The organism is Actinomadura mexicana (genome assembly GCF_900188105.1).
Lineage (GTDB): Bacteria > Actinomycetota > Actinomycetes > Streptosporangiales > Streptosporangiaceae > Spirillospora > Spirillospora mexicana.
This window is the reverse complement of sequence record NZ_FZNP01000015.1, coordinates 1-57,135: the sequence shown is the minus strand read 5'-3', so window position 1 is coordinate 57,135 and position 57,135 is coordinate 1. Positions and strand designations below refer to the sequence as shown.

At 69.0% G+C, this 57,135-nt stretch carries 56 protein-coding genes, 3 tRNA genes and 1 pseudogene (1 of these 60 only partly in view); 40 read left to right on the top strand and 20 right to left on the bottom strand.

Annotated elements, in window-relative coordinates; all coding sequences use genetic code 11:
• The 13 genes from CHC11_RS31215 to CHC11_RS31160 all read right to left on the bottom strand — a co-directional run.
• Positions 1–934, bottom strand: partial view of an FtsK/SpoIIIE domain-containing protein gene (locus CHC11_RS31215; RefSeq protein WP_089315445.1) — the 5' portion only. 407 nt of this gene lie to the left of the window's left edge; the window shows 934 of its 1,341 coding nt (coding positions 1–934); the start codon lies at positions 932–934; the stop codon falls past the left edge of the window.
• 14 nt (positions 935–948) lie between these two features.
• Positions 949–1,311, bottom strand: coding sequence for an SCO3933 family regulatory protein (locus tag CHC11_RS31210; RefSeq protein WP_089315444.1), 363 nt, complete (start codon positions 1,309–1,311; stop codon positions 949–951).
• A gap of 137 nt (positions 1,312–1,448) precedes the next feature.
• A complete protein-coding gene (locus CHC11_RS31205; protein ID WP_089315443.1) occupies positions 1,449–2,273 on the bottom strand; it encodes a protein phosphatase 2C domain-containing protein in 825 nt (274 codons plus the stop codon).
• 10 nt (positions 2,274–2,283) lie between these two features.
• Entirely contained in the window at positions 2,284–3,129 is an 846-nt protein-coding gene (locus CHC11_RS31200; RefSeq protein ID WP_089315442.1) for a sigma-70 RNA polymerase sigma factor region 4 domain-containing protein, read from the bottom strand.
• Positions 3,130–3,251: 122 nt separating this feature from the next.
• Positions 3,252–3,662, bottom strand: coding sequence for an ATP-binding protein (locus tag CHC11_RS31195; RefSeq protein WP_089315565.1), 411 nt, complete (start codon positions 3,660–3,662; stop codon positions 3,252–3,254).
• A gap of 76 nt (positions 3,663–3,738) precedes the next feature.
• Positions 3,739–4,524, bottom strand: coding sequence for a Scr1 family TA system antitoxin-like transcriptional regulator (locus tag CHC11_RS31190; protein ID WP_089315441.1), 786 nt, complete (start codon positions 4,522–4,524; stop codon positions 3,739–3,741).
• Positions 4,525–4,779: 255 nt separating this feature from the next.
• On the bottom strand, positions 4,780–5,427 hold the full coding sequence (locus CHC11_RS40710) for a hypothetical protein (protein ID WP_143227395.1): 648 nt from the start codon (positions 5,425–5,427) through the stop codon (positions 4,780–4,782).
• Complete coding sequence (locus tag CHC11_RS31185) at positions 5,428–8,313, bottom strand: HsdM family class I SAM-dependent methyltransferase (RefSeq protein ID WP_089315440.1); 2,886 nt, start codon at positions 8,311–8,313, stop codon at positions 5,428–5,430. It abuts the gene before it with no gap.
• 692 nt (positions 8,314–9,005) lie between these two features.
• Positions 9,006–9,818, bottom strand: coding sequence for a transporter substrate-binding domain-containing protein (locus CHC11_RS31180; RefSeq protein ID WP_245919989.1), 813 nt, complete (start codon positions 9,816–9,818; stop codon positions 9,006–9,008).
• A gap of 145 nt (positions 9,819–9,963) precedes the next feature.
• Positions 9,964–10,170, bottom strand: a complete 207-nt coding sequence (locus CHC11_RS31175) for a site-specific integrase (protein ID WP_342750018.1) — start codon at positions 10,168–10,170, stop codon at positions 9,964–9,966.
• A 520-nt stretch (positions 10,171–10,690) separates the two neighbouring features.
• Positions 10,691–11,245, bottom strand: a complete 555-nt coding sequence (locus CHC11_RS31170; RefSeq protein WP_089315563.1) for a hypothetical protein — start codon at positions 11,243–11,245, stop codon at positions 10,691–10,693.
• A 382-nt stretch (positions 11,246–11,627) separates the two neighbouring features.
• On the bottom strand, positions 11,628–12,419 hold the full coding sequence (locus CHC11_RS31165) for a DUF1963 domain-containing protein (protein WP_089315439.1): 792 nt from the start codon (positions 12,417–12,419) through the stop codon (positions 11,628–11,630).
• Between the two features lie 590 nt (positions 12,420–13,009).
• Positions 13,010–13,564 carry a carboxymuconolactone decarboxylase family protein gene (locus CHC11_RS31160; protein WP_089315438.1) on the bottom strand — a complete coding sequence of 185 codons (555 nt, stop codon included), beginning with the start codon at positions 13,562–13,564 and terminating at the stop codon, positions 13,010–13,012.
• Between the two features lie 383 nt (positions 13,565–13,947).
• Between CHC11_RS31160 and CHC11_RS41705 the strand changes: the two genes are divergently transcribed.
• Positions 13,948–14,121 carry a hypothetical protein gene (locus tag CHC11_RS41705; protein ID WP_179279092.1) on the top strand — a complete coding sequence of 58 codons (174 nt, stop codon included), beginning with the start codon at positions 13,948–13,950 and terminating at the stop codon, positions 14,119–14,121.
• Here the strand turns inward: CHC11_RS41705 and CHC11_RS31155 are convergent.
• A pseudogene (locus tag CHC11_RS31155) lies at positions 14,101–14,286 on the bottom strand (IS5/IS1182 family transposase); the annotation flags it as partial. The gene CHC11_RS41705 and the pseudogene CHC11_RS31155 overlap by 21 nt on opposite strands.
• 140 nt (positions 14,287–14,426) lie before the next feature.
• Here CHC11_RS31155 and CHC11_RS31150 point away from each other — a divergent pair.
• Positions 14,427–15,038: a hypothetical protein gene (locus CHC11_RS31150; RefSeq protein WP_089315437.1), complete on the top strand. Its 612-nt coding sequence runs from the start codon at positions 14,427–14,429 to the stop codon at positions 15,036–15,038.
• Between the two features lie 104 nt (positions 15,039–15,142).
• Here CHC11_RS31150 and CHC11_RS31145 read toward each other — a convergent pair whose 3' ends face one another.
• Positions 15,143–15,538 carry a hypothetical protein gene (locus CHC11_RS31145; RefSeq protein WP_089315436.1) on the bottom strand — a complete coding sequence of 132 codons (396 nt, stop codon included), beginning with the start codon at positions 15,536–15,538 and terminating at the stop codon, positions 15,143–15,145.
• A 422-nt stretch (positions 15,539–15,960) separates the two neighbouring features.
• On the opposite strand from CHC11_RS31145, the gene CHC11_RS31140 reads away from it, so the two are divergent.
• On the top strand, positions 15,961–16,758 hold the full coding sequence (locus CHC11_RS31140) for a GNAT family N-acetyltransferase (RefSeq protein ID WP_089315435.1): 798 nt from the start codon (positions 15,961–15,963) through the stop codon (positions 16,756–16,758).
• Between the two features lie 1,975 nt (positions 16,759–18,733).
• Here CHC11_RS31140 and CHC11_RS31130 read toward each other — a convergent pair.
• Positions 18,734–19,342: a cadmium resistance transporter gene (locus CHC11_RS31130; RefSeq protein ID WP_245919987.1), complete on the bottom strand. Its 609-nt coding sequence runs from the start codon at positions 19,340–19,342 to the stop codon at positions 18,734–18,736.
• A 147-nt stretch (positions 19,343–19,489) separates the two neighbouring features.
• On the opposite strand from CHC11_RS31130, the gene CHC11_RS31125 reads away from it, so the two are divergent.
• Entirely contained in the window at positions 19,490–20,218 is a 729-nt protein-coding gene (locus CHC11_RS31125) for a PP2C family serine/threonine-protein phosphatase (RefSeq protein WP_245919985.1), read from the top strand.
• 100 nt (positions 20,219–20,318) lie between these two features.
• On the opposite strand, the gene CHC11_RS31120 is transcribed toward CHC11_RS31125, so the two are convergent.
• On the bottom strand, positions 20,319–21,350 hold the full coding sequence (locus CHC11_RS31120) for a hypothetical protein (RefSeq protein WP_089315432.1): 1,032 nt from the start codon (positions 21,348–21,350) through the stop codon (positions 20,319–20,321).
• A gap of 79 nt (positions 21,351–21,429) precedes the next feature.
• On the opposite strand from CHC11_RS31120, the gene CHC11_RS31115 reads away from it, so the two are divergent.
• From CHC11_RS31115 to rpmG, 4 genes are all read left to right on the top strand, one after another.
• The gene (locus tag CHC11_RS31115) at positions 21,430–22,557 is read left to right on the top strand and encodes an acyl-CoA dehydrogenase family protein (RefSeq protein ID WP_089315561.1); all 1,128 of its coding nucleotides are present in this window, start codon (positions 21,430–21,432) and stop codon (positions 22,555–22,557) included.
• 79 nt (positions 22,558–22,636) lie between these two features.
• Positions 22,637–22,709, top strand: a tRNA-Thr gene (locus tag CHC11_RS31110).
• 293 nt (positions 22,710–23,002) lie between these two features.
• A tRNA-Met gene (locus CHC11_RS31105) sits at positions 23,003–23,076 on the top strand.
• A gap of 118 nt (positions 23,077–23,194) precedes the next feature.
• On the top strand, positions 23,195–23,359 hold the full coding sequence (gene rpmG / locus CHC11_RS31100; protein WP_026404241.1) for a 50S ribosomal protein L33: 165 nt from the start codon (positions 23,195–23,197) through the stop codon (positions 23,357–23,359).
• 288 nt (positions 23,360–23,647) lie between these two features.
• Here rpmG and CHC11_RS31095 read toward each other — a convergent pair whose 3' ends face one another.
• Positions 23,648–24,226 carry an NUDIX hydrolase gene (locus CHC11_RS31095; RefSeq protein ID WP_089315431.1) on the bottom strand — a complete coding sequence of 193 codons (579 nt, stop codon included), beginning with the start codon at positions 24,224–24,226 and terminating at the stop codon, positions 23,648–23,650.
• A 300-nt stretch (positions 24,227–24,526) separates the two neighbouring features.
• Here CHC11_RS31095 and CHC11_RS31090 point away from each other — a divergent pair, with 300 nt between their 5' ends.
• The 6 genes from CHC11_RS31090 (at position 24,527) to CHC11_RS31065 (ending at position 29,183) form a co-directional block, all read left to right on the top strand.
• The gene (locus CHC11_RS31090; protein ID WP_089315430.1) at positions 24,527–25,231 is read left to right on the top strand and encodes an LOG family protein; all 705 of its coding nucleotides are present in this window, start codon (positions 24,527–24,529) and stop codon (positions 25,229–25,231) included.
• A 333-nt stretch (positions 25,232–25,564) separates the two neighbouring features.
• Positions 25,565–26,002, top strand: a complete 438-nt coding sequence (locus tag CHC11_RS31085; protein ID WP_089315429.1) for a MaoC family dehydratase N-terminal domain-containing protein — start codon at positions 25,565–25,567, stop codon at positions 26,000–26,002.
• Positions 26,002–26,427: a MaoC family dehydratase gene (locus tag CHC11_RS31080; RefSeq protein ID WP_089315428.1), complete on the top strand. Its 426-nt coding sequence runs from the start codon at positions 26,002–26,004 to the stop codon at positions 26,425–26,427. The genes CHC11_RS31085 and CHC11_RS31080 overlap by 1 nt, the downstream gene beginning before the upstream one ends.
• Positions 26,428–26,533: 106 nt before the next feature.
• Positions 26,534–27,601: a UDP-N-acetylmuramate dehydrogenase gene (locus CHC11_RS31075; protein WP_089315427.1), complete on the top strand. Its 1,068-nt coding sequence runs from the start codon at positions 26,534–26,536 to the stop codon at positions 27,599–27,601.
• 218 nt (positions 27,602–27,819) lie between these two features.
• Complete coding sequence (locus CHC11_RS31070) at positions 27,820–28,401, top strand: TMEM165/GDT1 family protein (RefSeq protein ID WP_089315426.1); 582 nt, start codon at positions 27,820–27,822, stop codon at positions 28,399–28,401.
• An 80-nt stretch (positions 28,402–28,481) separates the two neighbouring features.
• Complete coding sequence (locus CHC11_RS31065; protein WP_218826323.1) at positions 28,482–29,183, top strand: GntR family transcriptional regulator; 702 nt, start codon at positions 28,482–28,484, stop codon at positions 29,181–29,183.
• Between the two features lie 43 nt (positions 29,184–29,226).
• Here the strand turns inward: CHC11_RS31065 and CHC11_RS31060 are convergent, their stop codons facing one another.
• Positions 29,227–30,288: an adenosine deaminase gene (locus CHC11_RS31060; protein ID WP_089315425.1), complete on the bottom strand. Its 1,062-nt coding sequence runs from the start codon at positions 30,286–30,288 to the stop codon at positions 29,227–29,229.
• Positions 30,289–30,554: 266 nt separating this feature from the next.
• Between CHC11_RS31060 and CHC11_RS31055 the strand changes: the two genes are divergently transcribed.
• From CHC11_RS31055 to CHC11_RS31045, 3 genes are all read left to right on the top strand, one after another.
• Complete coding sequence (locus tag CHC11_RS31055; protein ID WP_089315424.1) at positions 30,555–31,529, top strand: hypothetical protein; 975 nt, start codon at positions 30,555–30,557, stop codon at positions 31,527–31,529.
• A gap of 126 nt (positions 31,530–31,655) precedes the next feature.
• The gene (locus tag CHC11_RS31050) at positions 31,656–32,165 is read left to right on the top strand and encodes a SigE family RNA polymerase sigma factor (RefSeq protein WP_089315423.1); all 510 of its coding nucleotides are present in this window, start codon (positions 31,656–31,658) and stop codon (positions 32,163–32,165) included.
• Between the two features lie 3 nt (positions 32,166–32,168).
• Positions 32,169–32,921 carry a hypothetical protein gene (locus CHC11_RS31045; RefSeq protein WP_089315422.1) on the top strand — a complete coding sequence of 251 codons (753 nt, stop codon included), beginning with the start codon at positions 32,169–32,171 and terminating at the stop codon, positions 32,919–32,921.
• Positions 32,922–33,095: 174 nt separating this feature from the next.
• Here the strand turns inward: CHC11_RS31045 and CHC11_RS31040 are convergent, their stop codons facing one another.
• Positions 33,096–34,307, bottom strand: coding sequence for a pyridoxal phosphate-dependent aminotransferase (locus tag CHC11_RS31040; protein ID WP_089315421.1), 1,212 nt, complete (start codon positions 34,305–34,307; stop codon positions 33,096–33,098).
• A 255-nt stretch (positions 34,308–34,562) separates the two neighbouring features.
• Here CHC11_RS31040 and CHC11_RS31035 point away from each other — a divergent pair.
• The 23 genes from CHC11_RS31035 to CHC11_RS30920 form a co-directional block, all read left to right on the top strand.
• Positions 34,563–34,635 (top strand) — tRNA-Trp (locus CHC11_RS31035).
• A 122-nt stretch (positions 34,636–34,757) separates the two neighbouring features.
• Positions 34,758–35,012, top strand: a complete 255-nt coding sequence (gene secE, locus CHC11_RS31030) for a preprotein translocase subunit SecE (RefSeq protein WP_089315420.1) — start codon at positions 34,758–34,760, stop codon at positions 35,010–35,012.
• 79 nt (positions 35,013–35,091) lie between these two features.
• Entirely contained in the window at positions 35,092–36,000 is a 909-nt protein-coding gene (nusG, locus tag CHC11_RS31025; protein ID WP_089315559.1) for a transcription termination/antitermination protein NusG, read from the top strand.
• Between the two features lie 323 nt (positions 36,001–36,323).
• Positions 36,324–36,755, top strand: coding sequence for a 50S ribosomal protein L11 (gene rplK / locus CHC11_RS31020; RefSeq protein ID WP_089315419.1), 432 nt, complete (start codon positions 36,324–36,326; stop codon positions 36,753–36,755).
• A 60-nt stretch (positions 36,756–36,815) separates the two neighbouring features.
• Positions 36,816–37,532: a 50S ribosomal protein L1 gene (gene rplA / locus CHC11_RS31015; protein WP_089315418.1), complete on the top strand. Its 717-nt coding sequence runs from the start codon at positions 36,816–36,818 to the stop codon at positions 37,530–37,532.
• A gap of 229 nt (positions 37,533–37,761) precedes the next feature.
• The gene (locus CHC11_RS31010) at positions 37,762–39,327 is read left to right on the top strand and encodes a class I adenylate-forming enzyme family protein (RefSeq protein WP_089315417.1); all 1,566 of its coding nucleotides are present in this window, start codon (positions 37,762–37,764) and stop codon (positions 39,325–39,327) included.
• Positions 39,328–39,418: 91 nt separating this feature from the next.
• Entirely contained in the window at positions 39,419–40,291 is an 873-nt protein-coding gene (locus tag CHC11_RS31005) for a hypothetical protein (RefSeq protein ID WP_089315416.1), read from the top strand.
• Between the two features lie 163 nt (positions 40,292–40,454).
• Entirely contained in the window at positions 40,455–41,306 is an 852-nt protein-coding gene (locus CHC11_RS31000) for an SCO4651 family lipoprotein (RefSeq protein ID WP_245919983.1), read from the top strand.
• Positions 41,307–41,394: 88 nt separating this feature from the next.
• Positions 41,395–42,267, top strand: a complete 873-nt coding sequence (locus CHC11_RS30995; RefSeq protein ID WP_179279096.1) for an SCO4651 family lipoprotein — start codon at positions 41,395–41,397, stop codon at positions 42,265–42,267.
• 323 nt (positions 42,268–42,590) lie between these two features.
• Positions 42,591–43,157 (top strand): 50S ribosomal protein L10, encoded by a 567-nt coding sequence (gene rplJ / locus CHC11_RS30990; protein WP_089315413.1) that lies wholly within the window; start codon positions 42,591–42,593, stop codon positions 43,155–43,157.
• A gap of 54 nt (positions 43,158–43,211) precedes the next feature.
• The gene (gene rplL, locus CHC11_RS30985; protein ID WP_089315412.1) at positions 43,212–43,601 is read left to right on the top strand and encodes a 50S ribosomal protein L7/L12; all 390 of its coding nucleotides are present in this window, start codon (positions 43,212–43,214) and stop codon (positions 43,599–43,601) included.
• Between the two features lie 641 nt (positions 43,602–44,242).
• Positions 44,243–45,367, top strand: coding sequence for an ABC transporter ATP-binding protein (locus tag CHC11_RS30980; protein WP_089315411.1), 1,125 nt, complete (start codon positions 44,243–44,245; stop codon positions 45,365–45,367).
• Positions 45,367–46,218, top strand: a complete 852-nt coding sequence (locus tag CHC11_RS30975) for an MlaE family ABC transporter permease (protein ID WP_089315410.1) — start codon at positions 45,367–45,369, stop codon at positions 46,216–46,218. The genes CHC11_RS30980 and CHC11_RS30975 overlap by 1 nt, the downstream gene beginning before the upstream one ends.
• Complete coding sequence (locus CHC11_RS30970; protein WP_089315409.1) at positions 46,219–47,067, top strand: MlaE family ABC transporter permease; 849 nt, start codon at positions 46,219–46,221, stop codon at positions 47,065–47,067.
• A gap of 59 nt (positions 47,068–47,126) precedes the next feature.
• On the top strand, positions 47,127–48,434 hold the full coding sequence (locus tag CHC11_RS30965) for an MCE family protein (protein WP_089315408.1): 1,308 nt from the start codon (positions 47,127–47,129) through the stop codon (positions 48,432–48,434).
• Complete coding sequence (locus CHC11_RS30960) at positions 48,431–49,462, top strand: MCE family protein (protein WP_089315407.1); 1,032 nt, start codon at positions 48,431–48,433, stop codon at positions 49,460–49,462. The genes CHC11_RS30965 and CHC11_RS30960 overlap by 4 nt, the downstream gene beginning before the upstream one ends.
• Positions 49,463–50,539 carry an MCE family protein gene (locus CHC11_RS30955; RefSeq protein ID WP_089315406.1) on the top strand — a complete coding sequence of 359 codons (1,077 nt, stop codon included), beginning with the start codon at positions 49,463–49,465 and terminating at the stop codon, positions 50,537–50,539. It begins immediately after the preceding gene.
• A 15-nt stretch (positions 50,540–50,554) separates the two neighbouring features.
• Complete coding sequence (locus CHC11_RS30950) at positions 50,555–51,832, top strand: MCE family protein (protein WP_179279095.1); 1,278 nt, start codon at positions 50,555–50,557, stop codon at positions 51,830–51,832.
• Positions 51,829–53,187, top strand: coding sequence for an MCE family protein (locus tag CHC11_RS30945; protein WP_245919980.1), 1,359 nt, complete (start codon positions 51,829–51,831; stop codon positions 53,185–53,187). Before CHC11_RS30950 ends, CHC11_RS30945 begins: the two co-directional genes overlap by 4 nt.
• Positions 53,184–54,671 carry an MCE family protein gene (locus CHC11_RS30940; RefSeq protein WP_089315405.1) on the top strand — a complete coding sequence of 496 codons (1,488 nt, stop codon included), beginning with the start codon at positions 53,184–53,186 and terminating at the stop codon, positions 54,669–54,671. The genes CHC11_RS30945 and CHC11_RS30940 overlap by 4 nt, the downstream gene beginning before the upstream one ends.
• A 10-nt stretch (positions 54,672–54,681) precedes the next feature.
• Entirely contained in the window at positions 54,682–55,170 is a 489-nt protein-coding gene (locus CHC11_RS30935) for a nuclear transport factor 2 family protein (RefSeq protein WP_089315404.1), read from the top strand.
• Positions 55,167–56,345, top strand: coding sequence for a hypothetical protein (locus CHC11_RS41700; protein ID WP_179279094.1), 1,179 nt, complete (start codon positions 55,167–55,169; stop codon positions 56,343–56,345). Before CHC11_RS30935 ends, CHC11_RS41700 begins: the two co-directional genes overlap by 4 nt.
• A gap of 510 nt (positions 56,346–56,855) precedes the next feature.
• A partial coding sequence (locus CHC11_RS30920; protein ID WP_143227393.1) for a hypothetical protein occupies positions 56,856–57,135 on the top strand: 280 nt, incomplete at its 3' end.

Genomic DNA, 57,135 nt, shown 5'->3' with positions numbered 1-57,135 from the left:
CGTCCTTCTCAGACTTGTCGGCCATGAGGAACAGTTCGGCGACCTCGTCGACCAGGACCACGACGGGCACCGGCCGCAGATCCTCCGGCAGCGTCCACACGTTCCGCGCACCATGCGCCCGGCAGAGCGCCATGCGGTTCTCGACTTCGCCCACCAGGTCGACGAGCAGATCGACCGACTCTTTGCGGGTGGTCGCCAAGGCCGAAAGTCGAGGCGCGTACGGGGTGAACTCGACACCGCCTTTGAGGTCGAAGCCGACCAGGGCGACCGGTTGCGGCGCCAAGCCCTTGAGCAGGGCGTTGGCCAGGTTCGACTTACCGGACTGGGTCGCGCCGACGTTCAGCCAGTGCGGCACGGCGCGGAAGTCGATCACCCAGTCACGGCCGTTCTCCAGCTTCCCCGGCCGCACGGTCAGCAGCTCACCGGTCTCCGGAGTGGTGACCACCTCGACCAGCGGATCACGCATTGTCGCCCACAGCGTCACTGAGCCCGGCCGCACATCGACCACCCGGACCGAATGGACGCGCCAGGCGTGCGCGATGCCCTCCGCGGCTTTCTCGTAGTCGGCGGGGACTTGCCCGTCGTGCAGGCGCAGCCGCATCCGCCACCCCAGCCGAGTCGGCCGCAGGATGCCCAGCCGGGGCGAGCGCTCGACGTCGACCCGCCGCACCCGCCGCTTGTGCTCGACCACCGTCGCCGCCGAACGCGAGGCGGGCCCGACCACGGGGAGAGCGTCCAGGGTGAGGCGGAACCGGCGCCGGTTGCGGGTCAGCTTGCAGCCCGAGGCGACGTGATGCCACGTCAGGTACACCAGCACCGCCCGGAGCGGGAAGCCGATGCCGTACCAGAACGACACCGGGTGGAACCGGCGCCAGGCCCAGAGCCCGGCCGCCGCAGCGGCCAGGACCCCGAGCACCAGAAGCGAGTCGTTCACGACCGGGCCGCCGTTCAGGCCACGCCCGCCGGAGCGGACGAGTCCGAGGCCGGAACGGCCGACAGGGGGGCGATCCGCTCAGCCCGGTAGGCAACTCCCCACCGCTTCTCACCGCCGAGAACCGCCTCCCAGGGGAAGGCGACCAGCCCGACCGGTGTAACGACCTCCCCGAGCGTGATCGACTGGTCCCCGGTCACCGCGACGTTGAGCAGGTCAACCCGCCCCATCGGGTCAGCGGCCGACAGACCGACCGTGAACACCGTCTGCCCGTTGCGGTCCGTCTTCACCTCCCCCGTGTCCTGGTTGACCAGCTTGGGACGAGGCGGCGAGACGCAGACGAACGTCAGCGCCGACACGTCCACCGGAATGTTCCGCAAGAGCTTCTCCTATCGTCCACCCCCCTAGACACTTCAATCCGACCCGATCCGCGAGCGGACTGTCTAGGGGGGTACGCGTAGAACATAGGCGAGGAAGTGACGACTGTCTAGGGGGGGTCTACAAGCTCGTTCGAAGTTCAGTCTTGGACGGTCCAGTAGACGGCGCTGGCATCGTCAGATGCCTTGCCGCGGGGCCACCGGGTCCCGTCCGGGTCGGTCGACTCGACCTCGCGTGTTCGTGCGATCAGTCCTCGCGGCCCGTCTTTGCTGAGGATGCCGAGCAAGTCCGCCCAGCCCATCAGTTGGAAGTGGTCGACCAGCCGGCTAGCGCCGTCACTCAGTAGCGCGACCGCCGCCAGCTCGGCGAGCGGTGTCGACCCGGTCAGCGCCTCGTATGCCGCCTCCGGCTTGGTGCTCGCCACCCAGAAACCGCCCGGCTGATTACGATACGAGGCAAGCCGTTCGACCCGCGTCCGCAGGCGTCTCGCGTGCTCGTCACTGCCGACACCGCAGGGCCCGCCCGGTTCGTCCAACCGTGCGATCACGTCGGCGAGCCGATCATCGCTGACGGCGGTCGGCGCCTGGTCGAGGCGGTCAAGGACGAGAACGGAGTCCGAGAGCACCAGGTGTTCAAGGTGCCCGTCATGGACCCTTGCGAGCGCCACGGTCGCCGAGGGCGATCCAGGGTGGCCGAGATCGCACGACGTGGCATGCAACGCGTTCACGCGGTCGATGCTCGTCGCGAGCGCCTCGTCCAGGCCCACGGCGACGTCACCAGCCGCAGCCAGCAGCAGCCCGCCGATGTTGCGCGCGTACCAAGCGACCGAATGCGAACACCCCGACTCGACACCCGCCGGAGTGCCGGCACCGTCCACCACGAGCAGCAAACCAGGCGCCGCCGCCGCGAAGTCCTCGTTGTCCCGCTCAGGACGTCCCGGTTCGCTGGCGATCAGCACGCGCATACGTTCCTCGTCAGGTCGGCGCCTCGTCGTGCCGGTAGATCGGGGTCAGCAACTCCGTCCGCACCGGCTCATGGGTGTCCGCCGTGTACTCGGTGCCGACCACGACCGAGAACCGCTCGTTGCCGACCTGCCCCCACAGGCTCCCGATATCCGTGGTCAGCAGGTGGACAACACCGAGCGACCCCTCAGGGTGGATACCGGCGATGGCCAGGAAGCTCCCCTTGCCGTCCGGCCGAGGCAGCCGCCCCAGATAGCCCACGTCATAGTTCCGCGCCGGACGGTCTTCCTGTCCGGACCGGTGCCCCTCGCCGGTCCGAGTGTCGCGAAGCAGCCACCCGACCTCATCCCGCTCCCACTCAAGAACGGGATCCTTGCCGTACGCCTCGTGCATCGCGGGGGACATCCGGGGCCCGCAGATCACCAGCATCCCGGAGCGGTTGAGGTCGATCCCGCCATCGAGCCCGACATGATCGGATTTCACAGTCAGATCGAACGTCCGCGCCAGGTCTTCCAGCCGCTGCCCGGTCTTCAGGTCGTCCAGCGCGACATACGTCCGATCGCTCGCAGGGTCAGGACGCAGGGGAGTAACGACGGTGACCTCACCCGCCCCCAGGAACGCGCCCTCAGGTGCCGGCCCCGTGTGCCGGATCTGATGGATACGCCCGCGGCTCAGCCCCGCCGCCTGGGCGATCTGCGCGTACGACATCCCTTGCGCGTGCAGGTCCTGAATCAGCCGCCGCCGCAGCCGCGCCAGTTCGGTGACCTCCTGTTGAGCCTCCGCCAAGCGCTCAGTAGCAGCCCGAAGCAGTTCGTATGGGTCATCGATCTGCGCGATGCGCTCCAACTCGCCTGGCATGACACCCCCTCCAGCATCCACCAGGGAGTCTAGGACTCTAGACACTGCGCCGGAAAGTTCACGCCCCGTTGAGGAGCTGACAACGCGCAGCCGCCGCCGACGACGCGGTATCGGCGGACCGCTCACACCGCCGCGCCGACGACGTCCGCCCAGACCCGCCGCCCGACCCGAACATGTTCGCTGCCCCATGCTTTGGAGACCGCGTCGACGAGGAACAGCCCACGCCCGGATACGGCATCCGGGCCGCTCGGTTCATCGTTCACCGTCGGTTGCGTCGGGGCTCCCATGTCGACCACGGCCACCCGGACATGCCCGTCCTGCAACCCCAGTTCGAGGACGAAGTTCCCGTCGTCCTCCCCGCTGGCCGTGTGCTCCACGGCGTTCGTGCACAGCTCACTCACGACCAGTTCGACCAGCCCGGCAACCTCGTCCGGGACACGGCCGGCGATGAATGCCCGCCCGAAGGCTCTCGCCTCACTGATCGATTCGGGTCGGCCCGCGAACAGCCGGGACAAGCGCGTCACGTCGATCACCACCCGCGCGTCTAGGGGGCTGAACACCCCGGGGGACACGCAGCGTATGACAGGTCTAGGGGGCTATTCAATACGCTCAGTGAATAGAGCGCAGAACTTTCCGCAGATCACCGGCCGCCCGCTCCACCAACGCCCGAGCCTCGTCCCCGAACACGGCCACCCGCTCGAACCCCTCGAAGATCTCCACGTACGCCCGCACCTCGTCCTCGTCGGTCAAGGTCAACTCACGCGTGAACGTCTCCACCGACACCGCCGCATCGTCGTACACCGAGAACCCATGCAGCGGCACACGCGACACCGCCGCCCCAGGCACGATCCCGAGCCGCACGTTCGCCCGCCCCGACACCTCCGCCAGGTGGGCGAGCTGCCCCGCCATGCACTCACCCGACCCCGGCCACGTCCGCAAGACGGCCTCCGCCACCAGGACCACGAACCGGCCGCCCTCGTCCTCCAGAACCGAGACGCCGGCGACAGCCGCCCCGATCGCAGCCGCATACTCCGCCGTCCACAACAGCCGAGGCATCACCACAGGCTCAAACGCCCGGACAACCCGAGCCCCCGCAAGCAGCTCCACACCGGCCCCGCTCCGGAACGAAACCCCCGCATCCACCCGACGGGACGTCTCCGCATAAGCCTCACGAACCAGACCCAGCAGCCGCTCGGCCTCAGCCGGCCCAACCTCCAGAGCCCCGACCAACCGGGCAAGCACCTCAGGATCAGACACCCGCCGCCCGGTCTCCACCCGAGACACCGTCGGCTGAGGAACCCCAGCCCGAGCCGCCAGGCCGACCCCCGACAACCCCGCCGAGGTCCGAAGCCGCCGCAACTCCCGCCCGATCTCCTCCAGCCGCTCAGCACCCATAACCGAGCGTTCTACCACCCACGAGCCCCAACCAAGGCCCTCACGACGAGACGAGCAACACCACCAACCAAACCCGCAGGTCAGCAGCCATCACACCCTGCCGGATGAGGACTTTCAATACGTCTTCAAGGGCGCCCGCTACGCGGTCGCCGGCGGCCGCCCGCCCCGGCGCGCCGGGCATGCGGCCTGTCCCGTCCGGTCCCGCCGCGCCGGATCGCCCGACCGCCTCTGGCCGTATGCGATCTAAGCGGCGGTTCAGCGCAGGTCAATCCACTTGTGGATTAGTCGACTATCCGGCGCGTGTTGACTGTGATGGACGAAGACTCGTGGGTGAGTGCTCGCCTGCGAAGTCAGCGACTCCTGTGGATTGCGTGCGAGCGAGACGAGGGCCGAGTTAATCCAGTCGACAAGAACTGGAACATCTCCGCTCTGGAGATAACCCACCATGAGACCAGGCACGCCCGGCTGTCCATAACGTCCATCAAGGAAACGTGCCATTCCTTGGGTGACATAGAGACGGGCAAAAGAGCGATCACCCCGCAGCACTTTCGCTTCCAGTCGTATCTCAACGCCCCCTACTTCAAGGGTCAAATCCGGAATAGGCGCCGCGAGAGGATCCGCTAGGCCATCTAACATCTCTTGAGAGGGCTGAGCCGCCTCATAATAAAGCTTGACTTGGGCGTACTTGTATCTTTCCGCCAAAATTACTTGACGGCAGAATGCGTAAAGTCTGACCGTACAAGAGCGTTCATGATGATTGTAGCTACTGAACGACTCTTTCTGCCAAAGAGTAGCTGCACCAGAAAATAGGTCGTATAGGAGAGAATCGGCGTCCGCTGCCGCCTTGCGGGCAAGCCAAACAGACGCGCGTCCCTGAATGTTCGGCAGAATCTCGCCAAGCATCTACGCCTCAAAAGCTAGGGCCGAGAAGATGCGATCGGCGTCGTCAAGTGCGGCGTTATAAGACCAGCGATCCCGGTCGAGAGTCTTGACGATATAAACCGAGTCGCCATCGATAAAGAAGCCTGCAGGTTGCGCGATAACAGCGGTCGTCCGTGCATTTGAGGCAAGGGAGTCAGTAAAACGACCCAAATCGATACTTGAGGGTTGTTCGGTGAGACCTGCTTGTCTTGATTCTGGCGAAAAATGTACTGACACCATCGAGTACCCTGTCTCGAAATAGTGACTGGTGTTGATGACAAGGTCCGGAAGACTGGCTGATAGACGTGAGGCAAGAACCGAACGATAGTTACCGATTGTAGCGTCATCAACTGTCGGAACGGCCCGAGCATTTGCCTGGAAGCGTCGGACTCCCTGAACGACCCCTTGTAGCACCCGCTCTCTATCCATATCGTCGAGCTTGTACATGTCGAAGACGACGTTATCGATGTCCTCTGCCAGGTCCTCGAAGGGCGCGGGCGTACTGAATATTTCTTCGAGAACTCGCATCTGATGCTCATCTGGCTTGGCGATTGGCATCGTTCGCAACTCGTTGGGGTCTACGGAATCGCGTTCTACGCCCCAGGAGGCGGCGGTGAGAAAGTGCCAATACTGGGCAAGCGATGATACGAGGACTGCTGTTATTGCCTTCAGGAAGTAGCTATCTTCCGTTGCTCCAGCGATACCGGTCGCGTCACTCGAATAGACGACATCATTCTCATAGAAGGCGGCCGTAAGGCGGCCCCTCGGCATCGTTCGGCGGATGAGAACCATAGGTCCTCTGTATAGTGCTGGCGAATGCCGGTGAAGAGTCGGGCGATCAAATACTTTGGTTGGCAAGGAAGAAACGTGCAGCGGATCGATCAAACTGGAGTCGAGTTCAGGGAGGCCTCGGAGTTCGCTGGCATCCTTCTGGCGAGACCTGGGCGCATCCTTGAAGCCTTGTCCCATAGCCCAGTTATTCTCCGCGACTACGCTTTCTAGCGTGGGATGCTCAAGGCGCAACTTGTCGATCAGTTCTAGATCCCGAACGGAACCCCATAGCAGAACTTTCCAGATATCGGGGCGATGGATAGCAGCCAGACTACTCACTGCCCGAATCTCTTCTGGTGCAATGACGAGCCCATCTATGGCTACATTAAGCGTGCGGTTATGAGGGGCTACATGGAGGATGGACCGATCGGCTCTCCTCGAATTATCTTCCTTTCTTGAATCGGGCCGACGCGCAACTACAACTGCGGTCGGTGCAATCGCGTGCGCAAAGATGTTCTTCCTCAGAGCTGACAAGTCCACGACTGTCCTGAACTCTAGCTCTTTGAAGGCGGCAGCCCGAAAAGCAAGATTCGGCTTGCTGCGATTGTGAAGCATCGCCTTCGCTGGCATGACAAGGCCGAGGGAGCCCCCTGGCTTCAGCATCTCCGTGGCCAGCCACACGAAGGCTTGGGCTAGCTGCTTATCGCCGATATGACGATCTTTTTCTTTGAGGAAACGTTGTGCCGGGCCGGTAATCTTACTCACCCAGGGTGGATTGCTTACGACAATGTCGAAAGTCTCTCCCGACAGGGCATGATCATCAAATGCGTCAGCAACGACGACGTTCTTCCCGATAAGCTGGGGCAGGACGACACTGTCCCAAATCGTCGGTGGATCGACCTGCTCCAGTAGGCTGAGATAGAGACCAAATACTGTAGCCCGAGCCGCTGGTTTGTTGATATCAATGCCGAATATGTGCTTTTGAAGTACTTCGGTGAGTTGGTTGTAGCCGAGGGTGGAACTAACTCTGCTCTGTCGGTAAACGAGTCGTCTAAAAGCTTCGGTGATGAAGGCTCCACTTCCGCAGGCGAGATCCACTATTCGTGGCATATCGTCCGAATCGAGTGGTAGCAGTTCATCCAAGACGAGGTTAACGAGGAACTTGGGGGTATAGTGCGTAGCCTCTGACGCTCGCTTGTCTTCCAGTAGTTGCTCGTAGACGCTGCTCACTAGGTCGGGTGGAACGATCGAGAAATCGTATGGCCATAGAGATGTTTGGCCCGTTGCGAGGTCGTCACCACGCAACAAGGCAGCTGCTGCCTGGAGATCCTCGTCATCAAGCGCCATGATGGCGTCGGGCATTGCTCCAAAAACGTCGCCATTGAATTTTTGCGCTAGGCCTTCAAAAAGTCGCAGAGTCGAGGACACTCCACCCATCAACAAGGAGTTGAAGTCTTGCGTCCCAGTTAGTTCATACAGGTGTCTAGCATCTAGGACCTGCCGGTCAACTAGGTAACTGACAATCAGAGTCCCGCCGACCAGGTCATCAATGGCCGAAGCACGCCTAAGCGACTCTCTCCCATGGCGCTGACGAAAGTATCGAAGATTTTTAAGCAGGCTTCGGTCGACGCGACGGCTATCGCGGTAGGAAGCAAGATGGTCACGTGCGAACACGCCCGCCTCGACTTGCTTTCGTGCAAATGCTTTGAGTACTTCTTCTGCTCGCTCCGAATGCGAAGCAGTCGAGAGTGGTCTCGCATGCGGGTTTGAGTCGTCTCTGGGGTTAGAGAGAGCATTAAAAACAGTAGTTGAGCTGTCAGAATCGGAAACGATCAATAGTGGAACCCGACCATAGTTCCACAAGCGCTTCCGTAGACCGGAGAGGCCATCGACCTGCGAGTCCATGGCAGCGAATCCGACGAGCGGGACTCCGTCATAGAAAAAGGCAGCGTCTAGCCCTACCTTGTGCTCCAAGTCATGCCAGATGTACCCCCGACCATCCGACGGAGCATCACCCACGGTCACCAAGCCATCGGAGCCCACGTAGTCGAGACCATCCAGTACGTGGGCGAGGCTCTGGGGCAGAGTAACGCTCATACGTGAAGGCTAGTGGTTTTATCCCGAGAGATCACGTATAGAACCCAGCCCGTTGCCTTGCCCACAGGGCAGTCCCGCATGGCTGTCGTCAACGGGCAGCCCGGCAGTCCCAGGCACGGTTGAGGGTGGGGGACACTGAACGATCGCTGTCGCCCTGCTGCCAGAGCTCACCTTGGCCGGCTTCGGCCTATGGTTCCGAGCCGCTCGGCTTGGGTGCTGACGCAGCGCATGGAGGACCGCCGTACAGCATGGGTACAGCAGCGGTCTGTACGACTGCTTGGACTTTGACGGCTCAGCGAGCGTGAAGCGGGGGCCTCGCGGCCCCCAGCCCCCCGCGGGCCGGAGGGCACACCCGCGCGAAGCTGTCTGTCACACCTTGGGCGCCGTTCGCGCGGGTGAGCCCTCCGGAGCGGTGTGTGAGGCTCCGGCGATTGTGCCTAATGCGGGCCGAAGTTCGACGGGCGGGCGGCGTTAGTGCAGATCAGGGGAGTCCCGCGGTGGGACTGTAAATCCGTCGGCTTAGTTTAAGCAGGTTCGAACCCTGCACCCGCCACCGTCATGTAGAACGGCCCCTGACCAGCTAAAACGCGGTCAGGGGCCGTTCTCGTTGTTACCCGGTAGATCCTCACTCCTACCGGCCATTGCCGGGTGTTCACGGAACAGTCACGGAACACGGCAGGGCGTGCAGTCTTCTAGGCGCACCCCTCGAACTGCGGCACCTCGATGATCGACAGGTCCAGCCCGGTGCCGCCGAACCACCGGTGCGTCAACCTCGCCGCCGTCCCGTCCTGGTACATGCGGGTGATCGCCCGGTTCAGCGCCTCGCACCCCTCGACGTCGCCGCGGCGGAGCCCGATGCCGGTGTTCTGCTCGCTGATCCGCGCGTTGACAAGCCGATACCCGCGGCCCTCCCGCCGGACGAGGCCGGCCAGGATGACGTCGTTCGTCGTGATCGCGTCCACCGTCCGACCCTTGATCATGCTCATGCACTGGTCATAGCTCTTGGCGGGGACGGTCCTGGCGGTCATGCCGTGCACCGCCAGCAGCCGCTGGATGGGGTCGGCCCCCTCGACGGCGCAGAACCGGCGCCCGGTCAGGTCCCGGACGCCCTTGACGCCGCGCTCGTCGGCCCGGACCAGCACGTCCTGGTAGGACATGTAGTACGGCCCGGCGAACGCGATCTGCGTCTTGCGTTCGGGCGTGACCGACAGGGTCGCGAGGACGAGGTCGGCGCGCCCCGACGTCAGCGCCGTGATCCGCTCGGACGCCAGCACCTGGACGAACCGCACCTTCTTCCCGAGCCGGTCCGCCACGTACCGCGCGACATCGATGTCGAACCCCTCGAACCGGCCGTCCGGTCGCCGCAGCCCCAGCCCCGGCAGGTCCGGCCGCACCCCTACCACCAGGGTCGGCTCGTCCAGCAACGACTCGGAGCCGCTCTGCCCGCACGCTGTCAGCATTCCACCCGCCAGCACGACCGCCGCCAGAACCCGCCCTACCGCCACCCGGACCTCCCGCACGTTTCCGACGAAATGACCATAGACCGGCTGAAGACGCTGGAGGCGGACGCCGGACTCATTCGCCGCGCGGGCCGAACTCCACGCAGCAGTGACCGGTGTGGGGGGAGCGTGGTCTCGATGCTGGACGCGCCTAGTCGTCGTCCTTGAGCGCGTCCTCGATACGGCCGTTCCTCATGTGATCATGGCCGTCGATGCACCCGGCGTAGACCCGTAGCAGCACGTCGACGCCGTGCCCGGCGCGGCGGGCGACCTCGGGCGCCGGAACGCCGGCGTTGAGGCCGAGCGTGACGCCGCTGTGGCTGAGGTCGTAGGGCCGTCCGGCCAGGGGAGAGGCCACCTGTGCGGGTGTGAGCGCCGTGTGGCGGGCGAGCTGTTTCCACGGCCAGGGCCCACCGGGACGCCCGCCGGAAGTTGCCCCGCCGCAGTACTCCGCCGTTCGGGCCCGCGAAGACGAGATGCGACGCATCCTCGGCGACGGGTGGCCGCAGGTGTTCCCGGATCAACGGGACGAGGCCCGCTGGGAAACTCACGGTGCGCTTGCTCGTCCGAGACTCGGGAGCCCCGATCACCAGGTCACTGGTGTCAAGGGGCCGCGGCGCTCAGGCCGCTGCGCGGTACCGCGCCAGGTCGGCCGGAGCGTGCGGCGTGGACGCCGGTCACCGGACGGCCGCGCAGGGCCGCGCGCCGTGCCACGCCCGCCGGCCCCGCCCGGACCGCTCCCCGCAGGGGCGCGCCGCCGCCCTGACGAGTCGACGCCGGAGCTTCCAAGGCTGTTTGGTGATGAGCACCAGGGCGTGACTGTGATCGAACGCCGTTTGGATTCGCCCGCGTGTAGCGACCACGTTCGTTGATGATTTTCACCGACACCCGGTGGGGGCGGGCTGGCGGCGGCGCAGGTGGTAGGCGGCGGTCAGGGCGAGCAAGATCGGTCCCCACGCAGCGATCGGGGTGATGGCGGTCTCGGCCAACGCCTCCCACCAGATGTTCTCGTACGGGGTCCCGTCGATGACTCCAAACCGGGTGAGTCCCATCATTACCGTCACGACCGTCATGACCAGTCCGCCGAGCGCGGCGGGGATGACCACCAGCATCGGCGGGACGCGCCTGCCGCCGACGATCGGGACCCAGGCTGGGAGCACTTCACCCCACCGACTGACCAGGCCGATCGCCGCCAGCGCTGAGGCCTCGGTCAGGATGCTGAGCCCGAACACGTACGGGATGGAGATCGCCAGACGGGGCAGGCTGGTGTCCTGGACCTGTCCCATCGGGAAGTGGAACGCGAACGGCAGCCGCCACAGGCACGAGGGCAGCAACAGCAGCGGCAGCGCGTAGGCCAGCCGCAGAGCCCAGCGGGGAGCCGGCCGTTCGGTGTCGCTGGTGGCCGGGACCTTGTGAATCAGCTTGATCGCCATATGCATAGATTGCCTGGCCTGCGAATACCGCAGATCGCCCACGAGGGGTTAAGTGGTTCCCCCGGACGGGTGAATCAGCGTCCCGCTCTCAACGATCGACGGCAGCGGCACAATCTATGGTGGACGACTGACCGGCGCGACCACACCGCGACGCTCTCACCAGGGCGTAACCTGGCCTTCGGCCGGCCATGCCAGCGCACAGGGAAGTCGCGGCCCTCACGTCTGTCGACGACGCGTGGATTCGCCCGACGTTGACAACGTGCGGCTGGTCCTACGGATGTGTCGTGGCCCAGCTTCCATTGAGGAGTGGCTCCACCGTGGTGAGGCGGATTATGTTCTTGTGAGATTTGGCCCATCCCTCGCCCCACCGAACGGGTTTCCTCTAACCAGCGTCCAACGCGACGAATGTCTGTGAGTAGTCGCCGTCGCGAAGCGCCTGCCTCGGGATGAGGAAGTTCAGCGAACCTCCCTTAGGGAATTCCCACTCGCCGAGGTTGCTGGAGAGGTGGAGAAGGTGGGTGTACTCCCCCCGCAGATCCGGGAGCGGGTCGCCCGGCGCTGTCCACAGCGGCCAGCCGAAGGCTTGGTCGACATCGATCGCCCCCGGGTAATACCCGCCCGGGGAGTCATCTCCGGCGAACAGGCTGGTCACCGACTCCGCTGGGTCACAGATGCTTGTGAGGTCGGGGCCCGGGTCGAGCCCGAAGCCCTCGATGAGATCGTCCAACGTTCCGCCCCACCACATGTCGGGGAGCGACAGGCCAGGTTTGGCGTGCAGCGGGACGGCTGCGAAGACGTGATCGTCGGGCGACCTGAGCTCAACGGCACTAGCCGGGTCCGCAGGGATGACCCGACAGTCTTCGAAATCATCGAGGAAGAAGTTGAGCAGTCCAGGCCGAACGGGCAGCTCGTCCCCGAGCCACGGGGCGAGTTCGTCGGTGTCGAGCACGGCGTACAGGCTGAGTGGCAGTTCATCGGCGTATGGCCACGGCGTTTCCGGGTCCATGAGGGCCGCGCCGCCTAGGCGGCTGCGTCCCGCCGCCGGACGGGATTCGCCGGCCGGGCTGAGACCGAATCCCGGTCTGGCCAGCGCGGCCAACTGAGGTCCCAAGTGCTCCCCGAGGAACTCGACGCAGACCGAACGAATGTGGGCGGCTTCCGACTGGTGATCCATTCGCCCGATCCCATCACACGCCCCCGGCAGACCCGGCCACGGCGCCCGCAGCCTCGTCTCATCCATCCCTTGAGGGCGAGGAACATGATCGAGCGGTTAGCATCCGCCCCTTACGCGGGCCAGCACTTGCTGCCTGTCCAGGTCGTGCCAAACCAGCGCGGCAAGAGGCGACCGCAGGAGGTAGCAACAGAGAGGTGGAGCTTTCCCCGGTTCCACGGACACCTTGATCTTCCCCCGGTTCGGCGGCCTCGGTGGCTGGAACACCTGAGTTGAGCCAGTGCGATGCCCCACCGCGTGCCGCAGGTCGTACGGCCGCCGCGCCAGGGGAGGGGGCGGCCTGTTCAGGGGTCAGGGCCAGAGCCCGAGCCACCGCCCGGACATCGCCGTAGGCGGTGGAGCCGACGTTGCCGCCTCGCTCTGTTTGGAGGATCCGCCCATCGTCAGCAGTCCTGAACTCGGCGACGTGCTCCCGGAAAAGCCTCCCCGACCTAGCCGAGTTACGCCGTTGAATCCGGCAGTCTCGTGTAAATCGAAGCGAGTGGACGGCGCGGGCGGCTACTCCCGGAGTGCTCACCGGCGCACTTGCCGACTTACGCCTCCGGGTGGCCGAGTATGGCCAGGTATCCGCCGCTGACGATCGCGTCGGCGGACGCCGCGTATTCCGCGGTGTCATCGGGCAGGGTCGTGCCGAGGCCGTCCACGTACCGGTTGAACATGCAGAATGCGGCGGCGATCAGCACCGTGTCGTGCACCTCGACGTCGGTCGCGCCCTCGGCGCGGGCGGCGGCCACGTCCTCGGGCCGCACGTCGCGCCCGCTCCGCTGGACGGCGCCGGCCACCCGCAGCAGGGCCTTCAGTTTCGCCGGGATGGGCGCGCTCTCTAGGTCGGCCCGTACCTGGTCGACCAGCGCGATGCCCTCGGGGAGCTGGGCTGCGGCGAACGCCGCGTGCGAGGTGGTGCAGAACTCGCAGTCGTTGAGGGCCGAGACGTAGGAGGCGATCAGTTCCCGTTCTCCGCGGCCCAGCGTGCTCGGGCCGCGCAGCAGCACCTCGGCCAGCTCGCTCAACGGGCGGGCGGTCTCGGGCCGGTAGGCGAACAGCGAGATGATTCCGGACGCGTCGTTCCCCAAGGCGATATGCGGCATCGGTTCTCCAATCGTCCTCCCCACGTCGGGGGATTCGCTTTCCGTGCACAAGGAAGTGTCTCCCATCGGGCGCGCTCAGGGCAGGGGTAGGAAGGTGTCAACTCTGGCCATGCTGACATTCGTCTTCGCGGGGCCAAATACACTGGTGGGCTGTTAGCGGGACGGGGGACCGCCAAGCGTGCCTCCCGGAAGTCACTGATCACAGTGATCCGGACGTACGGTGTTGACTAACAGAAAGACAACCAGCCATCACCTTCCGCGAGGACCGTTAATCCGACCCCAATAGGTCCCTTTTCCCGACGAGGCAAGGTTGAATGTCCGACTCCATCCCCAACGTGCAGCTCAGCGCATGGCGCGAGGCGGACCACCCCCCGCGGAGGGATATGGCTGACGTGCTTTGCCGGACTTCCACGGCACGTGAGAAGGCACTGATCGGCGACGAGGAGCGGATCCGACGTTGGGAGCGCGGAGAGGTCCTATGGCCGTACCCGCCCTACCGCGGAGCACTGGAGGAGCTGACCGGGCGCACCGCCGATGCGTTCGTAGTAGCGGTGTAGTCGGCGGCAGCCGCTCGGCCAGGACCCCGTTCGTTCCACCACCCAGCGGTGCCGACCGAGCCGGTCGGAGGACTCGATGCCGCGTCGGGCGATGCGCGGGGTGGTGCCGCGATCGCGTAGCCAGAACCGCAGGTCGGTGTAGCCGTAGCCTTTGTCGCCATGCAAGTGGCGGGACGACGCCCGACGGACCGAACACCGGCGGCGGTCGTCACGGATCCCGCTTGTAACCAACTTTATGGCACCGGGAAAAACAGGCGCCCCGATTGGGATCGCCCTGTCAGACTGACGCCGTGTCTGGTCCTGAGATGAGCGAAATTGAGTACCTGCGAGAGGTCGAAGCTCGTAGTCGCGCCGTGGTCGACGAGGCTGCCGGCGAAGGATGGCTTGCCTATTATGAGGAAGTCGAGGAGACGAACCCACTGCGCAGGGCCTTGAACGAGTTGGCCAAGACGCTCCGGCACTACCACTACCAAGGTGACGGATGCCTGGATGAGGAGGACGACCGGCCGCGGATGCGCTTGGCCGGAGTCGTCCTGGTGAGGCCGGCGGCCATGCCGTTTGGAATGGACGACGACTACGAGACGGCATGTCAGCGACTCCACGTGGACCCGCGCCCCGAGGGGTGGGCGGTCTGGAACACCTGGAGCGAGCAGGGGCTGTCGGTGTCGCTCGTCATGACCGACATCGACGGGACGGAAGGGCTGCTCATCAACTGGGCGCGGGGAATCCCTACCTATCCGGTCACCCCTGTTTCGAGTCAGATTGCTCAAGTACATCAAGGCTGGGCGGCACCGATGACGGTCTCGCCCAGAGTGCGAAGGCATCTGGGCGTGGATGGTCTGCCCCTGGGGGCCGAGTCGACGCGAGACCTTCAGGCGCTGGCCGGTGACAGCCAAGGCGTGTCGGATGACTCATGAGAGCTGTACAGCAGCGGAGTACCGCAGCAGAGGCCTGCGTGGTGAGGGGCCCGGCGCGCCGGGCCCCCCAAGTGGTGCCCGGCTTGCCGGGCTCTCTCAAGTAGTCACCGCCGCCTTGCAGTGGCGATGATGCTGGCGATCCAAGCGTTGATGCCGATGCTGAACAGGACAACGCCGAGATCGACGAGGTAGAAGTGGAGAACACCGTCGCCGACGGTCTCCATGTAGGCGATCAGCAGACCGTAGCCCCCGAACAGGCCCAGGACAAGGGCCGCGTTACCAGGCCCCATGCGGCTTCCGACCAGGCCCCCGATGAACCCGCCGACGAAACCGAAGATGGCGCCGGTGATGACGACCCACCCCGTGCCGGGGACGGTGACCACGGCGCGCGGGTCGCCGGCCCAGACACCGAGGGCAACGATGAGGGCGAGGGCTCCGGAAAGAGCCCCGGCGGCACCGGAGGCAGCTCCGGTGAGTGCCGTGCGAGCACAGTTGTGCATGGCTTCTCCTTTGGTGACTTCCCCGTCGCGTCGACGGGGGAACACGAAAGACCGTCCCCTGCTGGGGCGCAGCGGCATGTTGATGGCGAGCCTGGATGGCGACGGCAGCCGGTCGACGTGGGCAGAGGTCAGAGCGGTGCACCCGCCACACCGGTGGAAACAGCCCCTGGCCAGGCGCAACTTGGTCGGGGGACCGGTTCTTGTCGTGTCCGGTTGTTGCTGATCTTCAAAGGGCTTCTACGGGAGTCTGACGGCGTGCCCCATTCCGCGCGAGATCATGAGCAGATGACGGACTATCCGACGGGACCGGTGCTGCCGCTGTGGTCGTCGACTGGCCCCAATCCAAGCGACCTTCTGAACATGCGAAGTCGGCGGCTGGACTCGATGGTCGTCCCTTCCCCCGTGTCCTGCAGGGGGCGACGGTGACGCTGACCTTTGGCTGGTCTCTGACGGATGACCCGGCCGAGTTCGTCGTGGGCGAGAAATTCCTGCTCGCGCGGGCGGCGACCAACCTCCCCCTGCTGATCGCGCTGGCCGCCGTCCGGCGCTCGGGCAGTGGGCGGACACCGCCGTCGTTCGGCTGGTGGACGGGCTGTGAGGGAGCAGTCGGCGGCGCGTTCGTCCGCCCGCTTTTCGGTCCGCTGCTCCTTGGTGACATGCCGGTGGAGGCTGCTGCTGCGTTGCCCGGGCAGTTGGACGGCGAGCCTCATGCGTGGGAAGGGCGCAGTGACCTGGTCGAGGCGTTCGCGTCGGCATGTCCCGGGCATCCGGTCGGTCCTCGATTGCGGCTGCATCGGTTGGAGACACTCAGGCCGTTTCCGACGCCGGAGGGATTCGCGCGGCCTGCGGCGCCGACCGACCATGACCTACTGGACCGCTGGTACGAGGCCGTCACCCGGGGCCACGGCACGCTCGGCGCCGTGGCCGGCCGAATCGCCTCCGGCGACCTGAACGTCTGGGAGACCGGTGGCCGCGTGGTGGCGGTGGCCGGTCACGGGCCCCGGTTCGGCTCGGCGGTGCGCATCGACCCGATCTACACCGCGAGCGAGTACCGGGGACACGGCTACGCGACCGCGGTGGTGGCCGCCGTCACCCGCTCACTGCTGGCCGCCGGTGTGACCGAGGTCGTGCATGTCACGACCCCGGCGAACCCCGCCGGTTACCGACGTCTCGGCTTCCAGCCCGTCGCTGACTATGTGACGTTCTCCCGCGTCGCCTGAGCCCAGGCCCTGAACGGGGGCGGCGATCGCCTCCAGCAGTCAGGCCCGCGGCCGGCTTCGGCGGCTGGTATCGCGGGGACATGATGCTGACGTTCATGGCCGCAGAGGCCCTCTCTTGAGGCCGTGGCGTCCACGGCCGCGTCGATCTGGAAGATCCGCGGTGTGGGCACCGGTCACCGCGCGGCGCGCCCAGTTGATCGCCCACCCCAGAGTCGCGCGGCGGCCGCGGCGAATCGATGCCGGCGCGTCAAACTCGTTCGGCGACGGGCGTCAGGGGCATGAAGAAGACGGCGGGGAGGATGAACCTGCCCGCCGTCGGTTGGGAAGCGATGGGGAGGGACCCCCCAACGCCCGCAATAGCGGCAGAGAGGAGCACCTCTCTCCGCAGGTAAGTTCAGCAGTCTGGCCGCTGAACTCATCGAGGGGATGCCACTCCCATCGTTGTGCATGGGGTTTCAGGTCGGGCGGACCTTCGACCTCACGATGGGGTGTCTTGCCCGAGACACCGATTCTCTTGGATGTATAACGAGAGTTGCCGGCCCTCGTTCACACCCGCATACACCCACGTCTTCTCACGTGCGATTCCTTGGGTGCGAAGCAAGAGTTAGCCCGGCTCTCGCACCGGCAGCGTACCGCATGCCTCGCCGGACATGGCGGTGGCCCTTCTCGCTGTAGCCCTCATATGGTTCGGCCAGTGGCCGTCACGGTCACGCTTGTCTAAGGGTTTTCGTCCACTAGAGCCCTTTCGGGCACCGATCAATAAGCAACGGTGCTCGCACGGGCCCTGCGGCGTGGGCGTGGGTCGCCGGCTGCCGATCCGACGGGTGCCCTGCTTCACAGGCGAGAAGTGGGAGCGCGATGAACCTGGATGGTGCTGAGGCGAGGCCGTCCGGGGTGTTGAGTGAGGCTCCGGTTCGGGCGCATGAGCGGTCGGGGGCTACCGCGCACTTGCTACCGGGCATCGCCCACGGACGGTCCCATCTGCGGGCCTCAGTCCCGTAGCGAATGAAAAAACCAGAGGAACGGAGCAGAGCAATGGGCCAAGACAACAAGCTCACCCGGCGCCAGTTGGCGGCGGCTGCGATCACGGGGGTCGTCCTGGCGGCGACCTCGAAGTGCGAGGAACGTCGGGGTTCCACCTCCCCGGAGGAGACCCCTGATTCCGGCCAGACCACCCAAGAGCGACCGAGCAACTGATCGCGTCGCGCCGGCCGGGCCCTCTCTCGACGAGAGAGGGCCCGGCCCCCTTCATTTTCAGGGTCCTGCTGGGATCACACGCCTGTCATCTCCGATCGGCTCTACTCGGGTTTCCGGACGACTACGAAGCCCGCCGGTGCGGAAAGCCCAAGGATGAAGGCTCCAGGCAGAAGCGTCGGTGCGCCGCGCGCAGCGGTGATCTTGCACCGAAGACTCAGATGGTCGAGGACTCGCCGTGTGAGCACGGCCGCGCAAAGCTGGATCTCGGTTAGGCACCGCGCGAAGATTTCCCACCGGAAAATGCGCGCGATAGTGAAGGCAGGCCCCACCGGAGAACCGGGAAAGGCATGTCCGGCAGCCGTGCCTGCGGCTCAGCGGAGAGACGGGGCCGGCCGATGCTCCGCCAGAACTGCGAATCGAGGCTCTTGTTCCGCGCCATTCGAGCGGGCCCTGCGACCTGCTCAGGAACCTTCAAGCCGAGCCCGGCCTTGTTCCCGCGGACGGGGCGCAGACCGCCTCTTCCGCCTCGCCCTGTCGACCGGCATGGGCACCAGGCGGGGCACCGAGCAAGCCGGCTTCGTCCGCATCGTCGATACGGCCATGGAGCGCTTCCACCAGCAGGTTCTGCAAGTACTCAAGCCCGATGTCGTGTCGCCCGCGGAGGCAAGGGGTTAGCTGCGGGAGCTCGCCCATCATGAGGCCGACTGTGTAGCCGAAGGAGCCCACCACCAGAGACATGCGCGTCTGTAGAGCGGTGCGCGATCGTAGCGGGACCGGGTTACAGGGCGAGGGCGTGGCGGAGGTCGTTGGCCGACTCCAGGACGATCAGCGTCCCGATGGTGATGAAGGCGATCGGGACGAGCCACCGGCCGTGCTGGTCCAGAAGGTCGATGACCTTCTTGTGCGAGCCCAGCCCGGACGCGGCCAGGCACCACAGCGCCACGCCGGCGGCGAAGACCGCGACGGTGACGAGGGTGGGTCCCGGGCCGATGGTGCGGAAGACCGGGGTGTAGGCCGAGATGTTGTCGGCGCCGTTGGCGATCGTCACGCCGGCGATAGGGAGCAGGCCCGAGGCCACCGCGGGAGGGCCGTCGTGGTCACGGGACCGGACGGCTGCGACGAGGCCGCGGACCCCCAGGCCCAGCGGGACGAGGCCGAGCAGGCCGATCCATCCGTCCGGGACGACCGTCAGGCCCAGCGCGGCGACCACCGAGACGAGGACCAGGGCGGTGATGCCCGCGTACTGGCCCGCCCAGATCTGCCAGGGCCTCGGGGATCCGGTCGCCCTTCCGGACAGGAAGAGGACGGTCAGGACGATGAGGTCGTCGACGTTCGTCGCCGCGAACATGCCGCACGCCGTCGCGACCGTGCCTGCGATACCGCCCACCCGACGGAACCTACAGGAGCGCCTCGGCTCGTCGTTCCGGTGCGAACAGGCCGGGCGACCACATCGGGACGCGGGGTGAGGGAATTGGTCTAGCGGCCCGAAACGGGCGGGCCAGCGGGTAGACCTGCACCTGTGCAGGTGAGTTATGTGAGCGTGGCGACGCCGGGACGGGAGAACGAGGACTTCGTGGCGGCCGGGCCCGGGTGGGTGGTGCTGCTGGACGGCGCGACGGCGCCGCAGGGGGTGGACAGCGGGTGCCGGCACGACCCGGCGTGGCTGGTGCGCAGGCTCGGCGGGCGGATCGCGGCGCTGCTGGCGCTGGAGGACGGCAAGCCGCTGCCCGACCTGGTCGCCGAGGCGATCAAGGTGACCGGGGAGGCGCACACCGAGACGTGCGACCTGGACAATCCGGACAGCCCGTCCGCGACCGTGTCGCTGCTGCGCCGCCGCGGCGGGGCCGTGGAGTGGTACGTCCTCGCCGACTCGCCCATCGTGGTGGACGTCGGCGAGATCAGGGTCTTCCGGGACGACCGGGTCGACCATCTGCCGAACTACACCCTGGAGGGCGTGCGGCGGTCGCGCAACAGCCCCGGCGGGTTCTGGGTGGCGAGCACCAGGCCGGAGGCCGCGTACGAGGGACTGACCGGTGAGGTGCCGGTCGAGGGGCTGCGGCGGGCGGCGGTGCTGAGCGACGGCGCGTCCAGGCTCGTGGAGAGGTTCGGCCGGATGGAGTGGGGTGAGCTGCTGCGCCTCCTGGACGAGGAGGGGCCGCGGGAACTGGTCAGGCGGACCAGGGTCGCGGAGGCGGCGGCGCCCGCGGCCCGCGGGAAGCGGTACGACGACGCCACCGCCGTCTTCGTGCGCTTCGACACCTGACCGCAACCGCGCCGCCGCCGTGTCGTCAGCGCGTCGGTGCCGCCGTGTCGTCAGCGTGTCGGTGCCGCGATGTCGTCAGCGCGTCGGTGCCGCCGTGCCGTCAGCGCGTCGGTGCCGCGATGTGCGGCCACCAGGCGCCCAGGTCCTCCGGCAGGTGCATGCCGTCCACGCGGAGGGTGGCGGGCATGAGGGGGAAGCGCCGTCCGGCGGGGAAGGTGCGCTCGTAGGACGGCGGGTCGACCACGACCACGCGGGTGCCGTTCACGACCGGGATGTCGGCCGGGACGCCCTCGTTCCAGATCCACTCGCCGTGCGCGTCGACGAGGTTCCACGGGCTGGAGACGACCGGCGGCCCGGGCGGGGCGTCGGCGTTCAGGAAGCAGGCGATGATCTCGGGGGCGGGACGGTCGCCGGTCAGCCCGCCGGGACGTCCGATGAGCGCGCCCCCGAGCAGGACGTGCAGCTGGAAGTTGTCGCCGATCCCGCCGACGGTGACCGTCCAGCCCCTGCGGCTCGCGCGGTCGAGGACGAGGAGGCGCTCGCCGTCCAGGACGCGCAGCAGCGCCTGGTAGTGCTCCATCTGCCCGAGGTACCGGGCGGCCTGCCCGGCGGCGAAGGCGAGGAAGTCGCGGTCGGCGAGGCCCGCCCGCACCGAGGGCCCCATCTGCAGGAGGGTGCAGCCCGCCATCGTGAACTGCGGCAGCGCGAACCACGACATCATCGCGGTCACGGCCCCGTCCCCGAGGTGCGGCGCGACGGTGTCGAAGACCTGCTGGGACGGCTGCTCCTCCTGCATGTCCGGCGGCGGCTTGCCGCCGGCGGCCTGGTCCCACGCGTTCGCGAACGCCAGCGCCGCGGCGGTGACCTCGGAGATGCGGTGGACGAGGGGCTCGCCGACGGCGGAGGGGTCGGCGCCGTTCTCGATCCAGGCGCCGGAGACGATGGCGAGCCAGCCGCCGAGGTTCGGGGGCGCCTCGGCGAGGCCCTCGGCCAGGCGGGGCAGCGCGGCGGTCATCTCGGCGGGGGAGGCCGTCTGGGACGCCTGCATGAGCTGCGGGAGGAGGTCGCCGAAAGTGCGGTCCTCGACCACCGCGGCCCGGACGATCTGATCGACGAGATGCTGGAACGACATAAATGATCACCCTGGCACATCGGGCGCGCCGGGCCGGAACCCGCCCACCATCCTGGAATCTGATTCTAGAATGGCGTCCATGGAGCCACAGGATTTCGCCGACGTGCTCAGGGCCGTCCGCAGCTTCGTCCGTGACCAGGTCGTCCCGCGCGAGGAGGAGATCGAGGAGACCGACGCGATCCCGGAGCAGCTGCGGCGGACGTCCCGCGACATGGGCCTGTTCGGGTACGCGCTGCCCGAGGAGTACGGCGGGCTCGGCCTCTCGCTGAGCGAGGAGGTGCGGCTCGTCTTCGAGCTCGGCTACGCCAGCCCCGCGTTCCGCTCCATGTTCGGCACCAGCAACGGCATCGCCGGGCAGGTCCTGGTGAACTCCGGGACGGCGGCGCAGAAGGACGCCTGGCTGCCGAGGCTCGCGTCCGGCGAGGTCGTCGGGGCGTTCGCGCTGACCGAGTCCGAGGCGGGATCCGACCCGAGCGCGCTGACCACGACCGCGGCCCGCGACGGCGACGACTACGTCATCGACGGCGCCAAGCGGTTCATCACCAACGCGCCCGAGGCCGACGTCTTCATGGTCTTCGCCAGGACGGGCGGCCCCGGCTCCCGCGGCATCTCCACCTTCCTCGTCGAGAAGGGCGCGGGCGGCCTGCGGGTCGGCCCGTCCGACGAGAAGATGGGCCAGCGCGGCGCCCACACGGCCGAGGTCTTCCTCGACGGCGTGCGGGTCCCCGCCGACGCCATGGTCGGGACGGAGGGGACGGGTTTCCGCACCGCGATGGCGTCACTCGCCCATGGACGGGTCAGCATCGCCGCCGTCTGCGTGGGTCTCGCCCAAAGGATCCTGGACGAGACCGTCGCGTACGCGAAGGAACGCAGCCAGAGCGGCAAGACGATCGGCGAGTACCAGCTCGTCCAAGGGCTCATCGCCGACTCCCAGACCGAGCTGTACGCCGGACGCTCGATGGTCGTGGAGGCGGCCCGCGCCTACGACGCCGGCGAGGACACCAAACTCGGCCCGTCCTGTGCCAAGTACTACTGCTCGGAGATGGTCGGACGGGTCGCCGACCGCGCCGTCCAGGTCTACGGGGGCATGGGCTACATGCGCGGCGTCGCCGTCGAGCGCTTCTACCGAGACGTCCGGCTCTTCCGCATCTACGAGGGGACGAGCCAGATCCAGCAGCTCGTCATCGCCCGCAACCTGCTGCGCTGACCAGCGCGGACAGCGGCGCGGGAATCCGGTTCGCACCGCGCGCCCGGGCCGTGTATGGTTTCACTGCGCGAACGACCAGGCCCCTTTAGCTCAGTCGGCAGAGCGTCTCCATGGTAAGGAGAAGGTCTACGGTTCGATTCCGTAAAGGGGCTCACGGCACACCGGCCGCCATCCGCACTCCGGACGGCGGCCTTCGTCGTACCGGGACACGGCCGCCGCCGTCCCGGCGGCGGCGAGCGCCCTGATTCGCTCCATACCTGGGCCTGTGGTACCGTCCCACCGGTTCCAGCAGGACGTTTCGCAGCTCATCGGCGCACCCGGTAACCTGTGAGACGGTCCCGCGGAGCCCGCGGAACCGGTTCCCCGATCCTCATCCGGGTTCTCGTGTTCTCAGGGCTCGGTGAGCATCCGGTATCCTGGCAATCCGGTCCACACCGACCATCGCGGCGGGGTAGCTCAGTCAGGCAGAGCAAGCGGCTCATAATCGCTGTGTCGCCGGTTCAAGTCCGGCCCTCGCTACTACCCAGGTCTCTCACTCCTCGACGGGGGTGAGCAGGCTGGGTCGAATCGCCGGCCGTCCCCCGGGGACGGCCGAGGTCCGAAAGTCCATGTCCCTAGCTCAGAAAGGCACTCCATCGTGGCTGCCACCGACGTTCGGCCGAAGATCACGCTGGCCTGCCAGGAGTGCAAGCACCGCAACTACATCACGCGGAAGAACCGGCGCAACGACCCGGACCGCCTGGAGATCAAGAAGTACTGCCCGAACTGCCGGACGCACCGTCCGCACCGGGAGACCCGCTAACCGAGGTCCGGACGGAGAAGTGCTGCTCTGACAGCAGGGCAAGGACCCACCGTCCGCATCGGGACGACCCGCTGGCCGCGGACGCATCGTCCGCACCGGGAAACCCGTCCACGGCGCGAGTCCGCCCCGCAGGCTTCTTCGCACGCTTGCCCCTGACACGCACATCAGCCCGTTCTCGCAGTAAGACCCGCGAGGACGGGCTGAACGTCGTTCTGGTGCCGTCCGTCTGAAGCGAAGGTCCCGGAGACCGGTCGGCAGCTCGGCTGCCGACCGGTCCCCGGGCGGGTGTCACGGACGGTTGCTCTTGTCCTTGAGCATCGCGTCCTCGATCTCCTGCAGTTCCGACTCGGCCATCTCGATCATGCCGGCCAGGACGAACCACAGGACCCACGACAGCGTGAGGCCGGGGTACTCCTCCCACTCCTCGCGGGTGATCTCGCCCCTGACGTAGCACAGGGTGCGCTCAGCCAGTTCCTGCAACTGTGCCTCGGAGACCCATCGCAGGTTGCGGAACGACTTCGCGTCGCAGTGGAGTTCCTCCACGTCGGCCACGGTGGCGCGGTACAGCTGCCACTTGTGGCCGAGTCCGAACGGGCCGTCCCCCCGCTTGCAGGGGTTGGTACGCCACTTCGGCTCCGGGAACAGCGGGTCCAGCGACGTGACGGTCAGACCCGTCTCTTCCCAGACCTCACCGTAGGCCGCTTCGGGGAAGTCCTTGAAGTGGTCCTTGACGTGTCCGCCAACGCCGGACGCGCCCCGGCCGTCGGAGATGTCGCCGATCAGGACGCCCAGCTCCGGATCGATGATGATGACGCCGACGGAATGACCGTCGCACCCTTCAGGGTGCTTATTTTGGGCAGCGTTCATCGCTGCTTCACTCCTTTTTCTTCTTGTTTGTCGGATCTCTCGCGGCCTTTTGCCGCAGTGGGGACAGTCCAGAACCGGCGGCCTTCGGCAATGGCCGAAGACGCCTCGACGGGCGACGGTTTCAGGGCGGTGCGCCCACTGGTCACCGCGGTGCGCACACGGGCCATCACCAGCGGGGAACTCGTCCGTCTCGGACGGTTGCGGTCGGCCCGGACCATCGGACGATCAAGACCGTGCCCGAGATCCGGGTGCCCTTACGACGTCTCGGACGGCGTAAGGAGCTTCAACGGAGAACACGAAATGACAGAACCGATTTTTCACTCCAGGTCGGCTGAGGGGCGCGTCGCTCAGGCGACCGTGGCCGCCGCGACCGAGCCGGCGGTGGTCGAGTCCAGCTCGTCCCTGGGCCTGCGGTCGCAGGCCGAGTTCGAGACGGGCTTCCGGGCCCTCGACGGCATCGGCAAGGCGGTCGCGGTGATGGGCAGTGCCCGCACCGCACCCGGCACGGAGGAGTACGAGCTGGGCGTCAGCGTCGGCGCCGCGCTGGCCGCGGAGGGTTTCGCGGTGATCACGGGTGGCGGTCCCGGTGCGATGGAGGCCGCCAACAAGGGGGCGTACGGCAACGGCGGGCTGTCGATCGGGGTGGGCATCGAGCTCCCCCGCGAGCAGCGGCTCAACCCGTACCTCCACATCGGGATCGAGTGCCGGTACTTCTTCACCCGCAAGGTGATGTTCGTGAAGTACTCGGACGCGACCGTGGTGCTGCCGGGCGGTAACGGCAGCCTCGACGAGCTGTTCGAGGTGCTGGTCCTCGTCCAGACCAAGAAGATCGCCCCGAGGCCGATCGTGCTGGTCGGCACGGAGTTCTGGGGGCCGATGGTCTCCTGGATCCAGCGGACGATGCTCGGCACCGGCAAGATCTCCCCGGAGGACCTCGACCTGTTCCACGTCGTCGACACGGCGGAGGAGGTCGTGGAGCTCATGCCCAAGCGCGCCGTCTCCTAGGGGCGGCGTGAAGTGGGGATCCGGCCCTTTGGGGCCGGATTCCTGAACGTCAAGAGCTCCCGGCCGGACAGCGGTTCGCTGTCCGGCCGGGAGTCTCGCTTTTGGGTACGGCCCTTCTGCTGCCGACCCGCTCACTCCGCAGGCCGCTCACATCTGCGCGACCGTCCCGTTCTGGCAGTGAGACCCGCGCGGACGGGGTGAATGTCGTTCTGTTACCGTCCGTCCGAAGAGACGGAACCAGCGCGCTCAGAGGGCGCCCGGGCCCCCCGGCCGGCGTAGCGGTGCGGCCGGCGAGTCCGCGGGGCCCCGGTCCATCTGGAGGGAACGGACTGCATGGCACTCAACCGTGATTTCATCGGGCGGAGCTTCCCGCCCAGCGAGCCCTACGAGGTCAGCCGGGTGAAGATCCGCGAGTTCGCGGACGCGATCGGCGACCGCAACCCCGTCTACCGCGACCGCGAGGCGGCCAAGGCGGCCGGATACCCCGACGTCATCGCGCCCCCCACCTTCCCGATCGTGGTCTCCCTCGGCAACCCCGGACTCGCCGACCCCGACCTCGGCCTCAACTACGCGATGGTCGTGCACGGCGAGCAGCGCTTCGAGTACACCCGCCCCCTGCGCGCCGGGGACGTCATCACCTGCACTTCGACGATCACCGAGATCAGGTCGATCGGCAACAACGAGAAGATGGTCGTGGAGACCGAGATCGCGACCGTCGAGGGCGAGCCGGTCTGCAAGTCCTACAACACGATCGTGGAGCGGGGTGCCTGATGACCGCCAAGGTGAACTACGCCGACGTCGAGGTCGGCACCGAGATCCCCGCGCAGACCTACGCCGTCGATCGCGCCGACCTCGTCATGTACGCGGGTGCGTCCGGCGACTTCAACCCGATCCACTGGCGTGAGGGCGTCGCCAAGGCCGTCGGCCTCCCGGACGTGATCGCGCACGGCATGTACACGATGGCGCAGGGCGGCCGGTTCGTCACCGACTGGGCGGGCGACCCGGGCGCCGTCGTGGACTACGGGGTACGGTTCTCCTCTCCGGTCGTGGTCCCGGACGAGGGCGGCGCGACGCTGGAGATCAGCGGCAAGGTGGAGAAGAAGCTCGACGACAACAAGGTCGTCGTGGCGCTCACCGCCAGGTCCAACGACCAGAAGGTCCTCACGCGCGCCAAGGCGGTCGTCAGGCTCGCCTGAGCACGGCGGCACACCGGCCGGGGCCGCCCCGGCCGGTGCGCACGTCAAGGGGACGAGGGCGGGCCGGCCCGGCGGCGCGGGGCACGGCACGGGAGGGGGAGACGACGTGGCGGTGTTCGCCGAAGACGTGAACCTGGCCGGATACACCACGCTGCGGCTGGGCGGTCCCGCGCGGCGCTTCGTCGAGGCGACGACCGAGGCGGAGCTGGTCGCCGCCGTCCGCAAGGCCGACGACGAGGGCGAACCGGTCCTCGTGCTCGGCGGCGGCAGCAACCTCGTGGTGTCCGACGACGGGTTCCCCGGCACCGTCGTGCACGTCGGGACCCGCGGCACCGAACGCGTCGCCGCCGAGGGCGGCAGGGTGCTCCTGCGCGTCCAGGCCGGCGAGGACTGGGACCCGTTCGTCGCCCGCTGCGTCGCCGACGGGCTCGCCGGCGTCGAGTGCCTGTCCGGCATCCCCGGCCGCGTCGGCGCCACGCCGATCCAGAACGTCGGCGCCTACGGGCAGGACGTCAGCGAGACGATCGTGGAGGTCCGCGCCTACGACCGGGAGGCCCGCGCCTGCGTCACCCTCGACCGCGACGCCTGCCGGTTCACCTACCGGCACAGTGCCTTCAAGGGCGACGACCGGTATGTCGTCCTGGACGTGACCTATGCCCTGGACGAGGCCGAGGAGTCGCAGCCCGTCGCCTACGCCGAGCTCGCCCGGAGGCTGGGCGTCAGGCCGGGGGACCGGGTCACGCTGAAGGAGGCCCGCGACGCCGTCCTCGAACTGCGGCGCGGCAAGGGCATGGTCCTGGACGCGGCCGACCCCGACACCCGCAGTGCCGGATCCTTCTTCACCAACCCGATCCTCGCCCCGGACGGGCTCGCCGAGCTCGAACGCCGCGTCGCCGAGCGCCTCGGCCCGGACGCGACGTTCCCGCGCTATCCGGAGGCCGGTGACCGGGTGAAGACGTCCGCCGCCTGGCTCATCGACCGCGCCGGGTTCGCCAAGGGCCACGCGCGCGGACCGGCCCGCATCTCGACCAAGCACACCCTCGCCCTCACCAACCCGGGCGGCGCCACCACCGCCGACCTGCTCGCGCTGGCCCGCGAGGTCCGCGGCGGCGTCCGGGACGCGTTCGGCGTAGAGCTGGTCAACGAGCCCGTCATGGTCGGCGTGACCCTCTGACCACGGGCCCGCCCGAGCCGCCTTGGTAGGGTGGGCGGCGTCGAGGGGGAGTAGTCCCAATCGCGTGGTCGACATGCTGGCGCCGCCGACGGCGCCCGGTCGCGCGGGCCCGATTCGCATCGCGGCGGACGAGACCTTCGGCCTGGCAGTCATGCCGGGCCGAGGTCGCGCGCGCGAGCCCCCGCCCTTCGCCCGGCAGCACGAGCGAAAGGGATCGGGTGACCGCCTTCCTCATCAGCCTGGCCGTGATCTTCGTGGCCGAGCTGGGCGACAAGAGCCAGCTCATGGCCATGACGTTCGCCACCCGCTTCCGGGCGCTCCCGGTGCTGATCGGCATCACGGCCGCGACCGCGATCGTCCACCTGGCCAGTGTCGCCCTCGGCGCGGCCCTCGGCGCCGCCCTCCCCACCGGCCCGATCTCGGTCATCGCCGGGATCGCGTTCCTCGGCTTCGCGCTGTGGACGCTGCGCGGCGACGAGCTGGACGACGACGAGCGCGACAAGGCGCGGCGCGCCACCGGATCGGCGATCCTCGCCGTCGGCGGGGCGTTCTTCCTCGCCGAGCTCGGCGACAAGACGATGCTCGCCACCGTCACCCTCGCCGCCGACCACGGCGGCCTCGCCGGGCTGACCGGCGTGTGGCTCGGCTCGACGGTCGGGATGGTCGCCGCCGACGCGCTCGCCATCGTCGCCGGGCAGATGCTCGGCCGCAGGCTGCCCGAGCGGGTCGTCAGGTACGGCGCCGCCGCCGGGTTCGCCATATTCGGCGTCCTGCTGCTGATCGAGGGCATCACCGCGTGACCCGGCGGGAACACTCCCTCCAGGGCCCTTGAGCAACCGCGAGGCTCCACCGCGGCAGGGGCCGGACGGGAGTTACCACCGTGGCCCTACCCGCCTCCCTTCCCCCGCCGCGGCAGGCGCTCGGCGCCCGGCTCCAGCTGAGCGACGAGGCCGCCGCCCGCATCCGCGAACTGATCATGGACGGGCGCATCCGGCCCGGCGCCCACCTGCGGCTGGAACGGCTGGCCCTGGAGTTCGGCATCAGCGTCACGCCCGTCAGGGAGGCGCTGAAGTCGCTGCGCAGCGAGGGCTTCGTCGTCCTGGAGCCGCGGCGCGGGTTCGTCGTCGCGCCGCTGTCGGAGCGGGACGTCCAGGACCTGTTCTGGGTGCAGGCGGGCATCGCCGCCGAGCTGACCGTGCGCGCCGCGCCCCGGATCGGCCCCGCGGCCCTCGGGCGGCTGGACGGCCTCCAGCACGCCCTGGCACGCGACAAGGCGGCGCACCGCCCCGACCTCATGGAGGAGCGCAACCACCTCTTCCACCGCGAGATCAACCTGGCCGCCGACTCGCCGAAGCTGGCCTGGTCGCTCGGCACGGCCGCCCGGTACGTGCCGCGCGGCCTGTACGGGCGGCTCGCCGACTGGCCGGACGTCGCCGTCCGCGACCACGGGCGGATCCTGGCGGCGCTCCGGGACGGGGACGCCCGCGCGGCCGGCGAGGAGATGCGCGCCCACATCGTCCGGGCCGGGGAGTTGCTGGTGTCCCACCTCCAACGCCGGGGCCTGTGGCGCCCGGCCACGTGACCGCTGCCGCAGCACGACCGCTACCGCGCCGACCGCACGACCGCTACCGCGGCTGGTCGCCGAGCCAGGCGTCGACACCCGCCAGCAGTCGGCGCCGCACGTCCTCCGGGGCCGCCGAGGCCCGGATCGACTGCCGGGCCAGCTCCGCCAGCTCGGCGTCGGTGAACGCGTGGTCGGTGCGGGCCAGCTCGTACTGGCGCGCCAGCCGCGAGCCGAACAGCAGCGGGTCGTCGGCCCCGAGCGCGATCGACGCGCCCGCCTCGAACAGCCGCCGCAGCGGGACGTCCGACGCCGTCGCGGCCACGCCGAGACCCACGTTCGACGCCGGGCAGACCTCCAGCGTCACCCCGCGGTCCACGATCCGCTCCAGCAGCCGCGGGTCCTCGACGGCACGGACACCGTGCCCGATCCGGTCGGCCTCCAGCGTCTCCAGGCACTCGCGGACGCTCGCCGGGCCGAGCAGCTCGCCGCCGTGCGGGTTCGACAGCAGCCCGCCGCGCTTGGCGATCCGGAACGCGCCCTCGAAGTCGTAGGCGCGGCCCCGCCGCTCGTCGTTGGACAGGCCGAACCCGACGACGCCCTCGCCGGTGTAGCGCACGGCGAGGCGCGCGAGGGTCTTGGCGTCCAGCGGGTGCCGGGTCCGGTTCGCCGCGATCACCACGCCGACGCCGACGCCGGCCGCCTCCGACGCGTCGCGCGCGGCGTCCAGCACCAGCTCCACGGTCGGGGTCAGCCCGCCGAAGCGCGCCGCGTAGCCGCTCGGGTCGACCTGGATCTCCAGCCAGCCCGATCCCTCCGCGGCCTCGTCCTCGGCCGTCTCGCGCAGCAGCCGGCGCAGGTCGTCCGGCGTCTGCAGGACCGAGCGGGCGATGTCGTACAGGCGCTGGAACCGGAACCAGCCGCGCTCGTCGGTCGCGCGCAGCCGGGGCGGCCAGTCCTCGACGAGGGCGTCCGGCAGGTGGACGCCGTGCAGGCCGGCGAGCTCCACGAGGGTGGAATGCCGCATCGACCCGGTGAAGTGAAGGTGCAGGTGCGCCTTGGGCAGCAGGGCCACGTCCGGACGGGCGGGGCCGCGCGCGGGCGCGGGCTCCCGGGGGTCCGGCATGGGACGGTGCTCGGCCGGACGGGCTGAAACGGTACGGGCCTCCATGAGCCAATGTTGCCGGATCCTCGTTCTCCTCGAACGTCCGCCCCCGCAGGATCCTCACACCGGACTACCTCGCATGACACGCGGCGGCCATCACGCCCATGGGCATCCCTGAAAAAACTTTGGAATCCCGTGCAACCCCGCACCGGCACCGTGCGTATACGAGGGGCGCCAGAGAGAGACAGGCACCCCCGAGCAGCACCCCGCGTCAGAAGGGAATCACGATGATCACACTGAAGGCCGCCTTGATCGCAGCGTCCGCCGTCGGGACCGTGGCGGTGGGCGGTGGCGCGACGTGGGCCATGACCGGCTCCCACCACGAGGCCGGCCTCCAGTCGAACGGCGCCAAGGCCCCCGCCGTGGAGCGCAAGGTGCAGGACGCCGCGCCCAAGAGCGCCCCGACGTGCCTCCCGGCCGACCTCCCGGCCAAGCCCGGACTGCCCAAGGTCCCTGCCGACGGGGTGAAGAAGCAGGTCGAGCAGCACCTCGAGCAGAACCCGGCCACCAAGAACCTCCCGGGCAAGGACCTTCCGGAGGTCGGCATCCCGAACACCGAGCTCCCCGGCGTGAAGGCCCCGGACGGCAAGACCCTCCCCGCGAAGCCCGGTGTCCCCGCGAAGCCCGGCGTGCCCGCCAAGCCCGGCGTGCCCGCCAAGCCCGGCGTCCCGGCGAACCTGCCCACCTGCGTGCCGTCCACCGGCGACCTGCCCGGCGGCGCCCCGGCGGCCAAGCCGGACGCGCGCGTGCCCGGCGCGCCCGCCAAGCCCGCCCTGCCCGCGCTGCCCAAGCTCGACTGCAGCACGCTGAAGCCCGCCGTGAAGGTCGGCGGCACCGTCGAGAAGACCGTCATGACCGCCAAGGGCCTGCGCTACGTGTCGGCCGTCCCCGGCTCCGCCGACCTGCGCAAGGCGCAGATCTGCGCCGTCACGCAGAAGTGGACCGGCAAGGCCGGCCAGTGGCTCACCGTCGAGACCCTGAAGACGCGCGCCGGCATGACGCAGGAGCAGCTGCGCCAGGCGCTCGGCCTGCCCCGGGGCGGTACCCCGCTGACCGTCGCCGGCCTGGCCGCGTGGCAGAGCCCGAACGGCGGCGGCGTGCTGCTGTTCGACCCGAACGGCTACTCGCTCTTCGTCAACGGCAGCCCCGTCCTGGCCGGTGGGACGAAGGACATGGCCGCCGCCCTGCGCCAGGCGGGCTGACACCCCGTAACGGACCAGGGCTACATCAGTAACACAACACAGACGTGGGCGGGCGGCCTCTGGCGCGGAGGCCGCCCGCCCCCGACAGGACAAACTGCCGGAACGCTCTAGCCGGGACGGAGCACTGTGGGGCGTCGAGACGACGAGTCGTTCGTGGAGTTCGTGGCGGCACGCGGCGATGCCCTGCTGCGCACCGCCGCACTGATGTGCGGGGCCCGGCAGGACGCCGAGGACATCCTGCAGACCGCGCTTGAGAAGGCCTACCGCCACTGGGGGCGGCTGGAGACGGACAGCGATCCCGAGCCGTACGTCCGCCGGATCCTGGTCAACCTGGTGATCAGCCGGTCCCGGCGGTGGAAGGTGCTCCGGGAGATCCACATGGCGAGGCTCCCGGAGACGCCGGCCGACTCACCGAACCATTCCGTCGAGCTGAGAGGGACCCTCATGGACGAGTTGCGCAAGCTCGGCCCGCGGCAGCGCGCGGTGCTGGTCCTGCGCTTCTGGGAGGACCTTTCGGAGGCGGAGACGGCACAGGCTCTCGGCTGTTCGGTCGGAACGGTGAAGAGCCAGGCTTCCCGGGGGCTCGCCAGGCTCCGGGAACGCCTCGACACGAACCTGGCCCCATTGGGGAGATGAGCGATGGATCTGGAGAGTGAACTGCGGAAGGCCATGGCCGAGCAGGTGGCCGGGGCGACCGCGTCACAGTCGCTCGTCACCGACGTCAAGCGCCGCCACCGCCGCCGCAGGGCCCGCGTCCACGCGGCCGCCGGCGTCGCGGCGGCCTCGGTCGCGGCCCTGGCCCTCGTACCCACCTATCAGTCGTTCCGGGCCACACCGGCCGGAGACACCGAAACGACCCGTCCCAGCAGCACCGTCTCGGCTCTCCGGCTGCCGGAGCGACCTCCCGCCTCGGGCCTCCCCGAGTCCCCGTCTCCCCAGGGGAGGACCGAGGCGGGAGCCTCGCGGAAGCCGGAGGCGCCCGGCCCGTCCGGCGACGGGCGGGCCCCGTCCAGGCCGGGCGCGGGCGGCGTCGCCGGCGCGCTGCCGAAGTGGATCACTTATCTGCCGGAGGGCCTGGCCGCCACCGGCCCGTGCGCGGTCTCCGGCGGCGCCGACCGCAAGGCCACGACCTGCGCGTGGCGCGGCAGCGGCGGCTGGGTGGAGATCGCGCTCGTGAAGGGTGGCGGGCTGAGCGGCCCGCAGGACCTGATGCGCGTGCCCGGCATCCCCGGCCGCACGTCCGTCCACGGCATGCCCGCACTGACCGGCGACCGCCCCGACTCGGCGCGGCAGATCTCCTGGCTGGCGCGGCATGGCGTCGGCGTCACCGTGACCGCCTCCGGCCCGGCCAAGGACCGGCTCATGCGCATCGCCGAGGGCGTGCGCCCCTGAACCCCGTTCCGGTGGGGCGTCCCACGGCGGAGAGGGGCCGTGCGCGGGACGTCCCGCCGGACTTCCCGGGACGGGAACCGGCGGAACCCGTCCCACACGAAACCGGCCCCGGGGTTGTGCACCCGGGGCCGGTTTCGTGTACGCCGCTTCGCTGACGCGGCGCGCCCGTGGAGGTCAGCTCGCCTCGGACAGCAGCTTCGCGACGCGCGAGACGCCCTCGACCAGGTCGTCGTCGCCCAGCGCGTAGGAGAGGCGGAAGTAGCCCGGCGTGCCGAACGCCTCGCCCGGCACCAGCGCGACCTCGGCCTCCTCCAGGATCAGCGACGCCAGCTCCACCGACGTCTCCGGGCGCTTGCCGCGCACCTGCTTGCCGAGCAGCGCCTTGACCGATGGGTAGGCGTAGAACGCGCCCTCCGGCTCGGGGCACACCACGCCCGGTATCTCGTTCAGCATCCGCACCATCGTCTGCCGGCGCCGGTCGAACGCCCTGCGCATCTCCGCGACCGCCGACAGGTCGCCGGTCACCGCGGCGAGCGCGGCGGCCTGGGAGACGTTCGCCACGTTGGACGTCGCGTGCGACTGCAGGTTCTGCGCGGCCTTCACCACGTCCGCAGGGCCGACCAGCCAGCCGACCCGCCAGCCGGTCATCGCGTAGGTCTTGGCCACCCCGTTCAGAACGAGCGTCCGGTCGGCCAGCTCCGGCACCACCACGGGCATCGAGTGGAACTCCGCGGCCCCGTACACGAGGTGCTCGTAGATCTCGTCGGTGACGACCCACAGGCCGTGCCCGTCGGCCCAGCGCCCGATCGCCTCGATCTCGTCGCGGCTGTAGACCGCACCCGTCGGGTTGGACGGCGACACGAACAGCAGCACCTTCGTCCGGTCGGTGCGGGCCGCCTCCAGCTGCTCGACGCTCACCTTGTAACCGGTGGTCTCGTCGGCGACGACGTCCACGGGCACCCCGCCCGCCAGCTTGATCGACTCGGGGTAGGTCGTCCAGTACGGCGTCGGGACGATCACCTCGTCGCCCGGGTCGAGCAGCGCCGCGAACGCCTCGTAGACCGCCTGCTTGCCGCCGTTGGTCACCAGCACCTGGGACGCCTCGACGCGGTAGCCGGAGTCGCGCTCGGTCTTCTCGGCGATCGCGGCGCGCAGCTCGGGCAGGCCGCCCGCGGGCGTGTACTTGTGGAAGCGCGGCACCCGGCACGCGGTCACCGCCGCCTCGACGATGTAGTCGGGCGTCGGGAAGTCGGGCTCGCCCGCGCCGAAGCCGATGACCGGGCGGCCCGCCGCCTTCAGCGCCTTGGCCTTGGCGTCGACGGCCAGCGTGGCGGACTCGGATATCGCGGCGATGCGCTTGGAGATGCGAGGACGGTCGATGCTCATGCCCCTATCGTTACAGACCGCGCGCCGGGACCCGCAGCCATATATCCGGGCCGGTCGGACGGGTCGCCGCCGCGGCCTCCCGGAGCGCCGCGGCATTCGGTTCGACGCGGGCCCCTCCGGCACGTAGACTCCTCCTCCAAGTGACGTGTCGCCGCTATACGAGCCTGTCCGCACGCGGGCATCCGATCAGGCCGTAAGCTGGGACCGGCACCCACCCGATCCTGTGGTCGGGTTTCTCCCTAACCGGAGAAGTGAAGGGCAGTGGCTCAACTGGTAGAGCTCCGGTCTCCAAAACCGGCGGTTGGGGGTTCGAGTCCCTCCTGCCCTGCGAGGTGCGGTGCGCGCACCCGTGCCGGCCGCGCCATGGCGTCGCCGTGGCACTCCGCGGCACGGGACCGCGCGGCAACCACAGGGTGGTTGAATCACGACCTATGAGGTGAACGGCGGCACATGGCGACTGAGACTCGCGACGAGCCCGAGGCCAAGGACGAGGGCAAGGGCAAGAACAAGTCCCCTTCCAAGCGGACCTCGCCCGCGCTGTTCGTGCGCCAGATCATTGCCGAGCTGCGCAAGGTCATCTGGCCGACGCGGCGGGAGCTGATCACCTACACGACCGTCTCGCTGGTGTTCGTGCTGGTCATGGTCGCGATCGTCTCCGGCGTCGACTACGGGTTGCAGAAGGGCATCTACGAGCTCTTCGGCTGACGCCGCCGGCCCGGGCCGGGTGCCGAGCCCCGCCGTACCTTCGCAAGTCCATCACCGCAGACCGAGAGAAGAGTTGACCGTGTCCGAGCCCTCACAGCCCTACGACGAGGCCGTGGAAGAGGCCCAGTCCGCTGCGGCTGCTGCGGCCGACCAGGCGGCCGAGCCCGCCGACGAGACGGCCGAGGCGGTCGTCTCCGCCGGCGACGCCGAGCCCGCGGACACGAAGCTCGAAGGCGAGGGCCCCGCGCCGGACGCGGCCGAGGGCGCCGCCGAGCTCGCCGAGTCCGTCGAGGGCGCAGAGCCGGCCCCGTCCGCCGAGGACGAGACCGCCTCCGAGGAGGAGGCCGTCGAGGGCGAGGACGGCGAAGAGGCGGAGGCCGCCGCCGAGCCGCCGGCCGACCCGTACGCCGACTTCAAGATGCAGCTCCGCCTCCAGCCGGGCGACTGGTACGTCGTGCACTCCTACGCGGGCTACGAGAACCGGGTCAAGACCAACATCGAGACCCGCACGCAGACCCTCAACATGGAGGACTACATCTTCCAGATCGAGGTCCCGCAGCACGAGGTGACCGAGATCAAGGGCGGCAAGCGCCAGAAGGTCAACGAGAAGGTCCTGCCGGGCTACATCCTCGTCCGCATGGAGCTCACCGACGAGTCGTGGGCCGCGGTCCGCAACACCCCCGGCGTCACCGGGTTCGTCGGCCTGCTGAACAAGCCGTCCCCGCTCAGCCTGGACGAGGTCGCCAACCTGCTGGCGCCCGAGCCGGAGGAGGGCGTCGCCAGGACCGCCAAGGAGCAGGCCAAGGCCCCCGCCACCGTCGACTACGAGGTCGGCGAGTCGGTCACCGTCATGGACGGCCCGTTCGCCACCCTTCCCGCCACCGTCAACGAGATCAACGCCGAGCAGCAGAAGCTCAAGGTGCTGGTCTCCATCTTCGGTCGCGAGACGCCGGTCGAGCTCTCCTTCAACCAGGTCTCCAAGATCTGACGGGTCTCCACGATCCCACCCCGTCCCCGTGGCGCGTCCGGGCCGCTCCGGCCAGGCCGTATCCTGGACGGGCCGTCCCCGCCCAGGCGGGGACGGGTTCGGGTTGCCGGTCTCCGATCCTCGGGGACGGGCACCCATCGGCCCCGCTCGTGCGGGGATGATCCCGAAGAAGTCGCAGTGTTCGTCAAGGCGCAGCTTCGCTCCCCGCGCACGCGGGGGCACGGGGTCGGCCAAGGTCCCAACGCGGCGGTCTAGTTCCGCCCGCCGTGTTGCCCGGTTTCCGGGAGTCGGGACCACACTGAAACGGAACACGAGGGAGAGGCATGCCTCCCAAGAAGAAGAAGATCGCCGCTCTGGTGAAGGTCCAGCTGCAGGCCGGCCAGGCCACGCCGGCGCCGCCGGTCGGTACCGCGCTCGGTCCGCACGGCGTCAACATCATGGACTTCTGCAAGCAGTACAACGCTGCCACGGAGTCCCAGCGCGGCAACGTCATCCCCGTAGAGATCACCATCTTCGAGGACCGGTCGTTCAGCTTCGTCACCAAGACCCCGCCGGCCGCGCAGCTCATCCTGAAGGCCGCGGGCGTGGAGAAGGGCAGCGGCGAGCCGCACAAGACCAAGGTCGGCTCGGTCACCCGCGACCAGGTCCGTGAGATCGCCACGACCAAGATGCCCGACCTCAACGCCAAGGACCTGGACGCCGCCGAGAAGATCGTCGCCGGCACCGCGCGGTCGATGGGCATCGAGGTCAAGTAAGCCGTCCAGTGGGAGGGCCTGCGCCGGCCCCTACCACGAGTTCCATCTGGAGGAACGCACATGAAGCGCAGCAAGGGCTACCGCGCCGCGGCGGAGAAGATCGACCGCGACCGGCTGTACAGCCCGGTCGAGGCCGTGAAGCTGGCCAAGGAGACCGCGGTCACCAAGTTCGACGCGACCGTCGAGGTCGCCATGCGGCTGGGCGTCGACCCGCGCAAGGCCGACCAGATGGTCCGCGGCACGGTCAACCTGCCGCACGGCACCGGCAAGACCGCCCGCGTGCTCGTCTTCGCCGTCGGCGCCAAGGCGCAGGAGGCCGAGGCGGCGGGCGCCGACCTGGTCGGCTCGGACGACCTGATCGAGCGGATCCAGGGCGGTTTCCTGGACTTCGACGCCGTGGTCGCGACGCCGGACCAGATGGGCAAGGTCGGCCGGCTCGGCCGGGTGCTCGGTCCGCGCGGCCTGATGCCGAACCCGAAGACGGGCACGGTCACCATGGACGTGTCGAAGGCCGTCACCGAGATCAAGGGCGGCAAGATCGAGTTCCGGGTCGACCGGCACGCGAACCTGCACTTCATCATCGGCAAGGCGTCCTTCGACGAGCGCCAGCTGGTGGAGAACTACGCCGCCGCGGTCGAAGAGATCCAGCGTCTCAAGCCGTCCGCCGCGAAGGGCCGGTACGTCAAGAAGGCGGCGCTGACCACGTCGATGGGCCCGAGCATCCTGGTGGACCCGAACGCGGTCCGCAACCTGACGGCCGAGCTCGAAGAGGCCTGATCGAGCCCGACGTCGAACGTCGTCGAGCAGGGCGCCACCGGTACGACCGGGGGCGCCCTGCTCGCTTTTCACCGGGCCGCCTTCGACGGGCCGCTCTCGCAGGTCCGGTCGCCGCAGGGCTGCCACCAACGGGCGGCGTTCCGGGGGTCGCGTTGAGCGGGACGCGACCGGCCTCACCGACTGGTCCGCCGCTAGATTCGGCGCCCGGATCGTCGGCGAAGGGGATGTGATGGGCGGGTTGGAGCATCGGGACGTCCACCGGCTGTACGACGTGCTCGACGCGGCCGCGGAGGACGCCCCCGGGGCCCCCGCCCTGTCGGTCGACGGGACGACGTGGACGTTCCGGGAGCTGCGCGCCCGGACGGACGCGCTGAGCGCCCACCTGTCGGCGCGGTGCTCGCCCGGGGCGCGGGTGGCGCTGCTCGCGCACAACCGGCTGGAGTACGTGGCCGCCTACTACGGGGTCCCGCGCGACGGCAGGATCCTGGTGCCGCTCAACCAGAGGCTGCATCCGCGCGAATGGGCCGACCAGATCGTCCGCTGCGGCGCCGAGCTCGTGATCGGTGAGCCGGAGCCGCTGGAGAGGCTGGCCCGCGAGGGCGGGCTTCCGGCCGGCCATCCGCCGCTCGTGGACGTCGCCGACCTGCCGTGGGACGGCCCGGCTCCCGCACGGGAGGGCGACCGGGATCCGGCCGAGGTCGCCTGGCTGATGTTCACCAGCGGCACGACCGGCCGGCCGAAGGGCGTGCGGCTCACCCACAGGAGCCTGCTCGCGGGCATCGCGGTCACAGCGTCCGGCCGCCCGGTGCTGCCGGACGACGTGTTCTGCACGCCGTTCCCCTTGTGCCATGTGGCGGGCTACCAGGTCATCCTGCATCACCTGTTCCGGCGGCAGGCCGTCGTGCTGCGCCGGTTCGGCCCGGCCGTCCTGGTGGACGCGGTGCGCCGGCACGGCGTCACGAACCTGTCGCTCGCCCCGACGATGCTGGAGGATCTGCTCGCGCACCTGGACGGGGACCCGGCGGCGCCGGCGGCGCTGCGGGCCACCGTCCGGGTGATCGCGTACGGGTCGGCGCCGATGCCGGTGCCGCTGCTGCGCCGTGCGGGCGCGGTGCTCGGCTGCGACCTGAACCAGGGGTACGGCATGACCGAGCTGTCCGGCAACGCGACGTTCCTGTCCCCGGCGGACCACCGTGCCGCCCTCGCGGGGCGGCCGGAGCTGGCGGCGTCGGCGGGTCGTCCGGGCGACGGCGTGGAGATCGCCGTGATCGGTGAGGACGGGACGCCGCTGCCGCCCGGTGCGCTGGGCGAGGTGGTCGTCCGGGGAGCGCAGGTGGCGGACGGGTACTGGGACGAGCCCGCGGCCACCGCCGAGGCGTTCGCGGGCGGCTGGTTCCGCACCGGCGACGCGGGCCGCGTCGACGGTGACGGCTACCTGTTCCTCGCCGACCGGCTCAAGGACGTGATCATCACGGGCGGGGAGAACGTCTCGTCGCGCGAGGTCGAGGACGTCCTGCGCACGGTCCGGGGGGTCGGGGAGGTCGCGGTGGTGGGGCTGCCCGATCCGCGCTGGGGCCAGTCGGTGTGCGCGGTGATCGTGCCGGACGGCGTCCCGCCGCGGGCGGAGGAGCTGGTCGCGGCCTGCCGCGCCCGGCTCGCCGGTTTCAAGACGCCGCGGCGCATCGAGTTCGTGGCGGCCCTTCCGCGCACCGGGACCGGCAAGGTCCGCAAGACCGTGCTCCGCTCCGAGTTGGCCGGCCGCGCGGAGCCGGCCGACCGCCCCGAAAGCCCCTGAACCGGCGGATACACGGCTCGCAGTCCGGAACCGGACAATTTGGTACCTGATCGTTTTGTTACCGCCGAGGAACCTGGTGTTGAATTGCCGCGTGAAGCGTCGCACCGATCGGGCCATCGCCATCTCCGCCGTGACCGCGGTGGCCGTCGTGCCCACGGCGATCCTGATGGTGGTGAAGACCGGCGGCGACTCCCCGAAGGACGCGGGGGCGCTGCCCCCGTCCGCGGCGATGGCCCAGCGCGACCCCGCCAATCCCAACGGCGCCGCGGCCGCCACGGTCTCCCCGGGCACGCCCGGCGCGCCGGGGTCCAGCCCGGGCGCGAGCGCGCGTCCCGGCACCCGGGCGCCCGGTAACGGGGGCGCCGCGCACGGTCTGCCGACGGCGCCGCCCCAGCCCGGTCCCAGCCTGCACTCCTTCACCCGTAGGACGGACATGAAGGTGACGGTCGGGCCGGACGGCGACTACCAGCACGCCACCGAGACGGCCACGTTCACGCTGTGGCCGAAGTTCGCGATGAGCGCCACCGGCGTCACGCGGACGATGAAGGGCGGCGAGCTGTCCAAGGTCACCCAGAAGGTGATCGTCCAGGGGAGCACGCTCAAGGGCTACGACGGGCAGAAGTGGACGCGGTCCACGCTGACCCCGGCGCAGCTGGGCAAGCTGCAGAACGACTCCGACCCCCGGCAGTTCACCTTCATGATCGGGACGCTGCCCGGCATGACGGCGGGCGAGCCGGACGCCGCCGGGCTGACACGCTTCACAGCGCAGGCGCTCATGGGCGGCGTGTACGCGCTGCTGCCGCAGGACGCGGCGACGGCGTTCCGCAAGTGGGTGCCGGACTACACCGGATGCGGGCTCGATCTGCTGGCCGACAGCGAGGCCCGCCCGACCACGATCAGCCTCGGCGCGCAGGCGCCCGGCGCGGGATTCGCAGGGTCGATGACCTTCGGTTCCTACCGCTGAGGCGGGTTCGGAACGCCGGACCACCCTGACGTCGGGTCAGGGGAACGGCTACGCCGTTGGTCGTACCGGGCGGGGGCCCATTCGTACCACCGGGGGATGCCTCGCCGTTAGCGCCCGAAGAGACTGGGAACACCAGCAGGGCGACAAGGGAGGCTCAACCCTCATGAACCGACGACTCGTGGTGGCGGTCGGCGGTACCGCAGTGGGTACCGCGCTCCTCCTCTCCGGATGTAACGGGGACGGGGCGGAGAACACCGGCAACATGAAGCTCAGCGCGAACCAGGCGCTGCTGAAGGCGTCCGAGAAGACCGGCAAGGCCGACACGTTCAAGGCCGACCTGACGGTGACGGGCACCGGCGACGGCGGCGGGAAGGTCCACGCCAACGGGCAGTTCCGGCTGCGCCCGTCGCTGGAGTTCAGCGCGAAGCTGGACGACTTCAGTCAGAACGGGCAGAGCGTGCCGGGCGCCAAGGGTCAGGCCGTCTTCACCGGCAACGTGCTGTACGCGAAGGTCCCGCAGCTCGCGCAGTTCGTCAGCGGCGGCAAGCCGTGGGTGAAGATCGACGTGAACCAGATGGCGCAGCGGACGGGCTTCGACGTCCGGGGCCTGGTCGACCAGGTGCAGAAGGTGGACCCGGCCGAGCAGACGAAGATGTTCACCGGCTCCAAGGACGCCCGCAGGGTCGGCACCGAGACGGTCGACGGCGTCAGGACGACGCACTACGCCGGGACGGTCACCGTCGAGGAGGCGCTGAACCGGCTGGACGCGCAGGCCCGCACGAAGGTCCAGAAGTGGCTGCCGAAGGACCGCGCCAACGGCAAGATCAACTTCGACCTGTGGACGGACGGCGCCAACCTGCCGCGCAAGCTCGTCTCCAAGGCCACCGGCTCGCAGGGCGAGAACGGCTCGGTGACCGTCCTTTACAGCGACTACGGCAAGTCGTTCAACGTGAACACGCCTCCGTCCGACCAGGTCGGGCAGCTGTCCCTCCAGGGTCTGCTGGGCGGTAACTGATAACGGTGAACCTCAGCGGGGTCATTTGCGTCTGATGTACCGTTCGGCCCCACCGCCCGGGTGCCAAGAAGACCAAGGAGACCCCCTGATGATCCGTCGTTTCGCGGCAGGCACGGCGCTGGCCACCGGCCTCGCCCTCTCGCTGACCGGCTGCCTCGGGGAAGCCGGGAAGACGGTGGACGATGCCGGCAAGGGGCTGAAGCTGTCGGCGGCGCAGGTCCTCGGCAAGGCCGCCGAGAAGACCGGGCAGGTCGACTCGTTCCAGGCCGACATGGCGATGCGGATGACCGGCTCGTCCGACGGCAACGTGTCGATGAACGGCACGATGCAGTACCGCACGAAGCCCGATCTGGCCTACAGCATGAACTTCGGGCAGATGACGGTGGCGGGCAAGCCGATGTCCGGCATGGAGCAGCGGCTCGTCGGCCGGAACATGTACATGAAGATGCCGATGCTGTCCCAGCTCGGCGGCGGCAAGCCGTGGATCAAGATCTCGCTGGACGAGCTGGGCGCCAAGACCGGGATGAACATCGACGAACTGCTCCAGCAGTCCCGGCAGATGGACCCGGTGCAGAACACCAAGATGCTGACGGCGTCCAAGGACGCGCGCGAGGTCGGCAAGGAGACGATCGACGGCGTCCAGACGACCCACTACACCGGCACGTACAAGATGGAGGACGCGGTCGCGAAGCTCTCCCCGGAGACGCGGGAGGCCTACCGCAAGAGCCTCGGCACGACGGGCACGCAGGCCATGCACTTCGACCTGTGGGTCGACGGGCAGCAGTTGCCGCGCCAGATGACGATGAAGTCGACGCAGTCGACCGAAGGCGACATGACCATGACGATGAAGTACCGCGACTTCGGCAAGCCGGTGCAGGTCACCGAGCCGCCGGCGAGCGAGGTCACCGACTTCGCCGAGATCATGGGCCGGCTCGGCGGCGGCGGCACGCCCGGCGCCTGACCCGAGCCCGCGCGCGACCGAGGGACCGCACCCCGCCCGGGGCGCGGTCCCTCGCTCCGTCCGCCGATTTGGCCCCATCGGTCAGGGCACGTATGCTGTCACCTGCCGAAGACCGCCGGTCGTCACCTCCCGCGAGGTGACCGAAGGACCCGACTCAGTTCGGGCGGCCTGCGTAGGTGAGACGAGAGCTTCCCGCATGGCCTCCGTGTCGTGCCTGAACGCCCCGTGCGCCTGCGCCGGGGCGTTTTTTGGTGGATCGGCGCCCCAGTTCGTCCGCGGACTGCGGCGTGGATCGGACCACCCAGGTAATCGGAAGGAGGGCTATGGCCAAGGCCCACAAGGACGCGGCGATCGCCGAGCTCAAGAGCGAGTTCGAGAGCTCCAACGGCGCCGTGCTGACCGAGTACCGCGGGCTTTCCGTCGCGCAGGTCAAGGAGCTGCGCGACAACCTCGGCGAGACCGCGCGGTTCCGCGTGGTGAAGAACACGCTGACCAAGCGCGCCGCGAACGAGGCCGGCATCGACGAGCAGTTCCGTGACCTGCTCGAAGGCCCCTCGGCCATCGCGTTCGTCCGCGGCGACGTGGTCGAGGCCGCCAAGGGCCTGCGCGACTTCGCCAAGGCGAACCCGATGCTGGTGATCAAGGGCGGCTTCATCGACGGTCAGTCGATGGACGCGGCCGAGATCACCAAGCTGGCGGACCTCGAGTCGCGCGAGGTGCTCCTCGCGAAGCTGGCCGGTGCGATGAAGGGCTCGATGGCGAACGCCGCCGCGCTGTTCAACGCGCTGCCGACGCAGGCCGCCCAGCTCGCCGAGGCGCTGCGCGCCAAGCGCGAGGCCGAGGGCGAGACCGCCGAGGCACCCGCCGCCGCCGAGGCGTCCGCCGAGTAGGCAACCCGCGGTTCCGTACCACCCCAGATCACAAGCCATAGCGGAGGAATCATCATGGCGAAGCTCAGCACCGACGACCTGCTCGACGCCTTCAAGGAGATGACCCTTCTCGAGCTCTCCGAGTTCGTGAAGCAGTTCGAAGAGGTCTTCGACGTCAAGGCCGCCGCCCCCGTCGCGGCCGTGGCCGCGGCCCCCGGCGCCCCGGCGGCCGGTGCCGAAGAGGCCGCGGTCCAGGACGAGTTCGACGTCATCCTCGAGGGTGCCGGCGACAAGAAGATCCAGGTCATCAAGGAGGTGCGCACCCTGACGAGCCTCGGCCTCAAGGAGGCCAAGGACCTGGTCGACGGCGCGCCGAAGCCACTGCTGGAGAAGGTCAACAAGGAGACGGCCGACAAGGCCAAGGAGGCCCTGGAGAAGGCCGGCGCCTCGGTCACCGTCAAGTAAGGACGCTCCAGAGCTCCGGAGCCGCGCGGCTCCATCGCTCTCCAGGAGGCGGTCACCCCGAGGGGTGGCCGCCTCCTTCTGTTGTGCCGCTGTCCGTTCATGCCGGTGCCCGCGTCCGGCGGCCAGGCGGCGGGCCGGCGCCTGCCAGGCGACCGACGGACGGACTTGTCGCGAAGCGTGGACCGGCGCCACCGGGAAGGTCCGTTTTCTGTGCTGAGGTGACAAACACCTGCGGAAAAGCGTGTGCCCCGGCGGGTTGTGCGGCTTCCCGCCTGCGGCGTAGCGTCCCGTCTGACGCTGTGGCCACACCCGGCCGCTCACGTCTCCGCGGTGCGGCGGGCCGGACGGTCGCGGCGTCCCCGGCACCCCCGGTCTTGAGGCCGCGGTTCTTGGACCACTAGTCTCATAGGCGTCTAAGTAACGATTGTCTTACGACGTCGCATTTAGCCGCTGATCTGGGTGGCAACCCCTTCCATTTGGACGGGGGGCCGCTACGGTAGTGGCACCCGTCACGGCTACCGGACGGTAGCAATGCGGCGGACACGCGGTGTGACGACAGAACGCGGTGTGACGACAGAAAGAGCCTGAGTGCTACTCGCTCATTGGTTCGGGATTCCCCCGGCCTGGACGAAAGGTGACGAGTGGGCGTCGAGATCAGAGTCGAGGGCCTGACGAAGTCCTTCGGCCGCCAGGTGATCTGGCAGGACGTGTCGCTGACCATTCCCGCAGGTGAGATCTCCGTTCTCCTGGGTCCGTCCGGCACCGGAAAGTCGGTCTTCCTGAAGTCCCTCGTGGGGCTGCTCAAGCCCGACCGCGGGCACATCTGGATCGGCGACAGGGACCTTCCGTACCTGCCCGAGTCGCAGCTGTACGACACCCGGAAGCTGTTCGGCGTCCTGTTCCAGGACGGCGCCCTGTTCGGCTCCATGAACCTGTTCGACAACATCGCGTTCCCGCTCCGCGAGCACACCAAGAAGTCCGAGTCCGAGATCAAGCGCATCGTCATGGAGAAGATGGACCTGGTCGGTCTCCTCGGTGCCGAGCACAAGCTTCCCGGCGAGATCTCCGGCGGCATGAAGAAGCGCGCCGGCCTGGCCCGCGCGCTCGTCCTGGACCCCGAGATCCTGCTGGTGGACGAGCCGGACTCCGGCCTCGACCCCGTCCGCACCGCGTTCCTCAACCAGGTGTTCATCGACCTCAACGCGCAGATCGGCGCGACGTTCCTGATCGTCACCCACGACATCAACACCGCCCGCACCCTCCCCGACAACATCGGCCTGCTGTACCAGCGGCACCTGGCGATGTTCGGCCCGCGGGAGATGCTGCTGTCCAGCGAGGAGCCGGTCGTCCGGCAGTTCCTCAACGCCAGCAAGATCGGCCCGATCGGCATGTCCGAGGAGAAGGACGAGTCCGAGCTGGAGGCCGAGGCGAAGATGGGCCACGACCCCGGCAAGCTGCCGCCGATCCCGCCGCAGCAGATGCCGAGCAACGGGCTGATCCGCTCCGGCATGCACGCGCCCGGCGCGTGGTGCGCGGCGCACGGCGTCACGCCGCCGCCCGGCTCGTTCATCGACGACCTCGGCCGCAACTGGGTGGAGGAGTGGCCGCGGTACGTGGCGTCCATGACGCCCGTGGGCGCCCCCTCCGGCGGCGCCCACGGGGCGCCCGGCGGCATGCCGCCCTCCGGTCCGCCGCCCGGCGGCCCCCCCGGCGGGTTCCCCGGCAACCCGCCGCCCGGCCGGCCGGGAGCGGGTGCAGGCTACTGATGTCCACTCCTGGTATCGGCGCGGACCAGCGAGGGGCAAGGAAGGGCAGGGGCTCTTCGGCGACGTTCCGCAAGATCGGTGACGGCGCGGCCAACGTCGCGATCAAGGAACCGGGACGGTTCTTCGCCCTGTGCCTGGACACCGGCCGCGCGATGTTCCAGTGGCCGTTCCAGTGGCGCGAGTTCATCCAGCAGGCCTGGTTCATCGTCAGCGTCACCGTCGTCCCCACGATGCTGGTCGCCATCCCCTTCGGCGGCGTGCTGTCCCTCCAGGTCGGCGGGCTGATCCGGCAGCTCGGCGCGCAGTCCTACACCGGCGCGACCGCGGTGGTCGCGATCGTCCGGGAGGCCAGCCCGCTGGTCACCTCGCTGCTGGTCGCGGGCGCCGCCGGGTCGGCGATGTGCGCCGACATCGGCTCCCGGAAGATCCGCGAGGAGATCGACGCCATGGAGGTGCTGGGGATCAACCCCCTGCACCGCCTGGTGGTGCCGCGGATGCTCGCCTGCGCGTTCGTCGCGCTGTTCCTCAACGGGCTGGTCTCGGTGGTCGGCCTGCTGGGCGGCTACTTCTTCAACGTGATGCTGCAGGGCGGCACCCCCGGCGCCTACCTGGCCTCCTTCAACGCCATCGCGCAGCTGCCCGACCTGCTGCAGGCCGAGTTCAAGGCGTTCGTCTTCGGCATCACCGCGGGCCTGGTCGCGGCGTACAAGGGCCTGAACGCCAAGGGCGGGCCGAAGGGCGTGGGCGACGCGGTCAACCAGACCGTCGTCATCACGTTCATGCTGCTCTTCCTGGAGAACTTCCTGATCTCCACGCTGTACTTCCAGTTCGTCCCGTCGAAGGGGATGTAGATGGCTGCCCCTGGCAAGACGGGCAAGGCCGCCCGGCGGGTGGTGAGCGCGCCGCTCGACCGCCTGGACGACTTCGGCCACCAGATGTCGTTCTACGCCCGCGCGTTCGCGTGGGTGTTCCGGGTGCTGCGCCGGTACCGGACGGAGGTCCTGCGGCTGCTGGCCGAGGTCAGCCTCGGCACGGGCGGCCTCGCGGTGATCGGCGGCTCGGTGGTGATCGTCGGGTTCATGACGTTCTTCACCGGCAGCCAGGTCGGCCTGCAGGGCTACGAGTCGCTGAACCAGATCGGCACGGCCGCGTTCACCGGGTTCGTCGCGTCCTACTTCAACACCCGCGAGATCGCGCCGCTGGTGTCGGCGCTCGCGCTTTCGGCGACGGTCGGCTGCGGGTTCACCGCCCAGCTCGGCGCGATGCGGATCTCCGACGAGATCGACGCGCTGGAGGTCATGGCCGTCCCGTCGATGCCGTTCCTCGTCACCACCCGGATGCTCGCCGGGATGATCGCGGTCATCCCGCTGTACATCGTGGGCCTGCTCGCCTCCTACGGCGCGACCCGGGTCATCGTGACGATGTTCTACGGCCAGTCGACCGGCACCTACGACCACTATTTCCATCTGTTCCTACCGCCGTACGACATCTTGTGGTCGTTCGGAAAAGTGATCGTCTTCGCGGTGCTGGTGATGCTGATCCACTGCTACTACGGCTACCACGCCTCCGGCGGCCCGGCGGGCGTCGGCGTGGCGGTGGGCCGCGCGGTGCGCACCAGCATCGTGGTGATCAACGTGGTCGACCTGATGCTCGGCATGGCGATCTGGGGCACCACCACGAGTGTCCGGATCGCGGGGTGACGGCCATGAGCGGAGCGAACCGGGGGTGTGGGGGGTCGTCCCCCCACAGGAGGGCTGCCATGAGTGAGCGTGTGCGCTACCGGGTCCTCGGCACGTCGATGATCGTCGTGATCATTCTGCTGCTGGCGCTGACCGTCGCCCTGTACAACAAGGCGTTCACACCGACGCTCGACGTGAAGGTGCGGAGTGAGCGGGCGGGCCTGCAACTGCTGCCGCACTCGGACGTGAAGGTCCGCGGACTGATCGTCGGAGAGGTGCGCGGCGCCGACGCCGACGTGCGGGGAGCGACGCTCCACCTGGCGCTGGACCCGGGCAAGGCGAAGCTGATCCCGCGGAACGTCCAGGCGCGGCTGCTGCCGAAGACGCTGTTCGGCGAGAAGTACGTGGACCTGGAGATCCCGGCGCAGGCGGGCCCGCTCGGGCTGCGCTCGGGCCAGGTGATCCAGCAGGACCGGTCCCAGGCCGCCGTCGAGATCGACAAGGTGCTGAACGACCTGCTCCCGCTGCTGCAGGCGGTGAAGCCGGCGGAGCTGAACACGACGCTGAACGCCCTGGCGACGGCGCTGCAGGGTCGCGGCGACCAGATCGGCCGGAACCTGGAGGAGGCCGACGAGCTGCTGCGGAAGATCAACCCGCAGCTCGGCACGCTGGTGCACGACCTGAACGCCCTGGCCGACGTCTCCGACATCTACAGCGCCGCGGCGCCCGACCTGCTGCAGACGCTCCGCAACCTCAACGTCACCAGCCGGACGATCACTGACAAGAAGGCGACGATCGAGCAGCTGATCCCGGCGACGACCGCGCTGGCCCAGGACGGCGACGTGTTCATGCGGCAGAACGCCCCGAAGATCATCGGCTTCAACATCGCGAACCGGGACGGGCTGGACCTGGTCGCCCGCTACTCGCCGTCGCTGCCGTGCGTGTTCGCCGGGATGATGAAGCTGAAGCCGGAGTCCCAGCGGGTGGCGGGCGGCAACGGGTCCAAGACCTTCAACCTGACGGTCGAGATCGTCAAGCCGGTGCCGGGCTACAAGTACCCGCTGGACAAGCCGGAGGCCAAGGACCAGCGCAACCCGCGCTGCTACGGGCTGCCGAACCCGAAGGTCCCGTCCCCGACCTACCTCGCGCTGGACGGCACGCAGGACGACCTGTGGTGGAAGAACCCCGATGACCCGAACGGCGGCGGCGGCGGCCGTGGCCGGGCGCTGTCGAACGTCTTCGTGGACCCGGGCTCGATGAGCGAGAAGGAAAAGATCAAGAACGTGCTCGGCCCGGTGACGCGGACCCGCGCCGACCAGCTGTCCGACGTCGCGGCGCTGATGTTCGGGCCGCTGCTGTCCGACGGATCGGTGGTGACGGTCAGGTGAGGACGACCAGTGCGGCGATCAAGTTGACGATCTTCGTGGTCGTCACCTCGCTGGCCACCGGCGTGCTGGCGATGACGATCTCCAACATGCGGTTCCGGGAGACGACCGTCTACAAGGCGATCTTCTCGGACGTGACGGGCCTGCTCGACAACGACGACGTGCGCGTCGCCGGCGTCCGGGTCGGCCAGATCGAGCACATCGAGCTGTACGGGGGCGACAAGGCCGAGGTGACGTTCAGCCTCCAGAAGGAGAACGTGTTCAGGGCGGGGCTGCCCTCGTCCACCCAGGCGCAGATCCGGTACCGCAACCTGATGGGCCAGCGGTACCTGGCGCTGACCGACGGCGCCGGGCAGGCCAACGACTACCTCAGGCCGGGCGGAACGCTCCCGGTCGCGCAGACCACGCCCGCGCTGGACCTGACGACCCTGTTCAACGGGTTCCGGCCGCTGTTCCGCGCGCTGGAGCCCAAGGACGTCAACACCCTGGCGATGCAGATCATCCAGGTGCTCCAGGGCGAGGGCGGGACGATCAACAGCCTGCTCGCGCACGTCGCCTCGCTGACCAACACGCTCGCCGACCGGGACAAGGTCATCGGCCAGGTGATCGACAACCTGAACACCGTGCTCGGCACCATCGACGAGCGGCACGACGAGGTCAACCAGCTGATCACGGACCTGCGCGGGTTCGTCAGCGGGGTCTCGGGGGACCGCAGGGCGATCTTCGACTCGGTGGCGGCGATCAACGACCTGACCGGCACCACGCAGGACCTGCTCGCCGACGCCCGCCCGGACATCCGCAACGACATCGCGGGGCTGCGCAAGCTCACCGCCACGTTCGACGCGAACGGCAAGGAGCTCGACGCGGGCCTGCAGCGGACGCCGAAGCGGCTGGAGGGGCTGGTGAACATCTCCTCCTACGGATCCTGGTTCAACATGTACATCTGCGGCCTCGACGCGCGGGTGCGGCTGCCGGGTGGACCGGTCTACCAGACCCCGGCGATCGTGAACGAGAACGCGAGGTGCAAGTAGATGAGGATCCCGTTCCGGGAACGCAACCCGGTCCCCATCGGGCTGTCCGCGTTCGCGATCATCATCGTGCTGGTGGCGCTGGCGATGAACCTGGAGAACATCCCCCTCATCTCCGGCGGCAAGACGCACACCGCCGCGTTCCGGGAGGCGGCCGGGCTGCGGGCCGGCGAGGAGGTCCGCATCGCGGGCGTCAAGGTCGGCAAGGTCACCGGGCTGGAGCTGGACGGCGACCACGTCAAGGTCACCTTCCGGGTCGACGACGGCGTGCGGCTCGGCGACCGCACCGAGGCCGACATCAAGATCAAGACGATCCTCGGCGCGCACTACCTCGCGCTCACCCCGCGCGGGCGCGGCCGGCTCGGCCGCAGCGTCCCGATCGAGCGGACGCACACCCCGTTCGAGGTCGTTCCCGCGATCAGCGAGCTGAGCCAGCGCGTCGGCGCGATCGACGTGCAGCAGGTCGCCAAGTCCTTCGACGTGCTGTCGGACACCTTCAAGAACTCCCCGGAGGAGGTCAGGGCGTCCCTGCAGGGGCTGCGCCGGCTGTCCAACACGGTCGCCTCCCGCGACGACGAGCTGCACGAGCTGGCCGGCAAGGCCAAGGACGTCTCCCAGCTGCTCGCCGACCGCAACCAGGACTTCGCGGCGCTCGTCCAGGACGGCGACAAGGTGCTCCAGGCGGTGCAGGCCAGGCGCGAGGTCATCCACCAGCTGCTGATCAACACCGTGACCCTGTCGCAGCAGGTGAACGCGCTGATCAACGAGAACGACAAGCAGCTGCGCCCGATGCTGGACAACCTGGCCAAGGTCAACCGGATCCTGCTGAAGAACCAGAACAACCTGGACCGGATCCTCCAGCTGTTCGCACCGTTCGCCCGGCAGTTCTCCGACGTGACGGGCACCGGCCGCTGGTTCGACTCGTGGATCCAGAACCTGATCCCGATCCCCGCCTCGATCCAGAACCCCCCGTCCGGCGGAGGCGCGACGACGAACCGGCAGGGCGCCCGTCCGGGCGGCGGATCGTCCGGCCCCGGCAAGACCGGCAACAGCGACAACCCGTTGCCCTTCCTCCCGTGAGCAGGCAGGTCACCAGTGCGTAACTCCACGAGCATCCTCCGCCTGGGCGGCGCGGTCCTCGCCGTCGCGGTGCTGGCCGCCGTGCTCCTGCTGGTCCTCCAGGAGCCGAAGCAGCGCCACATGACGGTGTACTTCACCAAGGCGGTCGGCCTGTACAAGGGCGCGGACGTCCGCATCCTCGGCATCCCCGTCGGCGAGGTCGCCGGCGTCGAGCCCGTCGGCGACGCGGTGAAGGTCGAACTGAGGTACGACGCGAAGTACAAGGTCCCCGCGAGCGCGCAGGCCGTGATCGTCAACCAGACCCTCGTCGCCGACCGCTACGTCCAGATCACGCCCGTCTACAAGGGCGGCGCCGTCCTCGCCGACGGGGCGACGCTGGGCACGAACCGCACCGCGGTGCCGGTCGAGGTCGACGAGGTCGGCGGGAGCCTGAACGAGCTGTCCAAGGCGCTCGGCCCGCAGGGCGCGAACGCGCCCGGCGCGAACGGCGAGCAGGGCTCGCTGTCGCGGCTCCTGCAGGTCGGCGCGGCGAACCTGGACGGGCAGGGCGAGGACATCCGGCAGACGATCGCCGACGCGTCCAAGGCGCTGAGCACGCTGAGCACCGACCGCGGCGACGTGGCCGACACGATCAAGAACCTGCGGATCATCACGGACGCGATGAAGGCCAACGACCAGCAGATCAAGTCGTTCTCCGGGCATCTCAACGGCGTCTCCGGGCAGCTCGCGGGGGAGAAGGAGGAGCTGAGCGCGGCCCTCAACACCCTGGCCCCGACGCTGAGGAACGTGCAGCGGTTCGTCAAGGGCAACCGCACCGAGCTGGCCGCCAACGTCCGGCAGCTCGCGCAGATCACCGGTGTGCTGGTGAAGGAGAAGGGCGCGCTCGCCGAGATCCTCACCGCGGGCCCGCTCGCCGTCAACAACCTGGCCCGCGCCTACGACCCGATCAGCGGCACGATCCACACCCGCGACAACTTCCGCCAGTTCCACGACCTGGCCGACTGGATCTGCTCGCTGGCGTACTCGGTGGGCACGCCCGCCAAGGAGTGCCTCGACTTCGTCAAGCCCTACAACGGGATCGGCAAGGCGCTGACCGGGTTCAGCCTGGACCTGTCCTGGATCACCGCGCTGACCACGCACTACGACCCGGTGCCCGTCCCGCCGGACGCCTACGGACCGCAGGGCAGGTCCGGCAGGTCCGGCAAGACGAGCACCACGAACAAGACCGCGGCGACCGGGACCCGGAACAAGCCCACGGACATCACGGCGCTGCTGCCTGGAGGTGGCCGATGAGCAGGCGGTCGATGAGCAGGCGGCCGATCGGCAGGCGGCCGATCGGCGGGGCGCGGCTGCTCGGTGTCGCCGCGCTCGCGGGCGTGACGGTCCTGTCGGGCTGCTCGTTCAACGGCGTGGAGTCGCTGCCGCTGCCCGGCGGGCCCGACCTCGGCCCGCACCCGCGCACCGTGAAGATCGAGTTCGCGAACGTGCTGGACCTGGTCCCGCAGTCCGCGGTCAAGGTCAACGACGTGTCGGTGGGCAAGGTCGAGAAGATCGAGCTGGCCGGCGAGCCGGGCGGGCAGGCGGGGCGGGGGGGCGGCTGGCACGCCGTCGTCACGGTCAAGTTCCGCGGCGACGTCAAGCTCCCCGACAACGCGATCGCGACGGTCAGCCAGACCAGCCTGCTCGGCGAGAAGTTCGTGCAGCTCGAACCGCCGAAGAACGAGGCGCCGGTCGGGGAGCTCGCCGACGACGACCTGATCCCGCTGAACCGCACGTCCCGCGGCACCGAGATCGAAGAGGTGCTGTCGGCGATGTCGCTGCTGCTGAACGGCGGCGGCCTGGAGCAGGTCTCCACGATCAGCCACGAGCTGCAGGCCGCGATGGGCGGCCGGGAGTCCACGATCAAGTCGGTGCTGCAGCGGGTGAACACCTTCGCCGGGACGCTGGACCAGAACCGCGCCGCGATCACCCGGGCGCTGGACAGCATCGACCGGCTGACCGGCAAGCTGTCCGACGAGCGCAGGACGATCCAGGACACCCTCGACGAGACCGGGCCCGCGATCGCCGTCCTCAACCGGAACCGCGCCGACCTCACCAAGATGCTGGTCGCGCTGAACAAGCTCAGCCGCACCACCACCTACGTGATCGACCAGTCCAAGGCCGACATGCTGGCCAACCTGCGGGACCTCGACACGATCCTGCGCAACCTCAACAAGGCCGGCTCCGACCTGCCGAAGTCGCTGGAGACGCTGATCACCTTTCCGTTCCCCTCCACGTTCGAGAACGTCATCGCGGGCGACTACGGCAACGTGCGGCTGACCGTCGACCTGGACTTCGAGTCCATCGCGCAGAACCTGCTCGGCGGCACCGACCTGGAAGGGCTGCTCGGCAGCGGCAAGCAGATGCGCGGAATGCTCCAGGTCCCGAACGTGACGCTGCCGGACTCCCCGTTGGGCGTCCTGCCGCAGACGCCGGGCGCCGGCGGCCAGGGCGGCGCGGGACAGGGCGGGCTGCCCGGCCTTCCCGGCGGCACCACACAGACCCCGGGGAACCCGGCCGGCACGAACGACCAGGGACGGCCGGGCGCGCTCGCCCCCGACCCCGGTGACGGCGGTCTGCGGACCCTGATGACGGGGGGCCTCTCGTGATCCTCAAGCGCGGCGTCATCGTCCAGCTCATCGCCTTCGCGGTCATCACCGTCGTCGGCGTGGCGATCGTCTCGGTCAACTACATCGGCATCGGCCGCGACCTGCTCGGCAAGCAGTACATCGCCTACGTCGACCTCACCGACTCCGGCGGCGTGTTCACCAACGCCGAGGTCACCTACCGGGGCGTCCCGGTCGGGCGCGTCGGCCCCCTCGAACTGACCAAGGACGGCATCCGCGTCAAGCTGCTGCTGGAGCGCGGCAAGCGGATCCCGCGCGAGGGGACCAAGGCCGTCGTGGCGAACCGGTCTGCGGTCGGTGAGCAGTACATCGACCTGGAGCCCACCGCGAAGTCCGGGCCCTACCTGGACCAGGGCGACCCGTACACCATCCCGCGGAGCCGCACCACGCTGCCGGTGTCCACCGCCGAGCTGCTGCGCAACGTCGACTCCCTCGTCGGCTCGGTGAACACCAAGGACCTCGGCGTCATCGTGGACGAGCTGGACAAGGCGTTCTCCGGCTCCGCCTCGGACCTGCAGTCGATCCTGGACGACACCGACCGGCTGTTGAAGACCGCCAACGAGGCCTACCCCGACACCGAGCGGCTGCTGAACAACAGTGCGACCGTCCTCGACACCCAGCGCGGCCAGGCCGCCAACATCCAGGGATTCGCCCGCAACCTGAACGCGCTGACCACCTCGCTCCGCAACGACGACCCGGCGCTGCGCAAGACCATCGACAACGCGCCGGGCGCGGTGAACGAGACCCACCAGGCCATCAAGCAGCTCGCGCCGACGCTGCCCGTCCTGCTGGCTAACCTCACCACCACCGGCCAGATCATCGCCTCCCGCAAGGCGGGCCTGCGGTCGCTGTTCATCCTCTACCCGGTGACGGTCGCGGGCGCCTTCACCGTCACGCCCGGCGACGGGACCCAGCACCTGGGCCTCGACCTGAACATCGACGCGCCGCCCGCCTGCACCGAGGGCTACGAGAAGGTCAAGCACCGCTGGCCGCAGGACACCTCGAAGAAGAAGCCGCGCCTGGACGTCGGCTGCAAGGCGCCCCACGACGCGCCCACGTCCGTCCGCGGCGCCCGCAACTTCCCGCGCGACGCCCTCGCGCCCTTCCCGCAGGTCCCCCCGGGCGCCACCACCGGCGCCGGGTTCCCCGAGGGCGGCGCGTACGGCACCCGCGGCGACGGTGGCGGCGACGGGGACGGCGACGGCGACGGCGGCAAGACGGACGCCAAGGGCTCCGGCAAGAGCAAGGCGAAGGCCGCGGCCGCCCCGACGGGCCAGCTCACGGACGGGAACCTGTACCTGTCGTATCCGGCCGGTTCAGTCGAATTCGCTGGATACGATCCATCGACGGGTGCGGTCTACGGCCCCGATGGCAAGCGATACGTCATGCCGCGCAGCGCCGGTACACGTCAGTTGGGAGAGGAATCCTCGTGGAAGTGGCTCCTGCTCGGACCGCTGAGCCAGTGAGGCGGGCACGATGAGGCGCCGTCTGCCCTTGATCACCGCGATCGCGCTGAGCGTCGTCGTGGTGGGGCTCGCCATCGCGTCCGGCTGGCTCGGCGTGGTCTCCCTCAGGAACAAGGACGAGGCCGACCAGAAGGCGAAGGCGATCCAGTCGGCGCGCCAGATGGGCGTCAACCTGATGTCGCTCGACGCCGCCACCGCCCAGCGCGACCTGGACCGCATCGTGGGCGGCACCACCGGCGACCTCAAGAACAAGCTGGGAAGCCAGTCCAACGCCTTCATGCAGCAGATCACCAAGGCCAAGGCCAAGTCGACGGTCACCGACGTCGACGCCGCGCTGGTCTCCATCGACGGTGACTCCGCCGAGGTGATGGTGTCCCTCACCGGGACCGTCACCAACGACAAGGTGCAGAACGGTACGCCGCAGGGCTACCGGTACCAGATGGATCTCACGCGGCTCGACGGGCGCTGGCTCGTGTCCGGACTGGAGGTTGTCCCGTGACGATCAAGGCGGATCGAGCGGCCAGGGCCGAGGAGGCCGCCGAGGCGGCGCGCCTGGCGGAGGAGGCCGCCGCGAAGGCCCGGGAGGCCGCGCGGCTAGCCAAGATCGCCGCGGACGAGGCGGCTGCCGCCGAGGAGGCCGCCGCCGCCGAACAGGCCGCTGCGGCCGAGGCGGACGAGGAGCCGGAGGAGAGCATCCCGGAGGAGACTCCTCAGGCCCTCAAATCCCCCAAGAAGCCCCGTCGTGGTCGGAAGGCGTCCGAAGTCACGCCCGATGGCACCGGCGCCGCAGCGGACGACTCAGCGGCCGAGTTGGACGCCGAGACCGCCGTCGACGACGACGCGAAGGTCGGACAGGACGAGGACGAGACCGCGTCCGACGACGACGCGAAGGCCGTCAAGACGACCAAGAGCACCAAGGCCACCTCCACCGCCAAGGCGGCTAAGACGGCTAAGGCGGCTAAGACGGCTAAGACGGCCAAGGCTGGAAAGAGCGCCAAGGCCGCCGAGGTCGAGGAAGACGCCGAGGTCGAGCAAGACGCCGAGGTCGAGCAAGACGCGGAGGCCGCGAAGCCCGACAAGGCCACCAGGACCAGGCGTCTGAACCTCGGGAAGTCCCCCAAGGCGACCGACGAGGACGCCGAAGCCGACGAGGACGAGGACGGCGACGAGCCGGCAGGCCGGTCCCGGCTGGGCGGAAGGTCGACCGTGATCGCCGTCCTGGTCGTCCTGGCGGTCGCGCTCGCGGCCGGCACCACGGCGCTGGCGCTGAAGGTCAGCGAGCAGAACGCGACCGAGCAGGCGTCCAAGGAGGCGTCCTTCGCGGCCTCCCGCGCGGCCCAGAAACTGTCCTCGTACGACTACCAGACGCTGGACACCGACCTGAAGGCCGCGTCCGCGACCACGACGGGCAAGCTGCACACCCAGTACGACAAGCTCGCCCAGCAGCTCAAGACCGTCGCCGTCCAGCAGCAGGCCGTCTCCACCACGACCGTGATGAAGGTCGGCGTCGTGAGCGCGACCCCCGACAAGGTCGTGGCGCTCGTGTACGCCAACCGGTCGTCGGCGACCAAGGGCGACAAGCAGCAGCGCCTCCCCGAGCCGCTGCGCATCAAGCTGACGATGGTCGAGCAGGACGGCAGGTGGCTCGCCTCCGAGCTCACCGTCCTCTCCTAGACGCCTGTCCCCTCCTGGACGCCTGCCACCCCCGGCCCTGGCCCTGCTCCGGCCCTGGAGGCCCGTCTCTCCCAGGGTCTTCCAGACGCCCGACAGGGCCTCTGGCGAGTCGCTGTTAACCCTCGCGGGCCGCACCTAGCCGAGGTCGCGGTTCACGCGGCCCGCGGGCGCGCGACCCGCCGCCCGCGGCGATTCGCGGGCTGTCAACCCGGATCCCTAAACTATGGCCTTCCTCACTGCAGGTCAGGGCCTGAAAAGTCCAAGTCCGCTCTTGACTGAGAGGCGCTGAGGGGCGATGCTCCATGGCAACGTGATGCATACTGCGGCGCTAGAGTTGCGAGCGGTGTACCGGTTCGGCTACACTGCCCCTTTGCGCTGCCCTCTGACTATCCACGTGTGAGAGCACCCCTGTGAGGGTCCGGTTTGGACCTCTTTGAGCAGGCCTCGAACGTGGATCGTCTGGCGTGCGTGTCATCTGTTTTACGCCGCGAGCCCTCGGAAGGACCACTCTTGGCAGCCTCGCGCAACGCCTCGAATACCGCAACCGGTCCGAACCGCGTCTCCTTCGCGCGCATCAAGGAGCCGCTCGAAGTCCCGGACCTCCTTGCTCTGCAGACCAACTCGTTCGACTGGCTGCTGGGCAACGAGCGCTGGAAGGCCCGGGTCGAGGCGGCCCAGAAGGCCGGAAGTAAGAGCGTCCCGACGCAGTCGGGGCTGGAGGAGATCTTCGAAGAGATCAGTCCGATCGAGGACTTCTCCGGAACCATGTCCCTGTCGTTCCGGGATCACC

Coding starts and splice junctions, on each gene's coding strand:
- rplA (WP_089315418.1), top strand. CDS start 36,816: ATGAAGCGCAGCAAGGGCTACCGCGCCGCGGCGGAGAAGATCGACCGC.
- CHC11_RS30945 (WP_245919980.1), top strand. CDS start 51,829: ATGAGCAGGCGGTCGATGAGCAGGCGGCCGATCGGCAGGCGGCCGATC.
- CHC11_RS31120 (WP_089315432.1), bottom strand. CDS start 21,350: ATGTCGTTCCAGCATCTCGTCGATCAGATCGTCCGGGCCGCGGTGGTC.
- CHC11_RS31190 (WP_089315441.1), bottom strand. CDS start 4,524: ATGGGTGCTGAGCGGCTGGAGGAGATCGGGCGGGAGTTGCGGCGGCTT.
- CHC11_RS31165 (WP_089315439.1), bottom strand. CDS start 12,419: ATGGATCACCAGTCGGAAGCCGCCCACATTCGTTCGGTCTGCGTCGAG.
- CHC11_RS31185 (WP_089315440.1), bottom strand. CDS start 8,313: ATGAGCGTTACTCTGCCCCAGAGCCTCGCCCACGTACTGGATGGTCTC.
- CHC11_RS31205 (WP_089315443.1), bottom strand. CDS start 2,273: ATGCGCGTGCTGATCGCCAGCGAACCGGGACGTCCTGAGCGGGACAAC.
- CHC11_RS30965 (WP_089315408.1), top strand. CDS start 47,127: ATGAGTGAGCGTGTGCGCTACCGGGTCCTCGGCACGTCGATGATCGTC.
- CHC11_RS40710 (WP_143227395.1), bottom strand. CDS start 5,427: ATGCTTGGCGAGATTCTGCCGAACATTCAGGGACGCGCGTCTGTTTGG.
- CHC11_RS31060 (WP_089315425.1), bottom strand. CDS start 30,288: ATGCCGGACCCCCGGGAGCCCGCGCCCGCGCGCGGCCCCGCCCGTCCG.
- rplL (WP_089315412.1), top strand. CDS start 43,212: ATGGCGAAGCTCAGCACCGACGACCTGCTCGACGCCTTCAAGGAGATG.
- rplJ (WP_089315413.1), top strand. CDS start 42,591: ATGGCCAAGGCCCACAAGGACGCGGCGATCGCCGAGCTCAAGAGCGAG.
- rplK (WP_089315419.1), top strand. CDS start 36,324: ATGCCTCCCAAGAAGAAGAAGATCGCCGCTCTGGTGAAGGTCCAGCTG.
- CHC11_RS30975 (WP_089315410.1), top strand. CDS start 45,367: ATGTCCACTCCTGGTATCGGCGCGGACCAGCGAGGGGCAAGGAAGGGC.
- CHC11_RS41705 (WP_179279092.1), top strand. CDS start 13,948: ATGGCTGACGTGCTTTGCCGGACTTCCACGGCACGTGAGAAGGCACTG.
- CHC11_RS31055 (WP_089315424.1), top strand. CDS start 30,555: ATGATCACACTGAAGGCCGCCTTGATCGCAGCGTCCGCCGTCGGGACC.
- CHC11_RS31010 (WP_089315417.1), top strand. CDS start 37,762: ATGGGCGGGTTGGAGCATCGGGACGTCCACCGGCTGTACGACGTGCTC.
- CHC11_RS31090 (WP_089315430.1), top strand. CDS start 24,527: ATGACAGAACCGATTTTTCACTCCAGGTCGGCTGAGGGGCGCGTCGCT.
- CHC11_RS31040 (WP_089315421.1), bottom strand. CDS start 34,307: ATGAGCATCGACCGTCCTCGCATCTCCAAGCGCATCGCCGCGATATCC.
- CHC11_RS31085 (WP_089315429.1), top strand. CDS start 25,565: ATGGCACTCAACCGTGATTTCATCGGGCGGAGCTTCCCGCCCAGCGAG.
- CHC11_RS30955 (WP_089315406.1), top strand. CDS start 49,463: ATGAGGATCCCGTTCCGGGAACGCAACCCGGTCCCCATCGGGCTGTCC.
- CHC11_RS30935 (WP_089315404.1), top strand. CDS start 54,682: ATGAGGCGCCGTCTGCCCTTGATCACCGCGATCGCGCTGAGCGTCGTC.
- CHC11_RS31095 (WP_089315431.1), bottom strand. CDS start 24,226: ATGAACGCTGCCCAAAATAAGCACCCTGAAGGGTGCGACGGTCATTCC.
- CHC11_RS30970 (WP_089315409.1), top strand. CDS start 46,219: ATGGCTGCCCCTGGCAAGACGGGCAAGGCCGCCCGGCGGGTGGTGAGC.
- CHC11_RS31145 (WP_089315436.1), bottom strand. CDS start 15,538: ATGCACAACTGTGCTCGCACGGCACTCACCGGAGCTGCCTCCGGTGCC.
- CHC11_RS31000 (WP_245919983.1), top strand. CDS start 40,455: ATGAACCGACGACTCGTGGTGGCGGTCGGCGGTACCGCAGTGGGTACC.
- secE (WP_089315420.1), top strand. CDS start 34,758: ATGGCGACTGAGACTCGCGACGAGCCCGAGGCCAAGGACGAGGGCAAG.
- CHC11_RS31170 (WP_089315563.1), bottom strand. CDS start 11,245: ATGGCGATCAAGCTGATTCACAAGGTCCCGGCCACCAGCGACACCGAA.
- CHC11_RS31045 (WP_089315422.1), top strand. CDS start 32,169: ATGGATCTGGAGAGTGAACTGCGGAAGGCCATGGCCGAGCAGGTGGCC.
- CHC11_RS31200 (WP_089315442.1), bottom strand. CDS start 3,129: ATGCCAGGCGAGTTGGAGCGCATCGCGCAGATCGATGACCCATACGAA.
- CHC11_RS31115 (WP_089315561.1), top strand. CDS start 21,430: ATGGAGCCACAGGATTTCGCCGACGTGCTCAGGGCCGTCCGCAGCTTC.
- CHC11_RS31080 (WP_089315428.1), top strand. CDS start 26,002: ATGACCGCCAAGGTGAACTACGCCGACGTCGAGGTCGGCACCGAGATC.
- CHC11_RS30995 (WP_179279096.1), top strand. CDS start 41,395: ATGATCCGTCGTTTCGCGGCAGGCACGGCGCTGGCCACCGGCCTCGCC.
- CHC11_RS31160 (WP_089315438.1), bottom strand. CDS start 13,564: ATGCCGCATATCGCCTTGGGGAACGACGCGTCCGGAATCATCTCGCTG.
- CHC11_RS31150 (WP_089315437.1), top strand. CDS start 14,427: ATGAGCGAAATTGAGTACCTGCGAGAGGTCGAAGCTCGTAGTCGCGCC.